General features: G+C 61.2%; 46 protein-coding genes and 1 tRNA gene (1 of these 47 running past the window's edge). 28 read left to right on the forward strand and 19 right to left on the reverse strand.

Features of this window, described 5'->3' with window-relative positions:
- Positions 1 to 417: 417 nt before the first annotated feature.
- The 4 genes from SOP85_RS21840 (at position 418) to SOP85_RS21855 (ending at position 3,952) form a co-directional block, all read left to right on the forward strand.
- The gene (locus SOP85_RS21840; protein WP_323628195.1) at positions 418 to 855 is read left to right on the forward strand and encodes a potassium channel family protein; all 438 of its coding nucleotides are present in this window, start codon (positions 418 to 420) and stop codon (positions 853 to 855) included.
- A 218-nt stretch (positions 856 to 1,073) separates the two neighbouring features.
- Complete coding sequence (locus SOP85_RS21845; RefSeq protein WP_323628196.1) at positions 1,074 to 2,654, forward strand: sensor domain-containing diguanylate cyclase; 1,581 nt, start codon at positions 1,074 to 1,076, stop codon at positions 2,652 to 2,654.
- 140 nt (positions 2,655 to 2,794) lie between these two features.
- A complete protein-coding gene (locus SOP85_RS21850) occupies positions 2,795 to 3,238 on the forward strand; it encodes a hypothetical protein (RefSeq protein WP_274075340.1) in 444 nt (147 codons plus the stop codon).
- Between the two features lie 132 nt (positions 3,239 to 3,370).
- The gene (locus SOP85_RS21855) at positions 3,371 to 3,952 is read left to right on the forward strand and encodes a hypothetical protein (RefSeq protein ID WP_323608194.1); all 582 of its coding nucleotides are present in this window, start codon (positions 3,371 to 3,373) and stop codon (positions 3,950 to 3,952) included.
- 40 nt (positions 3,953 to 3,992) lie between these two features.
- On the opposite strand, the gene SOP85_RS21860 is transcribed toward SOP85_RS21855, so the two are convergent.
- From SOP85_RS21860 to SOP85_RS21870, 3 genes are all read right to left on the reverse strand, one after another.
- The gene (locus tag SOP85_RS21860) at positions 3,993 to 5,087 is read right to left on the reverse strand and encodes an AI-2E family transporter (protein ID WP_274075342.1); all 1,095 of its coding nucleotides are present in this window, start codon (positions 5,085 to 5,087) and stop codon (positions 3,993 to 3,995) included.
- A 75-nt stretch (positions 5,088 to 5,162) separates the two neighbouring features.
- Positions 5,163 to 5,798, reverse strand: coding sequence for a response regulator transcription factor (locus tag SOP85_RS21865; protein ID WP_323628198.1), 636 nt, complete (start codon positions 5,796 to 5,798; stop codon positions 5,163 to 5,165).
- 4 nt (positions 5,799 to 5,802) lie between these two features.
- Positions 5,803 to 8,079, reverse strand: coding sequence for a PAS domain-containing sensor histidine kinase (locus tag SOP85_RS21870; RefSeq protein WP_323628200.1), 2,277 nt, complete (start codon positions 8,077 to 8,079; stop codon positions 5,803 to 5,805).
- Between the two features lie 233 nt (positions 8,080 to 8,312).
- Between SOP85_RS21870 and SOP85_RS21875 the strand changes: the two genes are divergently transcribed.
- The 6 genes from SOP85_RS21875 (at position 8,313) to phaR (ending at position 16,343) form a co-directional block, all read left to right on the forward strand.
- On the forward strand, positions 8,313 to 9,935 hold the full coding sequence (locus SOP85_RS21875) for an acyl-CoA synthetase (RefSeq protein ID WP_274075345.1): 1,623 nt from the start codon (positions 8,313 to 8,315) through the stop codon (positions 9,933 to 9,935).
- 120 nt (positions 9,936 to 10,055) lie between these two features.
- On the forward strand, positions 10,056 to 10,382 hold the full coding sequence (locus SOP85_RS21880) for a DUF485 domain-containing protein (RefSeq protein WP_274075346.1): 327 nt from the start codon (positions 10,056 to 10,058) through the stop codon (positions 10,380 to 10,382).
- Complete coding sequence (locus SOP85_RS21885; protein WP_323628201.1) at positions 10,382 to 12,052, forward strand: cation acetate symporter; 1,671 nt, start codon at positions 10,382 to 10,384, stop codon at positions 12,050 to 12,052. Before SOP85_RS21880 ends, SOP85_RS21885 begins: the two co-directional genes overlap by 1 nt.
- 62 nt (positions 12,053 to 12,114) lie before the next feature.
- On the forward strand, positions 12,115 to 13,887 hold the full coding sequence (locus tag SOP85_RS21890) for an acyl-CoA dehydrogenase C-terminal domain-containing protein (RefSeq protein ID WP_323628202.1): 1,773 nt from the start codon (positions 12,115 to 12,117) through the stop codon (positions 13,885 to 13,887).
- Positions 13,888 to 14,013: 126 nt separating this feature from the next.
- Positions 14,014 to 15,282 (forward strand): OprD family porin, encoded by a 1,269-nt coding sequence (locus SOP85_RS21895; protein WP_323628203.1) that lies wholly within the window; start codon positions 14,014 to 14,016, stop codon positions 15,280 to 15,282.
- Between the two features lie 512 nt (positions 15,283 to 15,794).
- The gene (phaR, locus tag SOP85_RS21905; RefSeq protein WP_323628204.1) at positions 15,795 to 16,343 is read left to right on the forward strand and encodes a polyhydroxyalkanoate synthesis repressor PhaR; all 549 of its coding nucleotides are present in this window, start codon (positions 15,795 to 15,797) and stop codon (positions 16,341 to 16,343) included.
- Positions 16,344 to 16,378: 35 nt separating this feature from the next.
- On the opposite strand, the gene phaP is transcribed toward phaR, so the two are convergent.
- Positions 16,379 to 16,960, reverse strand: a complete 582-nt coding sequence (phaP, locus tag SOP85_RS21910) for a TIGR01841 family phasin (protein WP_323628205.1) — start codon at positions 16,958 to 16,960, stop codon at positions 16,379 to 16,381.
- A gap of 255 nt (positions 16,961 to 17,215) precedes the next feature.
- Between phaP and SOP85_RS21915 the strand changes: the two genes are divergently transcribed.
- The gene (locus tag SOP85_RS21915; RefSeq protein ID WP_323628207.1) at positions 17,216 to 19,039 is read left to right on the forward strand and encodes a DUF3141 domain-containing protein; all 1,824 of its coding nucleotides are present in this window, start codon (positions 17,216 to 17,218) and stop codon (positions 19,037 to 19,039) included.
- Here the strand turns inward: SOP85_RS21915 and SOP85_RS21920 are convergent.
- Positions 19,029 to 20,087 carry an AraC family transcriptional regulator gene (locus SOP85_RS21920; protein WP_323628208.1) on the reverse strand — a complete coding sequence of 353 codons (1,059 nt, stop codon included), beginning with the start codon at positions 20,085 to 20,087 and terminating at the stop codon, positions 19,029 to 19,031. The two genes, SOP85_RS21915 and SOP85_RS21920, sit on opposite strands and share 11 nt — an antisense overlap.
- A 273-nt stretch (positions 20,088 to 20,360) precedes the next feature.
- Here SOP85_RS21920 and phaC point away from each other — a divergent pair, with 273 nt between their 5' ends.
- Positions 20,361 to 22,064, forward strand: coding sequence for a class I poly(R)-hydroxyalkanoic acid synthase (gene phaC, locus SOP85_RS21925; RefSeq protein ID WP_323628209.1), 1,704 nt, complete (start codon positions 20,361 to 20,363; stop codon positions 22,062 to 22,064).
- A 21-nt stretch (positions 22,065 to 22,085) separates the two neighbouring features.
- Here phaC and SOP85_RS21930 read toward each other — a convergent pair whose 3' ends face one another.
- Genes SOP85_RS21930 through SOP85_RS21940 form a run of 3 tightly spaced genes read right to left on the reverse strand, consistent with a single transcriptional unit; the run spans position 22,086 to position 24,785 of the window.
- Positions 22,086 to 23,474, reverse strand: coding sequence for an ArnT family glycosyltransferase (locus SOP85_RS21930; RefSeq protein WP_323628210.1), 1,389 nt, complete (start codon positions 23,472 to 23,474; stop codon positions 22,086 to 22,088).
- Positions 23,471 to 24,433, reverse strand: a complete 963-nt coding sequence (locus SOP85_RS21935) for a glycosyltransferase family 2 protein (protein ID WP_323628211.1) — start codon at positions 24,431 to 24,433, stop codon at positions 23,471 to 23,473. The genes SOP85_RS21930 and SOP85_RS21935 overlap by 4 nt, the downstream gene beginning before the upstream one ends.
- Positions 24,411 to 24,785, reverse strand: a complete 375-nt coding sequence (locus SOP85_RS21940) for a GtrA family protein (RefSeq protein WP_323628212.1) — start codon at positions 24,783 to 24,785, stop codon at positions 24,411 to 24,413. Before SOP85_RS21940 ends, SOP85_RS21935 begins: the two co-directional genes overlap by 23 nt.
- Before the next feature lie 104 nt (positions 24,786 to 24,889).
- On the opposite strand from SOP85_RS21940, the gene SOP85_RS21945 reads away from it, so the two are divergent.
- Positions 24,890 to 25,570: a response regulator transcription factor gene (locus SOP85_RS21945; protein ID WP_323628213.1), complete on the forward strand. Its 681-nt coding sequence runs from the start codon at positions 24,890 to 24,892 to the stop codon at positions 25,568 to 25,570.
- The gene (locus SOP85_RS21950) at positions 25,554 to 26,750 is read left to right on the forward strand and encodes a sensor histidine kinase (RefSeq protein ID WP_323628214.1); all 1,197 of its coding nucleotides are present in this window, start codon (positions 25,554 to 25,556) and stop codon (positions 26,748 to 26,750) included. The genes SOP85_RS21945 and SOP85_RS21950 overlap by 17 nt, the downstream gene beginning before the upstream one ends.
- 43 nt (positions 26,751 to 26,793) lie before the next feature.
- Here SOP85_RS21950 and SOP85_RS21955 read toward each other — a convergent pair.
- The 7 genes from SOP85_RS21955 to fdnG form a co-directional block, all read right to left on the reverse strand.
- A tRNA-Sec gene (locus tag SOP85_RS21955) sits at positions 26,794 to 26,888 on the reverse strand.
- A gap of 6 nt (positions 26,889 to 26,894) precedes the next feature.
- Positions 26,895 to 28,802, reverse strand: a complete 1,908-nt coding sequence (selB, locus tag SOP85_RS21960) for a selenocysteine-specific translation elongation factor (RefSeq protein WP_323628215.1) — start codon at positions 28,800 to 28,802, stop codon at positions 26,895 to 26,897.
- 1 nt (position 28,803) lies between these two features.
- Positions 28,804 to 30,222 (reverse strand): L-seryl-tRNA(Sec) selenium transferase, encoded by a 1,419-nt coding sequence (selA, locus tag SOP85_RS21965; RefSeq protein ID WP_323628216.1) that lies wholly within the window; start codon positions 30,220 to 30,222, stop codon positions 28,804 to 28,806.
- Positions 30,223 to 30,267: 45 nt separating this feature from the next.
- On the reverse strand, positions 30,268 to 31,200 hold the full coding sequence (gene fdhE / locus SOP85_RS21970) for a formate dehydrogenase accessory protein FdhE (RefSeq protein ID WP_323628217.1): 933 nt from the start codon (positions 31,198 to 31,200) through the stop codon (positions 30,268 to 30,270).
- 4 nt (positions 31,201 to 31,204) lie between these two features.
- Positions 31,205 to 31,867: a formate dehydrogenase subunit gamma gene (locus SOP85_RS21975; protein ID WP_274077294.1), complete on the reverse strand. Its 663-nt coding sequence runs from the start codon at positions 31,865 to 31,867 to the stop codon at positions 31,205 to 31,207.
- Positions 31,864 to 32,799, reverse strand: a complete 936-nt coding sequence (gene fdxH, locus SOP85_RS21980) for a formate dehydrogenase subunit beta (protein ID WP_274077295.1) — start codon at positions 32,797 to 32,799, stop codon at positions 31,864 to 31,866. The genes SOP85_RS21975 and fdxH overlap by 4 nt, the downstream gene beginning before the upstream one ends.
- Positions 32,800 to 35,865, reverse strand: coding sequence for a formate dehydrogenase-N subunit alpha (gene fdnG, locus SOP85_RS21985; RefSeq protein WP_323628218.1), 3,066 nt, complete (start codon positions 35,863 to 35,865; stop codon positions 32,800 to 32,802).
- Between the two features lie 308 nt (positions 35,866 to 36,173).
- Between fdnG and SOP85_RS21990 the strand changes: the two genes are divergently transcribed.
- Positions 36,174 to 37,328 (forward strand): MalY/PatB family protein, encoded by a 1,155-nt coding sequence (locus SOP85_RS21990; RefSeq protein ID WP_323628219.1) that lies wholly within the window; start codon positions 36,174 to 36,176, stop codon positions 37,326 to 37,328.
- A 33-nt stretch (positions 37,329 to 37,361) separates the two neighbouring features.
- Here SOP85_RS21990 and SOP85_RS21995 read toward each other — a convergent pair whose 3' ends face one another.
- A complete protein-coding gene (locus SOP85_RS21995) occupies positions 37,362 to 38,594 on the reverse strand; it encodes an MFS transporter (RefSeq protein ID WP_323607159.1) in 1,233 nt (410 codons plus the stop codon).
- A 232-nt stretch (positions 38,595 to 38,826) separates the two neighbouring features.
- Between SOP85_RS21995 and efeU the strand changes: the two genes are divergently transcribed.
- The 4 genes from efeU to efeO (SOP85_RS22015) all read left to right on the forward strand — a co-directional run bounded on the left by efeU (position 38,827) and on the right by efeO (SOP85_RS22015) (position 43,149).
- Entirely contained in the window at positions 38,827 to 39,672 is an 846-nt protein-coding gene (efeU, locus tag SOP85_RS22000) for an iron uptake transporter permease EfeU (RefSeq protein WP_323628220.1), read from the forward strand.
- 102 nt (positions 39,673 to 39,774) lie between these two features.
- The gene (efeO, locus tag SOP85_RS22005) at positions 39,775 to 40,980 is read left to right on the forward strand and encodes an iron uptake system protein EfeO (protein ID WP_323628222.1); all 1,206 of its coding nucleotides are present in this window, start codon (positions 39,775 to 39,777) and stop codon (positions 40,978 to 40,980) included.
- 18 nt (positions 40,981 to 40,998) lie between these two features.
- Positions 40,999 to 42,297: an iron uptake transporter deferrochelatase/peroxidase subunit gene (gene efeB / locus SOP85_RS22010; protein WP_323628224.1), complete on the forward strand. Its 1,299-nt coding sequence runs from the start codon at positions 40,999 to 41,001 to the stop codon at positions 42,295 to 42,297.
- 27 nt (positions 42,298 to 42,324) lie between these two features.
- On the forward strand, positions 42,325 to 43,149 hold the full coding sequence (gene efeO, locus SOP85_RS22015) for an iron uptake system protein EfeO (RefSeq protein ID WP_323628225.1): 825 nt from the start codon (positions 42,325 to 42,327) through the stop codon (positions 43,147 to 43,149).
- Between the two features lie 129 nt (positions 43,150 to 43,278).
- Here the strand turns inward: efeO (SOP85_RS22015) and pssA are convergent, their stop codons facing one another.
- Positions 43,279 to 44,622, reverse strand: coding sequence for a CDP-diacylglycerol--serine O-phosphatidyltransferase (gene pssA / locus SOP85_RS22020; protein ID WP_274077303.1), 1,344 nt, complete (start codon positions 44,620 to 44,622; stop codon positions 43,279 to 43,281).
- Positions 44,623 to 44,838: 216 nt separating this feature from the next.
- On the opposite strand from pssA, the gene SOP85_RS22025 reads away from it, so the two are divergent.
- The 4 genes from SOP85_RS22025 (at position 44,839) to SOP85_RS22040 (ending at position 46,989) form a co-directional block, all read left to right on the forward strand.
- Positions 44,839 to 45,402 (forward strand): TetR/AcrR family transcriptional regulator, encoded by a 564-nt coding sequence (locus tag SOP85_RS22025; RefSeq protein WP_323628227.1) that lies wholly within the window; start codon positions 44,839 to 44,841, stop codon positions 45,400 to 45,402.
- A 57-nt stretch (positions 45,403 to 45,459) separates the two neighbouring features.
- Positions 45,460 to 45,936, forward strand: a complete 477-nt coding sequence (locus SOP85_RS22030) for a nuclear transport factor 2 family protein (protein ID WP_274077305.1) — start codon at positions 45,460 to 45,462, stop codon at positions 45,934 to 45,936.
- Positions 45,937 to 45,961: 25 nt separating this feature from the next.
- Positions 45,962 to 46,147, forward strand: a complete 186-nt coding sequence (locus SOP85_RS22035) for a hypothetical protein (RefSeq protein WP_323628230.1) — start codon at positions 45,962 to 45,964, stop codon at positions 46,145 to 46,147.
- Positions 46,148 to 46,209: 62 nt separating this feature from the next.
- The gene (locus SOP85_RS22040) at positions 46,210 to 46,989 is read left to right on the forward strand and encodes a TSUP family transporter (protein ID WP_274077307.1); all 780 of its coding nucleotides are present in this window, start codon (positions 46,210 to 46,212) and stop codon (positions 46,987 to 46,989) included.
- Here SOP85_RS22040 and nudC read toward each other — a convergent pair.
- Together nudC and SOP85_RS22050 are read right to left on the reverse strand one after the other, a co-directional pair.
- On the reverse strand, positions 46,957 to 47,787 hold the full coding sequence (gene nudC / locus SOP85_RS22045) for an NAD(+) diphosphatase (RefSeq protein WP_323628231.1): 831 nt from the start codon (positions 47,785 to 47,787) through the stop codon (positions 46,957 to 46,959). The two genes, SOP85_RS22040 and nudC, sit on opposite strands and share 33 nt — an antisense overlap.
- A gap of 7 nt (positions 47,788 to 47,794) precedes the next feature.
- Entirely contained in the window at positions 47,795 to 48,607 is an 813-nt protein-coding gene (locus SOP85_RS22050) for a crotonase/enoyl-CoA hydratase family protein (protein WP_323628233.1), read from the reverse strand.
- A 559-nt stretch (positions 48,608 to 49,166) separates the two neighbouring features.
- On the opposite strand from SOP85_RS22050, the gene glgA reads away from it, so the two are divergent.
- The 5 genes in view from glgA to SOP85_RS22075 are tightly spaced (at most 21 nt apart) and all read left to right on the forward strand, a layout consistent with a single transcriptional unit that may run on beyond the window.
- On the forward strand, positions 49,167 to 50,753 hold the full coding sequence (gene glgA / locus SOP85_RS22055; RefSeq protein ID WP_274077310.1) for a glycogen synthase GlgA: 1,587 nt from the start codon (positions 49,167 to 49,169) through the stop codon (positions 50,751 to 50,753).
- A gap of 12 nt (positions 50,754 to 50,765) precedes the next feature.
- Positions 50,766 to 52,562, forward strand: coding sequence for a malto-oligosyltrehalose trehalohydrolase (treZ, locus tag SOP85_RS22060; protein WP_323628234.1), 1,797 nt, complete (start codon positions 50,766 to 50,768; stop codon positions 52,560 to 52,562).
- Positions 52,559 to 54,637 (forward strand): 4-alpha-glucanotransferase, encoded by a 2,079-nt coding sequence (malQ, locus tag SOP85_RS22065; RefSeq protein WP_323628235.1) that lies wholly within the window; start codon positions 52,559 to 52,561, stop codon positions 54,635 to 54,637. Before treZ ends, malQ begins: the two co-directional genes overlap by 4 nt.
- The gene (locus SOP85_RS22070; protein WP_323628236.1) at positions 54,634 to 57,408 is read left to right on the forward strand and encodes a malto-oligosyltrehalose synthase; all 2,775 of its coding nucleotides are present in this window, start codon (positions 54,634 to 54,636) and stop codon (positions 57,406 to 57,408) included. The genes malQ and SOP85_RS22070 overlap by 4 nt, the downstream gene beginning before the upstream one ends.
- A gap of 21 nt (positions 57,409 to 57,429) precedes the next feature.
- Positions 57,430 to 57,671, forward strand: the 5' portion of a protein-coding gene (locus SOP85_RS22075) for a DUF2934 domain-containing protein (RefSeq protein WP_323628237.1). Its footprint extends 82 nt past the window's final position; 242 of the gene's 324 nt are visible here — the first part of the coding sequence; it begins with the start codon at positions 57,430 to 57,432; its stop codon lies off the right edge, out of view.

Genomic DNA, 57,671 nt, shown 5'->3' on the forward strand with positions numbered 1-57,671 from the left:
CCACAAATCCAACACACACCGCAAATCCTGTAGGAGCTGGCTTGCCAGCGAAGGCGATCCCACCGACGCCATCGCCAGCAAGCCGGCTCCTACAGATCTGTGTCACGCCACAAATCCAACACACACCGCAAATCCTGTAGGAGCTGGCTTGCCAGCGAAGGCGATCCCAACGACGCCATCGCCAGCAAGCCGGCTCCTACAGATCGGTGTCAAACCACCAATCCAACACACACCGCAAATCCTGTAGGAGCTGGCTTGCCAGCGATAACGACCTCACGCTACTAGGAAGTGGTCCTTGACTTCTGGCCAACATTGGTTGAGCTCGCTGGTTGCCCAGCCGTCCATCGACTAGAGTCAAGCGGCACCCCATTGCTGCAACTCCCGGGTGCCTGGGTCGATGTCGACGGAGGAACACCCATGTCTTCAAACATCCTTTTCGCCTGGGGGCTGGCGGTCAGTACGGTGATTGTGCACGCCGTCGGCATCGCGCTGATGCTCAGGCTTCTGGATCGACGCAAGGCTGCGACGCAACTCTGGGCCATCAGCTGGAGGCTGGCCTGGGTGGCGGTCTACCTGGTGATTTTGCACCTGGCGGAAATTTCGATCTGGGCCGCCTTTTATCTGTGGCAGCAATGCCTGCCCGATCTCGAAACGGCACTCTACTTCTCGGCTGTCACCTACGCGACGATTGGCTACGGAGAGGTGGTGCTGGCAACGCCCTGGCGCTTGCTCGCGCCAATCGAAGGCTTGACCGGCATCCTCATGTGCGGGTTATCCACGGGCCTGTTCTTCGCGATGGTCAACCACATCTACCAACAGGCTCACACGAGAACCCGGGACGATCTCAAGGACTGATGGTGGCCGATTGCGGAACGCATGTACGACCGCAGGTGTCATTTGTACTAGACACCCCCGGTGTCGCCTTAACTTGAGAGACAGAGGTGGTCCCCATGAACAATATTATCTACATCGTTGGTGCCGTCGTAATCGTCCTGGTTATCCTGTCATTTGTCGGTCTTGTATAGCCCAGGTTGCGTTCGGCGAGCCCAGATCGCTCGCAAAAGGAGAGGTTGATGCCTGGACGCAAGCAGCCACCAACCCTGGTTGATGGCGGCGTTGAAACTGTCTCTGCGAGAACGTTGCGTGCTGGGGCGGTCTTCCGGCTCACGGTGAGCTTCATGCTGGTGGTGGTCCTGGTGTTTATCGCGGTCGAGGGTTGGCGGACGTGGCGTGACTACCGGTCAGCCTTCGCCTCGGCCCGTGACTCGGTGACGAACCTGGCGCGAGCCACGGCGCAGCACGCCGAAGATGCCATCCGGCAAGTGGATGTACTGACTGCCGCGCTCGGTGAGCGGGTGGAAGGCGACGGCTTGCAGAACATCGACGTCCCGCGTATCCACAAACTGTTGGTCCAGCAATCGAACATCATGCCGCAGCTGCATGGCCTGTTCATCTACGGCCCTGACGGGCAATGGATCGTGACAGACAAGGACGCAACGCCGGAGCTGGTGAACAACGCCGACCGCGATTACTTCCAGTATCACCGCACGCACACGGATAAAAACGTGCGCATCGGCGAGGTAGTCACCAGTAGATCAACCAACGACCTGATCATCCCCATCTCCCGGCGCCTGAACAATCCAGATGGCACCTTCGCTGGCGTTCTGCTGGGAACGATCAAGGTCAGCTACTTCGTCGACTACTACGGCGACTTCAAGATCGATGACAAGGGTGCCCTGGTGCTGGCCACCCGCAGCGGAACAATCCTGGTTCGCCGCCCCTTCATCGCCTCCGTGGTCGGCAAGAGCCTCGCGGGCAGCGAGATTTTCCAGCGTTACCTGCCCAATGCCAACCAGGGCATCGCCGAAGTCAAGGCCGTCGTGGACGACACCGAGCGTCTGTACGGTTACCGGGCCTTGACCACCTACCCGTTGGTGGTGGAAGCCGGACTGTCCCGGGATTCGATCATCGCCCCCTGGCGTCGCGATCTGCTGAAAACCGGCTGGGTGCTGGTGGTGCTGATCGGGGTACTCGCGGTGTTCGGGCTCATCGTCTTGAGTCAATTGCGCCAGCGAATGGTAACGGAAAGAAAGTTGCGTCACGCGCACCAGGCCATGCGCGACATGGCGCTGACAGACAGCCTGACCGGCCTGGGCAATCGTCGCCGCCTGGACACTGCGCTGCCGGAGGAGATCCGCCTGGCTGCACGCCAGGGCTCCTCGCTGTCACTGATCATGCTCGATGTCGATTACTTCAAGCGCTATAACGACAGCTACGGCCACGCCGCCGGCGATGATTGCCTGGGTGCGGTAGGCGCCGCGATCCAGCAGGCGGTCAAAAGACCCGGGGACCTGGCCGTCCGCTACGGTGGCGAGGAATTTACCGTGCTGCTTCCCAATACCGATGGCGCGGGCGCAGCCCAGGTCGCCGAAGAGATCCTGCAGGCCATTCGATCAATGGACATCGAGCACAACGCCCATCCCCTGGGCAGGGTCACGGCCAGTGCGGGTATCACCACCCATCGGCCGAACGTCGAGGACGTGACGCCGGCCACCCTGATCAAAGCCGCTGACGCCCTGCTTTACGCGGCGAAACGTCAGGGGCGAAATCGCTGGTGCGCCGCCAACCCGTCAAGTGAAAGTAACCCTGCATAAGCGCGAACTTTCTCCTGCAAAGCCTTTCTTGCGAACCAGATGGCACTTGAGTGCCACCCAGTCTGCTACGCTTTTCTTTCCCCCGAATGGATTCGGGAATCATTGCCAAAGGCTGTTTCGTGGCCACTTGAGGGGATGGAATGAAAGCCAAGTTACTGGGGGTCGCTGTTACCGTCGTCGTCATCGGTACCGCTGTCTATGGACTGAACACCTGGAAAACGCTGCAGAGCGAGCGTCAGGAAGCGGTCTGTACCTTAGCGCGCCAGCACCTCAAGGACCTGGAAGTACAGGCGCGGGCCCTGGCCGCCGGGTTGTCGGTGGAGGCCTATGCCGAAGCCGAAAAGGCCGAGGCCGGCAAACTGGTGTCGGCGCTGGATACGGCAAAGAACGAAGCCGAGGTCGATGCCGTGATCGACCAGCATTCTGCCGCCATCGAAAAACAGATCCATGCTGAAGACGCAGAGGTCAAGTCCCGGGGTGAGCAGAAGTTCCTCGTCCAGGAACGCAAGGAACAGCGCATCACCACCGACATCAAGCAGGAAATCCAGCGTGCCGAGAAGGCCGTTGCCGATGACTGCGATTAGTTCGACCCGTTCAATTTTTTAAATGCGCATGCTTATCAAAGTGACTAACGCGTTCTAGACTCCACTACTGGCAGGTTCATTAAAGCTCCGCGTCCCTGACAAAAAAGCCAATAAAAACCAGGAAGTCCAGCCTTGAAAACTTCAACTATCGGCGTTGTGGGGAGTCTGCTGGTCTCGGGCGCGGTTTGCGCCACGGGGATTGCGCCGGTGCTCGATCTGGACTTCTCCCGCACCGCCATGGAAACCCTCAAGAAGCGTGGGATCGACGACGCGTGCATCGTCGCCGCCTCAAGCCCCGGAAGGTTCACCTACTGCCGGGAAGGGTCAACGACGCTCTGGCAGTACCAGACTCTGGACCTGGTGCAACAGGCCGGGCTGCTCAATGAAGGCGTACGGCCTTCGACGGATCATGGGCAAATCAGTGTCGTGGCAGTCGACAGCGCGGCCTGCGAAAATGACCACGGGAAAGCGGCCGGACCTGCGACCTTTGCCACCCTGCTCCTCAGCCTGGCGAGCCTGTTCCTGTTGATCGGGTTGCGCTACACCTACCTGGCAATCATGCGCGGGCCCTATCAACCGGTGGCCTACTCCGATCCCCGCCTGCAGCGCGAGATCAACCCCGAGTCCACGCACCCCTTGACCATCAAGGCGCTGGGAGCCTTCGGTGTCGCCGCCGCATTGGCCCTTGTCTACTGCTGTTACCTCGGATTCTGAAGCAGGAACCGGCCGACGGCGCGTCGGCCCCTTTTCGTGTCTACAGTCGTTCTTCCACCACCGGCGGCGGCGGATCCTGCACCCACTGCCAGAACAACTGGTAACCCACCGCCAGCACCACCGGGCCGATGAACAAGCCCAGGATGCCGCCGGTGACCATCCCGCCCAGGGCTCCGATCAATATCACCGGCATCGGCACGTCGACCCCGCGCCCCAGCATCAATGGCTTGAGCACGTTGTCCACCAGGCCCGCGACGAAGACGTAGATAGAGAAGATGATGGTCACGGTATTGGCCCCTTCGGTCGCGATGACAAAGGCAATGACCGGCACTGTGATCAAGGTTGCCGGCAGCTGCATGATGCCCAGCAGCAGCACCGCCAATGCCAGCAACCCGGCGCCGGGAACCCCCTTGAACACGAACCCGAGCCCCACCAGCAGCATCTGGATGAACGCGATTCCGACCACCCCGAGCGCCACGGCGCGGATGGTTGCGGTGCACAAGGTGGCCACTTGGGGACCTTTTTCCGGTCCGCTGATCCGCGAGGCGATCTGCACGGAGGCGCGGCTACCCGCTTCGCCATAGGCCATGAAGATCCCGGCGAGGATGAGCGCGACGATGAACATCAGCAGGCCCATGCCGACGCCGGCCACCTTGCCCAGTACCGACAGGCTGACGTCCTTGATTTGCGGAATGTACTTCGACGTCAGCCCGGGAAGGTCGGTAGACGCCTGCAGCCACAGCGCCGACAGCGGTTTACCCACCAGTGGCCAGCTGGCCACGGAATCGGACGGAGGCGGAATGCGGATGCCTTCGTCCCGGACCACGGTCATGGCATTTTCGACCGAGTCGGCAATCGAGGTGCCTAACAGGTAGATCGGGACCATGAGGATGGCGATGGCCACCAGCACGATCAGCGTCGCAATACGTCCGTCCTTTTCTCCCATCGGTCCCCGCAGCCGTTGTTGCAAGGGGTAGAGGGTGATCGCCAGGATCACCGACCACAGCATCAAGTCGCGAAACGGGCGAAAAATCTCAAAGCAGAACAGCACCAGCACGACAATCAGTCCGGCGCGGATCAAAATATCGAGCAACCCGCGGGACAAGGCCTTCTCTGACAGCGGCATGGGTACCATGGACGTCTCCTGACAGTTCACTGGGAAGGAAAACCGGTTAGCCCAGCATAGACGCACAATTCACAACGTGAAGGATCAACGCAGTTTAAGTGGATCCACCAAGTCTGCCGCAATCGCCATGCCCACCAGGTCCGGCAGTGTGTTGGCCTGCATGCGTTTCATGACGCGAGAGCGATACAGATCGACGGTTTTGGCACTGACCCCCAGTTGCTCGGCGATTTCGCGGGTGGTGTAGCCCTGCACCAACGGCAACATGACGTCGCGCTCTCGCGGCGTCAGCGTGAGCAAGCGGGCCTGCAACGCCTCCTGGCCCTGATTGCCGCAGCGTTGCGCGGCGCAATTGCCCAGCGCCTGTTGCACGCTGTCCAGCAGCAACTGCTCGTTATAAGGCTTCTCGATGAAATCTTGGGCACCGGCCTTGAACGCACGGACCACGATGGGCACATCGGCGTGCCCGCTGACAAAGATGATCGGCAGATTCAGCTGGCGTACGCGCATTTCCTCCTGCACGTTCAACCCGCCCATGCCGGGCATGCGCACGTCGAGCAGCACGCAGGCATCCAGACTGGCATCGCAGGCCTGGAGAAACTCGATACCACTGGTAAACGGCAGGGCTGTCAGGCCGACCGACTCCAATAACCAGACCGTCGAATCGAGCATTCCCTGGTCATCGTCGACCACATACACCACGTGCTCCGCCACACCTGCCATTACGTCATTCCTGTTGTTGTTTTGTTGGGCCGGCCAGCGGCAATCGGCAACACATCAGCAGCCCGACAGGCTGGCGCCGGGCACTCAGTTCGCCGCCGAAACCTTCGATGATGCTGCGGCTCATGGACAACCCGAGCCCCAGGCCATCGGGCTTGCTGGTATAGAACGGGGTAAATATCTGCTCGAGCTCGGGCTCGCTGACGCCCGGGCCCTGGTCTTGCACACTGATTTCCACGGTGGCGCCACTGCCCTGCTCCACCGCCATCACGATCAGCGAAGGCTCGTGCGGATGCTGGTCACGGTTGGCGTCGATGGCATTGCGCAACAGATTGAGCAGCACCTGTTCCAGCAACACGCGGTCGGCATACACCGGCGGCAGATTATCCGGCAGTCGATCCTCGATTGTCACTTCGCAATGACTGGCCTCCCACGCGCATAAACGCACGGCTTCGCGGGCAATGTCGGTCAGGTTCAGCGCCTGCATGCGCCGCTGGCCCTTGCGCAAAAACGAGCGTAACCGGCGGATCACTTCGGAGGCGTGGGTGGCGTGATGGGTGATGCGTTCCAGGCCTTGCGCCACCCGGACGGCGGCCTGCGGATTGGAACCCAGTGTTTGTAGATAGCGTTGGCTGGCGTTGGCGTAATTCACCACGGCAGCCAGCGGCTGGTTGATTTCGTGGGCGATGCCCGAGGCCAGTTCACCGAGTGTGACCAGGCGCGCGGTGTGGGCCAGTTCGTCTTGATGGCGGCGCTGTTGCGCTTCGCGCAGTTCCCGTTCGGTCATGTCCCGCGCCACCAGCGAGTAATAACGCTCGCCGCCGGCGGAACGGTGGGCCAGTAACACCAGCGATACCGGCACGGACGTTCCGCCGCCTGGTGGTTGCAGACGCGCATCGGTGCTCCAGACGCCATCGCGCTCGGCGCTGCTCCAGCCATCCCGTTGCAGGCGCGCAAGGTCACCGCTGGCGAACAGATCGGCCAGGGCCGGCATGGATTGCTGCTCATCAATCCCGAGGATGCGGCGCGCGGCGGGATTGAGGTAAGTGACCAGGCCCTCGGGAGCGATGAACAACACCGGATCGATGTTGGCCTCGACCACTTCGGCCAGGCGTCGTTTGTTCTCCTCGGCGAGCACCCGGGCCGTGATGTCCCGGGAGACGCTCACCACTTCGACCACCGCCCCGGTATAGGTTTCGCGGATCGCCCGGCTGGCGGATTCGAACCACAGGTAATGGCCGTCGCGATGGCGGATGCGATAGGTCATGGTGTGATAGCCATCCTGTTCCAGCGCATCCCGTGCACGCTGCATCAGGCCGGCCAGATCCTGGCCATGGAACAGGCCCTGGGCCATTTGCCCGCGCAATTCTTCCGGCCAGTAGCCGAGCAGGGTCCAGGACGCGGGCGATGCATCGAGGAAACGCCCGTCCGGGGTGTGGCGGGAAATCAGGTCGGTGGTGTTTTCGATGATCAGCCGGTAAAGCCGGCGTGCGGTGGTCGCTTCTCGCTCTGCCAGGACCTGGGTCGTGGCGTCGCGGCATCGGGCGAGCACGCGGTTGTCCTGCGGGTCGGGAATGAATGTCCAGATCAGGATCTGCGTTTCGAACTGAGCTTCGACACCTTCGATGGCCCGTTGCTGATCCAGACAGGCGCGCACCAGCACCCGATGATTGACCGGCAAAAAACCCAATACATCAGGCAATGGCTTCTCGGCCAGCAGGGCCAACAGCGCCGCATTGAACTCCAGCGGTCGGCCCTGTGCATCGAGCAACAGGCTCGGTTGTGGATCGTGGCCCAGTAGCGGCGAGCCGCGGAGCATGCCGTTGACGCTGCTCAACAGCGTCGTCAGCAAATCCCGCACCCAGCCCAGCCAGTCAAGACTCACCCCCTCGCACACTTCCACCAGCAGCAATCCCGCCTGCCCCGGCTGCAAGGCCAGGTCGAATACCTGGCCATGGCTGATGGCGGCTCGGCGCAGGCGGCCGGCCAGCCAGCAGTCCAATTGCCTGACTTGCGCCAGGTCCAGGCGCCCGGCCTCGATCAGTTGCTCGAACAATAACTGATCGCTGGCCAGCGCCGGGTCGCCCAGGCCCGGCGGGAAATGCTGTGCCGCCCCCTCATGGCTGTAGATCCGCGCATTGGGCTGCCAACTCAAGTAAACCGCCCGCTGCACTTCCGGGCAATCCTGCAGCGCATGACACAGCGCGTCGGCCCGGGCAGCCAGGGACACGCCTTCACGTTGCAGGCGCAACCAGCTGTGCAGTCGAACGGGAGTCAGGGTCATTGCCGGTCCACTTCTTCAATAAATCCAAGCATATACCGGCTACGGAAGTCCGGGGGCAAGTGATTTGGTACCGGACTAATTGAATATAGTACATTTACTATATTACTTAGGTTGTACTTCCATATCAATGGATGAATGTTATATAAAGTAAACCGGACATAAAAAAGGCGACCCCGGCGCGTACACCGCAGGGGCTCCCATAGAGCTAACAATCAGCCACCGAGTACCCGTACATGTCGATCTATGAACAAGGGCTAGGCCCTTCGGCTGTCAACCATATTGCCCTGTCTCCGCTCAGCTTCATCGAGCGCACCGCCAACGTCTACCCGGACTACCCCGCCGTCATCCACGGCTCGATCCGCCGCACCTGGGCGCAGACCTATACCCGTTGTCGGCGCCTGGCCTCGGCTTTGGCCGGGCGCGGTATCGGCAAGGACGACACCGTGGCAGTGATGTTGCCCAATATTCCGGAAATGCTTGAAGTGCACTTCGGCGTGCCGATGATCGGCGCCGTGCTCAACCCGCTCAACGTGCGCCTGGATGCAGAAGCCATCGCCTTCATGCTGCAGCACGGCGAGGCCAAGGTGCTGATTACCGACCGCGAGTTCCACAGCGTGATTCACGCAGCCATCGGCATGCTGGATCACCCGCCCCTGGTGATCGACGTCAATGACCCGGAATACGGCGAAGGCCAGGCCGTCAGCGACCTGGACTACGAAGCGTTGCTGGCCGAAGGTGACCCTGCGTTCGACTGGAAGTGGCCAGTCAATGAATGGCAAGCCATCTCGCTGAACTACACATCCGGCACCACCGGCAACCCCAAGGGCGTGGTTTACCACCACCGCGGCGCGTACCTGAACGCCTTGGGCAACCAGATGACCTGGGCCATGGGCAACCATCCGGTGTACCTCTGGACCCTGCCAATGTTCCATTGCAACGGCTGGTGCTACCCCTGGACCATTACCGCCATGGCCGGTGTGCACGTGTTCCTGCGCCGGGTCGATCCACAGAAAATCCTCACGCTGATCCGCGAGCATCAGGTCACTCACCTGTGCGGCGCGCCCATAGTGCTCAATGCCCTGGTGAACATGCCGGAGTCGGCGAAAGCGGCCATCGATCACCCGGTCAACGCCATGGTCGCCGGTGCCGCACCGCCGGCCAAAGTGATCGGCGCCGTGGAAGAGATGGGCATCCAGGTCACTCACGTCTATGGCCTGACCGAAACCTATGGCCCGGTGACGCTGTGCGCCTGGCACGCGGAATGGGATGAGCTGCCCCTGGATGAGCGGGCGCAGATCAAGTCCCGACAGGGCGTGCGCTACACCACGCTCGAAGGCGTGATGGTCGGCGACTCGACGACGCTGGAACCCACCCCGCGTGACGGCCAGACCATCGGTGAGATCTTCATGCGCGGCAATACCGTGATGAAGGGCTACCTGAAGAACCCGACCGCCACCGCCGAAGCGTTCGAAGGCGGCTGGTTCCACACCGGCGACCTGGCGGTCTGTCATCCCGATGGTTACGTCGAGATCAAGGACCGGCTCAAGGACATCATCATCTCCGGCGGCGAGAACATCTCCACCATCGAGCTCGAAGGCGTGCTCTACCGGCACCCGGGCGTGATGGAAGCGGCCGTGGTCGCCCGCCCCGATGAGAAATGGGGCGAAACGCCCTGCGCCTTCGTCACCTTGAAGGCCGATCACCAGGACGTTCGCGAAGCCGACATCATCAGTTTCTGTCGCGAACACCTGGCCGGATTCAAGGTACCGCGCACCGTGATCTTCACCCTGTTGCCTAAGACGTCCACCGGCAAGGTGCAGAAGTACGTGCTGCGCGACCGGGCCAAGGCGCTCTAACCGAAAACCACGTTGTACCCCACGGTGGCAGGTGATTGACCTGCCGCCTCGGGCTCGTGCACGCCGAATACGGCTGCCCGGCCCCCACAGACCGATAACAAGAACAAAGTGGAGCTAGCGATGACCGACATCCATTCAACCGATACGCAACGCTGCGAACGCATTCGCGGCAATCCGAAATTCCTCCAACTGGTGAGCAGCCGGTCCCGCCTGGCCTGGTCGTTGAGCGCCGCCGTGCTGGGCATTTATTACCTGTTCATGCTGATTGTGGCCTTTGCCCCGCAGTGGCTGCATGCGCCGCTTGGGGAACATCGGATGTTGACGCTGGGGATGCCGGTAGGCGCGGCGATCATCGTGTTTTCCTGGTTGTTGACCGGCTGGTACGTGTACAGCGCCAACACCCGCTTCGACGCACTGGGCGCCGCCATTCTCGAGGAGAGCAAGTGATGAACCTGTTCCGTACGCTTGCCCTCGCCGCTGCCGGCCTGTTGCCTGTTTCCGTCGCCATTGCCGCGCCCGCGCTGGGCGCGGTGGAAAAACAACCGCTGAACCTGAATGCCATCGGCATGTTCTTCGTCTTCGTGCTGGGCACGCTGGCCATCACCTGGTGGGCTGCGCGCCAGACCAAGTCCACCTCCGACTTCTATACGGCGGGCGGTGGTATCACCGGGTTCCAGAACGGCCTGGCGATTGCCGGTGACTACATGTCCGCGGCCACCCTGCTGGGGCTTTCCAGCCTGGTGTTTGCCAAGGGCTACGACGGCTTCATCTATACCATCGGTTTCTTCGTCGGCTGGCCGATCATCACCTTCCTGATGGCCGAGCGTCTGCGCAACCTGGGGCGCTATACCTTCGCCGACATCGTTTCCTATCGACTGGACCAGAACAAGGTGCGGATCTTCGCGGCCTTCGGCTCGTTGACCGTGGTGTGCTGCTACCTGATCGTACAGATGGTCGGCGCGGGTCAGTTGATCAAGCTGCTGTTCGGCCTCGACTACCCGGTAGCCGTGGTGATCGTCGGTGCGTTGATGCTGGTCTACGTGATCTTCGGTGGCATGATCGCGACCACCTGGGTACAGATCATCAAGGCCGTGCTGTTGCTGGCCGGCGGCACCACGCTTGCGGTCATGGCGATGTCGCAGTTCGGTTTCAGCTACGAGACCCTGGCCGACAAGGCCGTCCAGGCCCATGCCAGTGGCTGGAACATCATGGGCCCGGGCTCGATGCTCGCCGACCCGATCAACACCGCGTCGATGTCCCTGGGCCTGGTGTTCGGCATCGCCGGCCTGCCGCACATCCTGATGCGTTTTTTCACCGTGCCCAATGCCAAGGAAGCCCGCAAGTCGGTGTTCTATGCCACCGGCTTCATCGGCTTCTTCTTCCTCGTGGTCTGCACCCTCGGTTTTGCCGCGATGGTGATCATCGGTACCGATCCGCAGTACTACGTCAACGGTGAAGTTGGTGGCGCCCTGATCGGCGGCGGCAACATGGTTGCCATGCACCTGGCCAAGGCGGTCGGCGGCAACCTGTTCTTCGGTTTCCTCGCGGCTGTGGCGTTCGCCACCATCCTCGCGGTGGTCTCCGGGCTGGCGCTGGCCGGTGCTTCGGCGATTTCCCACGACCTCTACGCCACCGTGTTCAAGAAAGGCAAGGCCAGCGAGAAACAGGAAATGCGCGTCACGCGCATGGCGACCGTGGGCTTGGGCATCATCGCGATCCTGCTGGGCATCCTGTTCGAGAAGATGAACGTCGCGTTCCTCGTGGGCCTGACCTTCGGCATTGCCGCCTCGACCAACTTCCCGGTGCTGATCATGGCCATGTACTGGAAAGGGCTTACAACCAAAGGCGCGATCATCGGCGGCTTCGCCGGCCTGATTTGCGCACTGGTGCTGGTGATCCTGTCGCCTGCGGTCTGGGTCACGGTGCTTGGCAATACCCACGCCATTTTCCCATACGACCACCCTGCCCTGTTCTCCATGCCGCTGGCGTTCCTGGTGATTGTCGTGGTGTCCCGGCTCGACCGCAGCGTGCGCGCCGAGAAGGAACGTGACGCCTACGCCGACCAGTTCGTGCGCGCGCAGACCGGCCTGGGTGCCACCAGCGCTTCCAGTCATTGATTGCAAGGGCACGGCATTCGCTGCCGTGCCCATCGCACAACCGTCCTTTTGAGGTTCACGTTATGCCCGATTTCAAAGCCCCGCTGCGCGACCTGCGCTTTGTCCTGCATGAAGTCTTTGACGCCCCGGCCCTGTGGGCGCGCCTGCCGGCCCTGGCCGACAGTGTCGACGCCGATACCGCGGACGCCATTCTCGAGGAGGCGGCGAAAGTCACCTCGCAGCTGATTGCGCCCTTGAATCGCAGCGGCGACGAAGAAGGCGCGCAGTGGCATGCAGGTCGTGTCACCACGCCTGCTGGTTTCAAACAGGCCTACGCCACCTACATCGAAGGCGGCTGGGTCGGGCTGTCCGGCAATGCCGGGTTCGGCGGCATGGGCATGCCGAAGATGCTGGCGGTGCAGTTCGAAGAGATGCTCTACGGCGCCAACTCGAGTTTTGCGCTGTATTCGGCATTGAGTTCCGGCGCCTGCCTGGCGCTGGATGCCCATGCCAGCGAGACCCTGAAAAACCTCTACCTGCCGCCGATGTATGAAGGCCGCTGGGCCGGTTCCATGTGCCTGACCGAAGCCCATGCCGGCACCGACCTGGGACTGATCCGCACCCGTGCCGAGCCTCAGGCTGACGGCAGCTACCAGATCACCGGCAGCAAGATGTTCATCACCGGCGGCGATCAGGACCTGACCGAGAACATCGTGCACCTGGTGCTGGCCAAACTGCCGGATGCGCCTGCGGGCCCGAAAGGTATTTCGCTGTTTGTCGTGCCCAAAGTGCTGGTCAATCCCGACGGTTCCCTCGGCGCTGCCAACGCCGTAGGTTGCGGCTCGATCGAACACAAGATGGGGATCAAGGCCTCGGCGACCTGCGTGATGAACTTCGACGGCGCCAGCGGCTGGCTGGTCGGCGAGGAGAACAAGGGCCTGGCGGCGATGTTCACCATGATGAATTACGAACGCCTGTCCATCGGCATCCAGGGTATCGGCTGTGCCGAAGCGTCCTATCAGAGCGCCGTGGCGTACGCCCGCGAACGCCTTCAGAGCCGCTCGCCGACAGGCGCCATGGCGCCGGGCAAAGTGGCCGACCCGATCATCGTTCACCCCGACGTGCGACGCATGCTGCTGACCATGAAGGCCATGACCGAAGGGGGTCGCGCGTTCGCCAGTTATGTCGGGCAACAACTTGACCTGTCGAAGTTTTCCGACGATATCGGGGAACGGGAAAGCGCACAGGACCTGGTCGCGCTGCTGACACCGGTGGCCAAGGCATTTTTCACCGATACCGGCCTGGAAAGCTGCATCAACGGTCAGCAGGTGTTCGGCGGCCATGGCTACATTCGTGAGTGGGGCCAGGAACAATTGGTTCGCGATGTGCGCATCGCGCAGATCTACGAAGGCACCAACGGCATCCAGGCGCTGGACCTGCTCGGGCGCAAAGTGCTCGCCGACAAAGGTCTCGCGCTGCGCCAGTTCACCGGCGAGATTCGCCGCTTCGCCGCCCGGCCCGATGCCCCCTATGCCACACAACTGCTCGATGCCGTGCAACGGCTGGAAGACATCAGCGACTGGCTGCAGGATCGCGCCGCCACCAACCGTAACGAAGTCGGCGCCGCCTCGGTGGAGTATCTGCACCTGTTCGGTTACGTCGCCTACGCCTGGCTGTGGGCGCGCATGGCCCAGGTTGCCGGGCAGAAACGCAGCGCGGACGACAGTTTCTACGGCGCGAAAATCGCCACCGCCGACTTCTACATCCACCGCCTGTTGCCACGCATTCTGAGCCTGGAGCAATCCATTCGTGCTGGCAGCGCCTCGCTGTATGGCCTGTCGGCCGAACAGTTCTGACGATTGAACCGCCGCGGCGTCGGCTCCTCTCTTTTGGCATCGCGGTTTTTACTTCCCGAGCCCTTGCCATTGCGGCAGGGGCTGCTGTGCCCGTCATTTCAAAAATAAAAACCAAGGGGCTTCACCATGGACCGCAGCACTCGTATTCTCGCTACCCGTCTCCTGTTGGCCGGCGGCGTCATCAGCCTCACGGCGCCTGCTTCTGCTGACTTCATCAAGGACAGCAAGGCCAGCCTGGAACTGCGCAACTTTTACTTCAACCGGGATTATCGCCAGACCAACGCCGCCCAATCCAAACAGGAGGAATGGGCCCAGGGGTTTCTGCTGCGCTATGAATCGGGATTCACTGACGGTTTGATCGGCGTGGGGTTCGATGCGATTGGCCTGCTCGGCGTCAAACTCGATTCGAGCCCCGATCGCGCCGGTTCCGGCCTGCTCAAACGCCACAGCGACACCAGTAAAGGTGCCCAGGACGAATACGGCGAACTGGGTCTGACCGCCAAACTGCGCGCCTCGAAAAGCACGCTGAAACTCGGCACGCTACTGCCGAAACTGCCGACGGTACTGGCCAACGATTCACGGCTGTTGCCACAAACCTTCAAGGGCGGTCAGTTGACGTCGCTCGAACTCGAAGGCCTGACCGTGGATGCCGGTCGGCTGACGCAGGTCAATCAGCGCGACTCCTCGGACTACGAGGACATGGGCATCACCCGCACCGGCGCCAAGGGCATCACGTCCCGCCATGTCAGCAGCGACAGCTTCGATTTCGCCAGCCTGAACTACAAGTGGACCGGCAACCTCGCCACCGGCTACGCCTACGGCCATCTCGACAATTTCTACGACCAGCACATGGTCAACCTGACCTACGTGTTGCCGGTGACCACCGGCCAGTCATTGAAGACCGACCTGCGTTACGCCCGTTCTACCGACGATGGCGGCAGCAATGTCGACAACAACGCGATCGGCGCCATGTTCACCTACAGCCTCGGCGGGCATGCCTTCGGCCTGGGCTATCAAGGCATGAGCGGCGACACCGGTTTCGCCTACATCAACGGTGCCGACGCGTTCCTGGTGAACTTCGTGCAGATCGGCGACTTCGCCAGCAAGGACGAACAGTCCTGGCAGGCGCGCTACGACTACAACTTTGCGGCCATGGGCGTGCCCGGCCTGACCTTCATGACCCGCTACCTCACCGGCGACAACATTGACCTGGGCAACAACCGTCCCGAGGGCAAGGAATGGGAGCGCGATACCGACATTGGTTATGTGGTGCAAAGCGGTGCGTTGAAAAACGTCGGCGTGAAATGGCGTAACGCGACGGTTCGCTCGACCCACTTTGGCAGCGACCTGGATGAAAACCGCCTGATCGTCAGCTATACGTTGCCGATCTGGTAAGCCGAAGCAAGATCAAAAGATCGCAGCCTGCGGCAGCTCCTACTGGATGATACGTAACTTCAAATGCACACATTACCCTGTAGGAGCCGGCTTGCCGGCGATGGCGACCTAACAATCTCCCCATCTCCCACGGCCGTACCCGATCCACTGTAGGAGCTGGCGTGCCAGCGAAGGCGACCTCACAACCGACCCATCTCCCACGGCCGTACCCGATCCACTGTAGGAGCTGGCTTGCCAGCGAAGGCGACCTCACAACCGACCCTTCACCCACGGCCGTACCCGATCCACTGTAGGAGCTGGCTTGCCAGCGAAAAAACTAAGGGCGCCGCGGGGTGTCAGGCTTCCCGCGTTATCGTTGACCTCCATCGCGAGCAAGCTTGCTCCTACGGTGGATCGGGCTAAGGGCGCCGCGGGGTGTCAGGCTTCCCGCGTCATCGTTGACCTCCATCGCTGGCAAGCCAGCTCCTACAGTGGATCGGGTACATCCGCGGCGTTGCCCATAGTAGGTTAAGATGCCTGCAAACCTGGCTCGCCACGAGACACCCCGCATGACCGACCCCACACCCCGCCTGATCAAGAAGTACCCCAATCGCCGCCTCTACGACACCCACACCAGCAGCCACCTGACCCTGGCGGACATACGCCAGCTGGTCGTCGATAAAGTCGCGTTCCAGGTGGTGGACGCCAAGAGTGGCGAAGACCTGACCCGCAGCATCCTGCTGCAAGTCATCCTGGAAGCCGAAAGCGGCGGTGAGCCGATCTTCACCAGCGACATGCTGATGGGGATCATCCAGTTCTACGGCCCTTACCAGGGCGTACTCGGCAGCTACCTCGACAAAAGCATCCAGACCGTGATCGACATCCAGTCGCAGACGGGCGCGCAGTCGTCCGAAGCCTGGAGTACCTTCATGCACCAGCAGGCGCCGGTGATGCAGGACTTGATGCGCCAGTACGTCGACCAGTCCAAGGCGCTTTACCTGAATACGCAGAACATGTTCGGCCTGTTTGGCGCCAAGCCGACTACCGATGGCAGCGACAAAAAAAATGGCGATGGGGAATAAACCCATCGCCATCGGTGCAGCCTTACTGATTTGACTTACTTGTTACCGTTGGTGGCCTTGTTACTTGCTTGCGGAGCAGCCTTCGCAACAGCGTCCGCAGCGGCGGCGGAGGCGCTGTCAAAATTACCCTGAGCGGCCTCTGTCGCCTGTTTTGCGGTTTTTTGCGCGTTTTCAAACACCGTACCGGCATTCGCCAGGCCCGATTTGAATGCCGCCACCACAGGCTCGGAACCGGCCGGTGCGTTCTTGCTGATCGCTTCTACAAATTCCTGAACCTGCGCAGTACCCGCCTCGACCTGATTCGACGTCAATTGGGCGATGTCCGAATGGGTGCCCACGATCAGAGCCTGCACCTGACGGTTGAACTCGGCCAGGCGTTCGGTCTGTGCGTTCGGCTGGCTGAAAGATGCCTGCAAATCGGCAAAACCCTGGGGATCGCGAACAGCCAGCAGTTTGCGCACACCTTCGAATTGCTCTTCGGTGGATTCACGCAGCGCCTTGAACTGCAACTGGCTCAGCTGCTCAACGCTGGCGAAGACTTTGCCGCTGATCTGCTGCAAAAGATCGAGGTTGGCTTTCTGAACGGTTTGCAGTTTTTCCGGGTTGAAAAAAGACATGCTTGAACTCCTGGTACTGAAAGGCCCGAAGGGACCTGAGGACGCGACAGCGATCCGGCAGTCATCGCGCTGGACTTCATATTGCAGCGCACAAAAAAGTTTGGCAATGCTTATTTTGTGCAGTGCAAAATAAACCTTGCCCACCCCACGCCTGTTAGCGCTAGACTCCTCAACTCAGACGGCCGAGTACCAAAGCCCGCTTAATCGACGAGCCTGGCAACGACCGTTCCCCGTGTAAGGCATCAGGAGATCATGATGGGTCAGGAAGAAATTACCGCGCCGCACAATAAACCGTTTTGCACCGTTGCGGGTCCGTTCGACCACCTCAATCATCTGCAGCGCCTCAATGCCCGCAACATCCGCGACGCCATGCACAAACGCCATGCAACGACCTATGCAGCCTCGAGCCTTGGGCAACTCAGGCAACCCAGTGCCGCTGACTGGCAGGAGTACCTCACGGATCTCGGCCAGCGCAGCGTATTGTTCTGGGATACCTTGCGGCAGCGCGGCGACAACTCGCTGGCCCACGAACGTGCCGGGTATCCGTTGCTGTTGAAGTTCGATCATCAGACCCTGGTCGACGGCATGGACCTGTCGCGACCGGTCAACTACTCGCTGCTGCAGATTGTCCCGCGCCCCGGGCAACCCGTCGACAGTAAGCAGCGGCCAGTCATCATCATCGACCCCCGTGGCGGCCACGGCGCCGGCATTGGTGGATTCAAACAGGATTCGGTCATCGGCGAGAGCCTGCGCGCCGGTCACCCCACCTACTTCATCGCCTTCAGCCATGCCCCTGCACCCGGGCAGACGCTGGCGGACATCGTCAGCGCCCAGGCGCGATTTATCGAAGTGGTCAGTGAGCGCCATCCACACAGCGCCAAACCCGTGGTAATCGGCAATTGCCAGGCAGGCTGGGCGCTGATGGGCCTGGCGGCGGACCGGCCGGAGTTGCCGGGCCTGATCATCGTCAACGGCGCGCCGTTGTCATACTGGGCTGGCGTCAACGGGCGCAATCCGCTGCGCTACACCGGCGGTCTGCTGGGCGGTGGCTGGATGGCGCGCCTGGGCAGCGACCTGGGCAATGATCGTTTCGATGGCACCTGGCTGGTGAGCAATTTCGAGAACCTCGACCCGGCCAATGCCTGGTGGGGCAAGTATTACCACCTGTTCAGTGAAGTCGACAGCGAAGCGCCCCGGTTTCTCGACTTCGAGCGTTGGTGGGGCAGCCCGACCCTGCTCAATGGCGAGGAGATCGAGATGATCGTCGACGACCTGTTCATCGGCAATCGCTTGTCCGGCGGCCCCGGACGCAAAAGCAACGGGCTCGATCTCAAGCGCATAGAAGTCCCGGTGGTGGTGTTTTGTTCCTATGGTGACAACATCACCTCACCGCAACAGGCCCTCGACTGGATCGCCGACGTCTACCCAACCGATCTGGCTCTGCACCGCGCCGGGCGCACTATCGTGTATCTGCGCCATGCCAGCATCGGTCACCTGGGTATCTTCGTTTCCGGCGAAGTGGCGCGGCGCGAGCACCGTCAGTTGCTGGGCGCGGTCGAGACCATCAATGCGCTGCCGGCCGGGCTGTATGAAATGCTGATCGATGACGTGCCGCAAGACATGCAACACCCCTACTCCGTGCGCTTCGAAAGCCGACGCATAGCCGACATCCATGGCGACGTTGCGCCGCAGCGCGATGACGATCGCGAATTCGCCCTGGTCGATCGCGCGTCCGCGATCAACAACAGCCTGTATGACGGCTTTGTCCGGCCATGGTTACGTCAGCTGATCAACGAGCCCACTGCCCAACTGTTGCGCAAGGCCCATCCCTTCCAGCAACAGCAGGTACTGTGGAGCAGCGCCAACCCGGCGCTGTGGTGGCTGGCCGCTAGCGCCGCGCAGGTGCGCCATGATCGTCAGCTCGCCAGCCCGGACAATCCGTTGCTGGCCTGGCAGGCGTTGTTTTCCAAGCAGGTCCACGATGCCATGGACGGCTACCGCGATGTGCGCGATGCGGCTCAGGAACTGTGTTTCTATGGTGTGTATGGCGTGCTCGGCAGCCTGCAGCTCAAGCATTGACGAGCACTACCTGAGGGTGAGAGGTGAGCGGCACAGCACATGACTCATCGGCGCGATACTGGCCGGGGGTCATTCCGAACCAGCGGCTGCACGCCTTGTTGAAACTGCTGTGGTCATGAAAACCAAGGAGATACGCGACATTCTTCATGTTGAAGTGAGAATGGCGCAGGTAGAAATCGGCCAACTCTCGTCGTACCAGGTTCTGCACGTCCTTAAATTGCGTGCCGTCCTTTTCCAGTGCGCGTTGCAGCGTTCGTTTGCTGATGTTCATGGCGCCGGCGATCGACTCCATGTCGCATTGTCCCTGGCCATGACTCAAGCGCTCGGTGATCAGTGCGCGAAGCCTGCCGACGATGGAAGAACCGGACAACAGGTCCAGCTGCGCCTCGGCAAAGCTGTCATGCAGCACCGCCAGCGCCTCGTTGGCCATGCTCAGTGGCCGCAGGATCTCCTGGCCGTCGAACAGGATGCTGTCGTAGGCCGAGCCGAATTGCAGGTCGCAACCGAACAGGCGTCGATGCTCCGAGGTGTCCGCAGGTTCCGGATAGCTGAATTCCACACTCAGGGGTTGCGGCAGCTTGCCATCTCCCAGCCAACGGCAAAAACCCAGCAGGGACGCCAACCCCGCATCCACATACTGGCGTGGCTTGATCGAGCCTGGTTGTTGGTGATCGAGCGAGGCCAGGCGGAAATGCTCCTGTTCCGGGACGAAAAAAAGGCTGAAGCCGGTGCCGATCAACGGACTGAAGCGCACCAGGCGTTCAAGTGCCAGTTTAAGGTTGAGGCTCGACATCATCGTGTAGCCGACGATCTGAAAGGTGCCGGGATGGAAATGCCCATAGGCCTTGAGGCCGATGTCCGGATCCCCTGCGGCTTGCGCGGCCAGTTGCCACAGGCGATAGAGCACCCTTCTCTCGCACCGCGCCCCGGGCGTGTGGGCGAGTTCCAGGTCCAACCCGGCTTCCCGGCACAGGCTGGCGACATTCAGCCCCTCGGCCGAGAGCGTAGTGACCAGTACGTTAGCGTAGCCTGAACTCATTCTGAACATGGCGTCCTCGATGACGACTGAAAGCGGACATCCTGCCCGGAGCACGACTAATTGCGGCTTGGTGAATACTGAGTGTCCGCTCATTTTGAAGTATTGATACAGGTTTGGTTTATCGGTGTTTTGCGCTGCATCCGACCGGTGACCGGGCGTGGCACCGTTGGACACCGAACAGTCACCCCGCAACACTTCCGCAACGCCCGCCAATGCCCAACACTCCGCTTCTTGCAGCGCAAAACAATACTGCCCGTTCTTCCTCTGCGGGCAAGGAGCTCCATGGACAACAACACGCAAAACTTCAACACTTTCTGGTCTGGCCAGGTCCCGTTCGTCGCCTCCTTTGCAGTGCAACAATTACGCCTCTGGGTCAGCAGCAATCCCTGGTTTACCGGGCAGCCGTACCACGCCTGGTTCGACTTGCCGCGCGAAACCCTGGACAGCCTTCAGTCCGACTATCAAGCGCAATGGGCCGGACTCGGCCAGCAGCTGCTGACCGGACAGCCGTTCACCTTCGATGATCGACGTTTCGCCAGCGGCAACTGGAGCACTCCACTGTTTGGCTCCCTCGCCGCGTTCTACCTGCTCAACGCCGGTTTTTTGCTCAAACTGCTCGACCAGTTGCCGATCAAGGACAAAAAACCGCGCCAGCGCCTGCTGTATCTGGTGGAGCAAGCCATTGCCGCCGGCGCGCCCAGCAACTTTCTGGCGAGCAATCCCGATGCCCTGCAGCGCGTCGTCGATACCCGCGGTGGCAGCCTGCTCACGGGCCTGTTGCACCTGGCGAGCGACCTGCAGGAAGGCAAGATGCGCCAGTGCGACAGCGGTGCCTTCAAGGTCGGTGAAGACCTGGCCAACACCCCTGGAGAAGTCGTATTCGAAAATGAACTGTTCCAGCTGATCCAGTACCACCCGCAAACCGATACCCAGTATCAACGCCCTGTTTTCATCGTGCCGCCGTCCATCAACAAGTACTACATCCTCGACCTTCGCCCGGACAACTCGATGGTTCGCCATCTGTTGCAGCAAGGTCATCCGGTGTTCCTGATGTCGTGGCGCAACTTCGACCAGGCCCACGCCGGCACCACCTGGGATGACCTGATCGAGAACGGCATCATCAAAGGCCTGCAGGTGACCCGCGAAATCAGCGGCCAGCAGCGCCTCAACTGCGTGGGGTTCTGCATCGGCGGCACCCTGCTCAGCTCGGCGCTGGCGGTCCTGGCGGCACGTGGCGACAAGGCCATCGCCAGCGTGAGCCTGTTGACCACCTTCCTCGATTACCTCGACACCGGTCCCATCGACATCTTCGTCGACGAACAACTGGTGGCCCACCGCGAACGCACCATCGGCGGAATCGACGGCCCCATCGGCCTGTTCAAGGGCGAGGACATGGGCAACACCTTCTCACTGCTGCGCCCCAACGATCTGTGGTGGAACTACAACGTCGACAAGTACCTCAAGGGCCAGAAACCAAACGCGCTGGACCTGCTGTTCTGGAACAACGACAGCACCAACCTGCCGGGGCCGATGTACTGCTGGTACCTGCGCCACACCTACTTGCAGAACGACCTGAAATCCGGCGAACTGGACTGCTGCGGGGTGAAGCTGGACCTGCGCGCGATCGATGCGCCGGCCTACATCCTCGCCACCCATGACGACCACATCGTGCCCTGGAAGAGCGCATACGCCAGCACCGACCTGCTTTCTGGAACCAAGCGTTTTGTCCTCGGTGCATCGGGGCATATCGCCGGGGTGATCAACCCACCCGCCAGGGAAAAACGCCACTACTGGACCAACGACCACCTGACGCAAGACCCGGACACCTGGTTCAACAATGCCGAGCAGCATTCCGGTAGCTGGTGGAATGACTGGTTCACCTGGCTGGCCGAGCATGCCGGAGAACGCGAAGCATCGGTACCGAGCGCCGGCAATGCGCAATACCCGGCGCTGGAGCCCGCACCGGGGCGGTATGTGATGCAATGAGCGTCGACCGACCGGCTGCTCCTACAGACGACCACACCTGAGCAGCAAGCTCTCATTCGCCTGCCCCAATTCCTCACAACCGAGCTCTTGCAACAATCCCTCGGACAGGTTGCGCAAGCGCAAGGAGAGGTAAAACCTGCCATCGCCAGGCAACGCATCGATACTTTCAACGCGCCTGGCAGCACCGGCACTGTAAAATTCTGCCGAGTAGGATCTTCTGTCCAGGTAGAACAACTCTCCGGGCGCATCCGCACTGTGCTCGTTCCACAGGCTGACGATCTCCCGCTGGTTCTGCGGCCTTTCACTCAGGGATCCTTGCAGCACCAGGGCGCCACCCGTTATTGGCAGGCAAGCTGACAACAGGTAGAGGATGGTCTGGCGTTTGTACATTGCAATGCTCTCGGCCAACAAGATGGCCCAGGCAGGTAATGCAGGCAACACATAGGTCCAGAGGATATTGCCCGCCAAGGTAAAAAACAGCGGGGTTGCCAGCGACCATCCCCAAAGGAAGGTGTAGAAATCAGGGTTCCAGCCATAGCGATTGCGCGCCTTGTGCAGCATCCACAGGCAGAGCGTCCATGGAAACAGACTACCGATCAGATATATCCAGATCGTCCCTAAAGTTTCTGCATGGGCACTGCCATAAAGGTCACCCTGCCATTTCGAAATGACGTATCGACTCCAGTGTTCCCCAACAAAGAAGTAATTCAAGAATCCCGGGGTCTTGTTTTCAGCCAGGTAATACCAAGGCACAGACACCGCGGCCAGCAGAATCAAGCCAGACAACCAGGGTAGATGAAGAAAACGTTTCCAGTTCCGCGTCGAGGCAGCCCACACCATTGCCAGCATACCCACCAGAACAATGGATAAGGGGCCTTTGGCCAACATGCCCAAACCCAGGCCTATAAACCCGATTCTGGCCCAGGTCAGGTCATGATAAGTAACCCCTCTCCACAAGCCATACGCAGAAATCACCATGGCGAAACTCAGCGCAGGGTCAGTCAGGACAACCCCACTCGCTATAAAGCCGAGCGCGCAGCTGGAGTAGATGATCGAAGCGATCAAACCTGTCCTCAGGTCGCGCTCTTCGCGACAGAACTTCAGGATCACCGCACAGGTTGCGACGTGAATGAGCCAGGCAGGAAAACGGCTGGCAAACTCACCCACGCCCAGAATTTTCATGCTCAGCGCCTGGGTCCAGAACGACAGGGGTGGCTTACCCCAGAACGGAACGCCATGATCAAACATCGGGGTGATCCAGTCATCGAGGGTCACCATCTTGCGAGCGACCTCCGCATAACGCGCCTCCGACGTATCCATCAACGGGTAAAACGCCAATCCCGCCAGCCTGGCCAGACAGATGGCAACCAGGATCAACCATAACAAGCGGTTCTGATCAACCTGAGTCATGCCGACCGCTCCCGCAGGGCACTATCCGCAATCCGGGAAGTCGACTTTCTCAGAAAATAATGCGGCCTGCCCTTTGCCTCCACTTTCAGAATCCCGACATACTCCCCGACCAAGGCGATACCGCAAGTCATCAATGCCATTACAACAAGGATGAAGTTCTCATAACCCACATTGCCCGTTATCAAGGCACCGACAAAAGCGATAACGGACATCGTCATGACCAGGGCGGCGCAATAGCTGAACCAGCGCAGCGGGCTGTGTGAAAATGAAAGTGAAGAGTCGATGGCCAGACCCAGGAGGTTTGGCATATTCCACTTGGTCTTTCCCGCCTCCCGACCCTCGCGATCATATTGCAAACAAATACTCTTGAAACCAATCCACCCGGCCAGCCCTTTCAGAACCCGAGACCTTTCCTTCAGTTCGATGAGCGCTGCCAGCGGCGCGCTGCCTAACAGCCGGAAATCGCTGACTTGCGAGGGGAAAGAGAAATCCTTCACCAATACACGCATGATCCGATAGTAGGCAGTAGCGGTTGTTCGTTTCAGCCAGGAATCACTGTCACGCTTTCTGCGCTGCATATTGACAACGTCGTAACCCGCCACCCAATGCACGATCATTGAAGGGATCAACTCTGGAGGGTCCTGGAGATCCGCATCGATGAAGATAATGGCACGAGCGTTTGCGTGTTCCATTCCCGCCCACATGGCGGCCTCCTTGCCAAAGTTTCGACTCAGGTGTAAACAACGCACATCCGGTTCGCGCGCAAACTCATCAAGCAGATCAGAGGTGTTATCCGCACTGCCATCATTTACATAAAGCAGTCCGATTCGCATGTTTAACTCACGCACTACATCAGTGATTCGCTGATGAAAAATCGGCAATACATCTTCCTCTTCAAAACAAGGAATAATTACCGTCAAGTCATAACAAGGCGGACTACTTGAGTCTGGTTGCTGCATATTTGAATATCCAATTGTTAGAAATTGTAAAATTTACGATCATTACCAGCAGAGAAGACAGTATCTGGGCGGGTAATGCACCTGCCCCCAGCCTCAAAATCACGGCCATGAACAGTGCATTGAAGGCAACACTCAATACACACAAAGCCGCGTAGTTGACGGGCCGGGCTGTTCTGTTGCGAAAGACCCAGGCCTTGAGGATCCAGTAGTTGACGACAGCGCCCGCTATCGCGCCGATGGTGCTACTGAGCAACACGCCGAAAACTGGCGCTAGAAGGAGCAAGAGCGCAAAATGCACTGTTGTCGCAGTCAAACCGGATATCAGGTAACGGGGAAACAGTAATGTATTCATGCAGCTAACATTACACGGCCCCGTGTGAACGGATTATCACATTCACAATCGGTTCACACTTTACTCAGTACAATGCCTGACAAGCATTAACGCGAGCATTGTCCATGCATGAAATATTATTGGTTGAAGACGACGTCGCGTTGGCCGGCACACTATGCGACTATCTTTCGGAGTTCGAAATCGATATAGATCATGCCTACGACGGGCGATCCTGCCTGGAATTGTTGAAGTCCAATAATTACGCCGCCATCATTCTGGATGTCACGATGCCGCGACTGAACGGGTTCGACACCTGCAGGCGGATCCGGGAACAAGGCAATACCGTGCCCATCATATTCCTGACGGCCCGCGACACCTTGGCTGACAAGCGGGACGGGTTCGAGGCGGGTGCTGACGACTATCTGGTGAAGCCATTTGAACCTGAAGAACTCAGGCTCAGGATCAACGCATTATTACGCCGGCAACGACCCGGGCCGCGTTCGACTCCGATAATGTGCGGGGATCTGGAGTTGACTGAAGCAACGTTCATGGTCACTCGTGGAGAGCTGCGGACCCAACTTCCCGATATACAGTTTCGAATATTGAAGATGCTTGTCGAGGCAGCCCCAAGCCCCCTCAGCAGAAGGCAGCTTGAACTCGCTATCTGGCCCGATTCTGACCCACCCGACAGCGATCCACTGCGCACCCACATCTACCGCCTCAGACGGCTACTCGCCAAGCTGAACCTGGATCACTCACTGGTCACCCTCCACGGAAAAGGATACCGGCTTGCGATCCCCCACTAATTCCTTTTTTGTCCGGATCCTCTCCATACTGATCCCCTTTTCTACCCTCGTTGCGATCATTTACAGCGTGTTGATCTGGGCCTCGATCTCGATGACAGAGGACTACATCGTCAAACATTACCTGAAGCGTGAATTTGAGGCGTTTGAGCGCGAGTACGTGCAAGACGCAAGCGCTACACCGTTACCCAATACAAGTTATCTGCAGACGTTCTGGGGTGATAGCCTCGAATTGCCAGACTTTGCCAAACCACTAAGTGAGGGACTGCACGAAATCGGCGATACGCACGTTCTCATCAAAAAAATGCCGGGCACAGCCAACAAGATCTACATGATACTTGACGAGTCCAAGATGAGTTCCCTGGACAGCTTTGCGCCAACAACAATCAGTCTGCTCTGGGCACTGGCCGGACTCATTATAATAGCGGGCGCAGTAGTTTCGATTGTCATGGCGCGAATCATATCCGCGCCGGTTGTGCAGTTAGCCAAGGATCTGTCCCGACACCCCCTCAAGACCAAACAGCTCGAAAGCAATCATCGCAAGGATGAAGTAGGTGTTCTAAGCCGAGTAATCAGTGGAGCACTTGAACGCCTGGAAAACACACTGGATAGAGAGCAAGCCTTCACCCGACATGTGAGCCATGAGTTAAGAACTCCGCTGAGCATTATCAGAAACTCCCTGGCTGTCATTAAATTGCCCGGCTGCGACGAGACGAAAAAGGCGCGCAATCTTCAACGCCTGCAGCAGGCATCAAGAGACATGGAAGATTTGATTGAACTGTTCCTTTGTCTAAGCCGCGAGAAGATCGGTCAAAAATGCGCCAACATTAATCTACAACAACTGCTGAATGACGCACTGCTGCGACACCAACCGAAAATTGACTCGATGAGTGTCCAGCTTCAGGTAAAACAGGACCTGATGATCAGCGCCGACCCAATACTGCTGAAAAGCTTGATTCACAACCTCATCAACAACGCCATCCAGCACGGCGGACAGCGCCTGCTGATTGCCGCCAACCAGAACAGCCTGGTTATTTCAAATACACTCACTGAAGTTGAATCAGTTGCAGGATATGGATTCGGCCTGGAAATCGTTTCGAGGATATGCCGATATGCCGGCTGGAGCTTGCACATACGCTCTACCTCGACAGTTTACTCCGCTAAAATAAGCCAACTTGGCTAGCGCAGGATGCTCACCCCCAAAGTTTTGCGCGAGCCAGGGAAACTGGCGGAAGGTAGCCGGAGTCGAACCTGCCCGGGAACGGATGCCGTCCCAACCGGGTTTGAAGCCCGGCCGCGCCACCGGGCGCGATTACCTTCCAAAAAATCAATGATCCGTGGACCGGGCCAGGGCATTGTCCAGGCGGATATGGCGTTTGTCGCCAAACCGCCGGGTCAGCCCGAGCCGATCGAAATATTCGAGAATCTGGATGCTGCGCTTGCGCCCCAGTCCCACCGCATCGCGAAACGCCGACACCTGGATCACCGGGTCAGCCTCGGCCAGTTGCATCAGCATAGCCGCCAATCGCCGGATCACCGCATCGGTGTAAAACAGGTCGCGGACCACTTGATGCAGCAGCCCCAGCCGGGCCATCTTGCGCAACAGCAAGCGCACGGTGGCCTCATCATGACCCAGTTCGCGCACCCACGGCGAATTGAACCCGGCGGCGTCGAACCGCGGCTGCAACTGTTGCCAAAGGGCTTCGTCCTCTTCACTCAAACGCACTTGATGACTGGGCAGATGCAGCCATGGCCCGCTGGTGGTGATGACCCCATCGGCCAGCAATTCGTCGAGCAAACTGATGAAGGACGGGCGATCGAGTGCCGTGCCGCTGAATCGACGCAGGCGATCGCGGTCCGGCCCCATCTGGTCCGGCTCCAATTGGTGAAAGCGCGCCAGATGCTCCAACACATCCGCTTTCAAGGCCTGCCAGCGGCCGGCGCTGAACAACAGCGGACCCTGGCGGGTGTCGATCAGGCGCACGTCATCCGGCAACACCCAGTTTGCCCGCGGATGGTTGAACTGGCGTTCCAGGCGTTGCAGGTCAAGCCCGCTGTCACTGTTGGCCAGCAGTGTCGGCATGACGGCTTCCAGGCCAGTGCTCGCCCGCAACGCCTGTAGCTGCGCCAGTCGCTCGGGACTGCGCCGGTGTCGGCTCGGTGCGAACGGATCGAGCACGCGACCGCCGCCCAGGGTCCGTTGCGCGCTCTGGTCACGCAGGATCAGCGGATCGCCCTTCACGGCCTGCACCGGCGCATTGAGCAGGATCTGCGCGAACATCCGCTCACCCGGCGCCAGGCTGGAGCCCTCCAGCAGGGCCACGCGCCCGGTCACGTCTTGAGTGCCGATATGCACATGCACCGGTTGAAAATGCTCGAAGGCGCGAGGCTCCCCGGGCAATAACTGCAGGTCGATATCCAGGCGCTGCGTCGGTGCGTGCAGCCACTGCGTCGACAGCCACTGGCCGCGATGAATCTGCTCCAGCGCCAGGCGATCCGCGCTCAGGTTCAAGGCAACGCGCTGTCCTGCGGACGCACGTTCGGCGGCTTGATTCTGCGCATGCAGGCCACGCACCCGCACGGGTTTGCCGAGGGGACCGAGCAACAGCGTATCGCCCACCGCCACCTCGCCGGACAGCGCCGTGCCGGTGACCACGATCCCGGCGCCTGCGACGCTGAAGGCCCGATCGATTGCCAGGCGAAAGCCACCAGCCAGGCTGCGTTGCCGCACTTCACGCTGGGCATCGAGCAACGCCTGGCGCAGGGTGTCGATGCCCTGCCCGGTCACGCTCGACAGCGTGATCAACGGGGCAATGGCATAGGGCCCGGGCGCCAACAAGGATTGGATTTGCTCGCGCACCTCTTGCACCCGGGAGGATTCGACCCGGTCGCATTTGCTGATCGCCACGAGTGCGCGGGGAATGCCCAACAGTTCGACGATGGCCAGGTGTTCCCGGGTCTGCGGCATCACGCCGTCGTCGGCGGCTACCACCAGCAACACCAGGTCGATGCCCTGTGCGCCGGCGAGCATGTTGTGGGTGAAGCGTTCATGCCCGGGTACGTCGATAAAACCGGTGAGGGCCGCGCCCGGCTCGAGGGCGGCGTAAAGGTAGCCGAGGTCGATGGTCATGCCGCGTTCGCGCTCTTCGCGGCGTCGATCACCGGCCTGCCCGGTCAGTGCCTCGAGCAATGCGGTCTTGCCATGGTCGATGTGCCCGGCAGTGCCGACGATCATCTCAGGTCACCTGCAATTGATCGAGTTGCGCCAGCCAGGCCGGTTCGTCGTCCAGTTGCCGCAGGTCCAGCCACAAGGCGTCGTCGTCGATGCGCCCGAGCACCGGGATCGGCAAGGCGCGCAGCGCTTCTTCGAGCCCAAGCAGGCTTCGCCCGCGCAGACGTTTGGAGGTAAGCGGTCGCAGGCACAGCGCGGCACTGGGCAAGCGCGCCACCGGTTGGCTGCCGCTGCCGATCATGCCCAGCGCCGGCATTGCGCTGACACTCCAATGAGCGCCCATCACCCGTGCCAATGACGGTTGCAGACGTTCAGCCTGAGCGAGGATGTCGGCCTGCGTACGCGTCAGCAGGCGCAAGCTCGGCAGGCGCTCAGCCAGTCGATCCGGGTTGCGGTACAGCCCCAGTACCGCTTCGAGCGCTGCCAGAGTCAGCTTGTCGACCCGCAACGCACGTTTGAGCGGGTTTTTCTTGATCCGCGTGATCAACGCCTTGCGCCCGACAATCAACCCGGCTTGCGGGCCACCGAGCAACTTGTCGCCGCTGAAGGTGACGATGTCCGCGCCATCGAGCAGGGCCTGGCGCACCGTCGGTTCGGCCGGCAAGCCCCAACGGGTCAGGTCCAGCAGACTGCCGCTGCCGAGGTCTTCGAGCAGCGGCAAGCCATGTTGGTGCGCCAGTTGCGCCAGCTCGGCGGTCGGCACCCGGGTGGTGAAACCCTCGATGCTGTAGTTGCTCGCATGCACCCGCATGATCAAGCCGCTGCGCGGGCCGATGGCGGCTTCGTAGTCACGGGCGTGGGTGCGGTTGGTGGTGCCGACCTCGACCAGTTTCACTCCGGCCCGCGCCATGATGTCAGGGATGCGAAAGGCGCCGCCGATTTCGATCAGCTCGCCCCGGGAGATGATGCCTTCCTTGCGCGCGCCCAGGCTGTTGAGGGTCAGCAATACCGCAGCGGCATTGTTGTTGACCACGGTCACCGCCTCGGCGCCGGTCAGCTCGCGGATCAGGCCCTCGATCAGGTCGTCGCGGTCGCCGCGCTTGCCGCTGTGCAGGTCGAATTCCAGGTTCAACGGATAGCGCGCGGCCATTTGCACGGCGTCGATGGCTTCCTCCGGCAACAAGGCGCGGCCCAGGTTGGTGTGCAGGACCGTGCCGGTGAGGTTGAACACCCGGCGCACGTGGCTGCGGTGCTGGCTGGCCAGACGCTCGCCCGCCCTGCCCGCCAGCACGTTCGGGGTAAGTTCGACCTCGTTGAGAAGTCCTGCCAGGACCGGTTCGCGCAAGTCATCGAGCAACTGGCGCAGGCTGGCGAGCAAGGCGTCGCGCCCATAACGTTCGGCCAGCGGCTGGCAGGCCGGATGGCGTAGCAGGCTGTCGATCGAAGGCAGTCGCAAGGCTTGGCTGGCAGATCGGGCGGACATCAGGCGCTCCGGCAAAGGTTGACCGCCTGAGTGTAGACGCTCGCTTCAGTCGCCCCCGGGGGCCAGCAACAGATTGGGCGCAGGACGCACAAAGCCCTCCTGCTCCAGGCGCATGTCGAGGATCAGGCTGCTCAGGTCGGCGGACAAGGCTTCGGCTTCGGCGTCGCATTCGAGATAAAGCTGCTTGAGATAACTGTGGCAACCAGGGCAGGTTTCCGCGCGCAGCGGTGCCTTGTCCGCGGCGTGGCGGTCGCTGTCGCTGTCGAGGCTCACGTATTGCAAGCCTTTGCTCTGCTCGCAATACACGCACTTGACCCGCACCACATGCCATTCGCAGGCACACAGTGAGCACACCAGGTAGCGCAAGCCGTTGTATTTGCCGCGATGGCGGATCACCCCGGCCATGGCCGGTGAACCGCAAGCCGGGCATTGGTTGAGGCTGTTGCCGGGTTTCAACGTGAGGTCCTTTGTGCTCAGCAACCAATGGCTCCAGGCAACTTGCAAGGCCGCCCCCAGGAATGGCACCAGCGCCGCCGGCAACAAGGCGAACTGCCCGCTGACCAGGGCAATGGCCCAGGCCTTGAGTTGCCCGACGCTGGCCTCACGCAAGGTCGCCACGGCGTTTTCCACCGCCGGCTGTGGCGGTGGCTGATAGTGCTGCAACAGCCCCTGCAGATACGCCAGCCACGCGTCCTCGCGCACCAGGCTGTCGGCGGCAAACGGCGGCAGGCCATGCTCCAGGCACAGGCGGATGCGTTGCGGGTCCGGCACTGCCGCCGCGGGTGGATCGTCCATCAGCTGCTGCTGTACGTTGCACAACCCCGCAACCAGGCGCAGGTAATCGGCCAGCGGATGCCCTTCGGCAAGGCGCTCCAGGCGCAGCGCGCGCAAGGCGAACAGGTTTTGCGGTGGAAGGTGCAGAAACGGCGGCGATGTCGCCGCCGCTTCGATCTGTCCCGGCTCCAGGATGGTGGCCAAATCGTTATCCTTTTTTGCCCAGCGGTGGGTCGGGACGCGGACGCTCGTCGTCACGGGTCACTTCGCGGTACCAGAGTTCGTGATGTTTCCTGGCCCAGGCGCGGCTGACCCAACCATGCAGCATGGCGTTGACCGAGCCCTTGATCCAGATGCCGGCGTAGATGTGCACGATGATGCAGAGGATCAGCACGAAACCGGCCAGCGCGTGCAGCAGCATCGCCCAGCGAATCGTGGTGATGCCGAAGTACTCGCTGAAATACGCGCGCCAGATCACCAGCCCCGTGAACAGCAGTCCCAACATGCACAGCAGTAAAGTCCAGAACAGCAGCTTCTGCCCGGGGTTGTACTTGCCGATGGGAGGCACGCCCTCCTCTTCGTTTTTCATCACCCGGTCGATGCGCCGCAGCCACAGGCGATCGTTGTCGATGAAGTAGTTGGCGCGCCAGAACTGCACCACCAACCCGAGGAACAACACGAACATCACCACGCCCATGAACGGGTGCAGGATGCGCGTCCAAGGCCCGCCACCGAACAGGTGGCTCAGCCAGAACAGCGCCGGATGAAACAGCGCCAGCCCGGACAGCCCCGCCATGAAAAACAGGATCGCCACCAGCCAGTGGTTGGTGCGCTGGTTGGCGGTATAGCGCAGGATCTGTTTGCGGATCATGGCCTGTCCTCCCGCTTCGGATCATAGGTGTGCACCGTCGGATCGACTTCATGTACGGCAGGATCGATGGGCGGCGGCAGCTCATCCTCCTCGACCACCTGCGGGCCGACGCGCACGTAGTGGAAAAATCCGGCCAGTACCGCCAGTCCCATGGCCAACAGGCCCAGGGGTTTGCTCACACCTTTCCACAGATCGACCAACGGGCTGATCACCGGATCGCTCGGCAGGCCGGCGTACAGCTTCGGCGTGTCGGCGTGGTGCAACACATACATCACGTGAGTGCCGCCGACACCGGCAGGGTCGTACAGCCCGGCGTTGTCGAAGCCGCGGCTCTTGAGGTCGACGATGCGTTCGGCGGCGTGTTCCTTCATGTCCTGCTTGGAGCCGAACACGATGGCGCCGGTCGGACAGGTTTTCACGCAGGCCGGCTCCAGCCCCACCGCCACCCGATCCGAGCACAGGGTGCATTTGTAGGCCTTGTGGTCCTTTTGCGAGATGCGCGGAATGTTGAACGGGCAACCGGTGATGCAGTAGCCGCAGCCGATGCAGTGATCCTGGTTGAAATCGACGATGCCGTTGGCGTGCTTGATGATCGCCCCGGGACTGGGGCACGCGGCCAGGCAACCGGGTTCGGCGCAGTGCATGCAGCCGTCCTTGCGGATCAGCCATTCGAGGTTGCCGGCGTCGGTTTCGTGCTCGGTGAAACGCATCAGGGTCCAGGTTTCTGCAGTCAGGTCCTGGGGGTTGTCGTAGGTACCAAGGTTGTGGCCGACCTCGTCGCGCAGCTCGTTCCATTCCGAGCAGGCGACCTGGCAGGCCTTGCAGCCAATGCACTTGGTGGTGTCGATCAGCTTGGCGACTTCCTCCTGGTCGCGTACCGATGGGGGCACGGTGGTGGTGGCCGAGCGGGCAATGATGTCTTGGCTGGCCATTTAGACTTTCTCCACGTTGACCAGGAATGACTTGGATTCCGGGGTCTGGGTGTTGCCATCGCCGAGGAACGGCACCAGGGTGTTGGTCAGGTAGCCGTGGCGCGTGAGCCCGGTGAAGCCCCAGTGCAACGGGATACCGATCTGGTGCACCACCTGGTTGTTGACCTGCAGCGGACGAATCCGCTTGGTCACCACCGCCACCGCTTCGATGAAGCCACGCTTGCTGCTGACCCGCACCCGGTCGCCGGCGACGATGCCTTTTTCCCTGGCCAGCACTTCGCCGATCTCGACGAACTGCTCGGGCTGGGTGATCGCGTTGAGCTTGCAGTGCTTGCTCCAGAAGTGGAAATGCTCGGTCAGCCGGTAGCTGGTGGCGGCGTACGGGTAGTCCTTGGCCACGCCCAGGGAATCCCAGACCGAATCGAAGATCCGCGCCGCCGGGTTGCTGGTGGCTTTCTTGTTCTGCGGGTGCAGCGGGTTGATGCCGATCGGCGTCTCGAACGGCTCGTAGTGCTCGGGGAATGGGCCTTCGTTCATCTTGTCGACGGCGAAAAACCGCGCCACGCCTTCGGGGTTCATGATGAATGGATTCATCCCCGCTTCCGGCGCCACGTCAGCCTTGAAGTCCGGCACATCGGTACCGGCCCAGGCCTTGCCGTTCCACCACACCAGGCGCTTTTTCTCGTCCCAGGGCTTGCCTTGCGGGTCGGCCGAAGCGCGGTTGTAGAGAATCCGCCGGTTCGCCGGCCAGGCCCAGGCCCAACCCTGGTGCTGGTGCATGCCATAGGGGTCGTTGTTGTCACGCCGGGCCATCTGATTGCCGGTTTCGGTCCAGCTGCCACAGAAAATCCAGCAACCGGACGCCGTGCCGCCGTCGTCCTTGAGCTGGCCGAACCCGGCCAGTTGCGTATTGCCCTTGATCAGCGCCCCCGTGGCGTCGGTAAAGTCGGTGACGGCGTAGCCGTTGACCTCCTTGGCCAGTTCTTCCGGTGACGGTTCGTCGGGCACCTTGTACGGCCACGACAGTTTCAGCAGCGGGTCGGGATAGGCCCCGCCATCGGCCTGATAGCGCTGGCGCAGGCGCAGGAACAGCTCGCTCATGATACGGATGTCGGTGTACGCCTCCCCAGGGCCGTCGGCGCCCTTCCAGTGCCATTGCAGCCAGCGACTGCTGTTGACCAGCGAACCGTCTTCCTCGGCAAAGCAGGTGGTGGGCAGGCGAATCACTTCGGTCTGGATGTCGGCGCTGTTGACGTCGTTGTATGGCCCGACCTTTTGCCAGAACTCCGAGGTTTCGGTGGCCAGCGGGTCCATCACCACCAGCCACTTGAGCTTGGCCAGCGCGGCCATCACGCGGTTTTTGTCCGGAAGCGCCGCAATCGGGTTGAAGCCCTGGCACATGTAGCCGTTGACCTTGCCCTGGCCCATCAGGTCGAACACCTTGAGGATGTCGTAGTTGGGAATATCCAGTTTCGGCAGATAGTCGTACGCCCAGTTGTTTTCCAGTGTGGCATTGGCGCCGTACCAGGCTTTCATCAGACTCACGTGGAATTTGCTGTAGTTCTGCCAGTAGGACAGTTGCCCGGGCCGCAGCGGTTTCTGCGTGCGCTTGAGGATGTAGGCGTTGTAGTCCTGCTCGGCATCGCCGGCCAGCGTGAGATAACCCGGCAGCGCGTTGGACAGCAGGCCCAGGTCGGTCAGGCCCTGGATATTGGAATGCCCGCGCAAGGCATTCACGCCCCCGCCCGGCATGCCGACGTTGCCCAGCAACAGTTGCACCATCGCCGCGCTGCGGATGATCTGCGCGCCAATCGAGTGCTGGGTCCAACCCAGGGCATAGAGGATGGTCATGGTCTTGCCCGGCGTCGAGCAAGTGGCGATCTCCTCCCAGATTTTCTGCATGGCGTCGACCGGCATGCCGCAAATCTGGCTCGCCAGTTCGATGTTGTAACGGCTGTAATGCTGCTTCATCAGTTGATAGACGCAGCGCGGGTCCTGCAAGGTCGGGTCGACTTTGGCAAAACCGTCTTCACCGAGTTCATAGCCCCAGCCGGACTTGTCCGTGTACGTACGCTTGGCCGCGTCATAGCCACTGAAAATCCCGTCCTCGAAGCCATAGCCGGCCTTGACGATGAACGATACGTCGGTGTAGTTGCGCACGTATTCGTGCTGGATCTTGTCCTCGGTCAACAGGTAATTGATCAACCCGCCCATGAAGGCGATGTCGGTTCCGGTGCGGATCGGCGCGTAATAATCGGCCACCGAGGCGGTCCGGGTAAAACGCGGATCGACCACGATCAGCCGCGCCTTGTTGTGCGCCTTGGCTTCGGTCACCCATTTGAAGCCACATGGGTGCGCTTCTGCTGCGTTGCCGCCCATCACCAGGACCAGGTTCGCGTTGGCGATATCGGTCCAGTGGTTGGTCATGGCTCCACGGCCGTACGTCGGGGCAAGACTTGCCACCGTCGGGCCGTGTCAGACACGCGCCTGGTTATCGAACCCCAGCATGCCGAGGCTGCGCACCACCTTGTGGGTGATGTAGCCCGCTTCGTTGGACGCCGCCGATGCCGCGAGAAAACCGGTGGTGAGCCAGCGGTTGACCGTCTGGCCCTGGTCGTTCTTCTCGATGAAGTTGGCGTCGCGGTCGGCCTTCATCAGGTCGGCGACGCGATCGAGCGCTTCATCCCAGGAAATGCGCGTCCACTCACTGCTGCCGGGCTTGCGCACCTGCGGGTATTGCAGGCGGCCGGGGCTGTGAATGAAGTCGAGCAAACCTGCGCCTTTGGGGCACAGGGTGCCGCGGTTGACCGGGTGGTCGGCGTCGCCTTCGATATGGATGATGTTTTGCGCGACGTTCTTGGCAGTATCGCCCTGGCTGTACATGATCAACCCGCAACCGACCGAGCAATACGGGCAGGTGTTACGGGTTTCATGGGTGTGGGCGAGCTTGAAGTGGCGCACCTGCTCGGCGAAGGCGGCAGTCGGGGCCATGCCCAACGCGCCCAGGCTCGAGCCTGCAAGGCCGATACCGGCGACCTTGAAGAACTGACGACGGCTGAGGTCCATCGTGCACTCCTGATCAGGTGGAAATCCGCTGCTTTGGCGGGTTTTTCTGGACAATCACGGTGGCGGCAGTCTGGCTACCGCCTCTTGAATTTTAGACAAGGCTGTCGAATTCACCATGACAACCGACCGTCGGGCGACGCGCCCCCTGTAGGAGCTGCCGAGTGCAACGAGGCTGCGATCTTTTGATTTTTTTAAAGCAAGATCAAAAGATCGCAGCCTGCGGCAGCTCCTACAGGTCCCGCTCGCTCCCACAGGGATTGGCGCTTATCATGGCCACCATGATTACCCGGCCTTTATGAGATTTGCGCATGACTTTCGATTTTGATCAGGTGTTCGATCGCCACGACACTGGCAGCACCAAATGGAGCCGCTACCCGGCCGACGTGCTGCCGATGTGGGTCGCCGACATGGATTTCGCCGCGCCGCCGGTGATCGTCCAGGCCCTGCAAAAGCGCCTGGAACACCCGCTGCTCGGCTACAGCATGGCCAAGGACGATTTGCGCGAAGCCATCGTGGCCGATTTGTGGAACAAGTACGCCTGGCGTGTCGAGCCGCAGGAGCTGATCTTCCTGCCGGGCGTCGAGTCGGGCTTCAACATGGCCCTCAAGGCGCTGGTACAGCCGGCACAGAACGTGGTCGTGCAAGTGCCGAACTACCCGCCCCTGCGTCACGCGCCAGGCCATTGGGGCCTGAACAAGGTCGAACTGACCTTCGACCCGCAGCCGGACGGCACCTACGCCACGCCACTGTCGACCTTGAACGAGTCCCTGCAAGGCGGCGGCGCGCTGCTGCTGAGCAACCCGCACAACCCGTTGGGCAAAACGTTCGGCCGCGAAGAACTGCTGGCCATTGCCGACATCTGCCTGGCCAACGAGGCCTGGATCATTTCCGACGAGATCCACGCCGAACTGTGCTTCGACGGTCGCCAGCACTTGCCGATGGCGTCCCTGAGCCCGCAAATCGCCCAGCGCACCATCACGTTGATGTCGGCCAGCAAGGCCTACAACATCGCCGGCATGAAGACCTCGTTCATGATCATCCAGGACCGCCACCTGCGCGAGAAGGTCAATCATGCCCGTTGCGGCATGGTCGACAGCGTCAACCCGCTGGGCATGGAAGCCACCCGCGTCGCCTACAGCGAAGCCGCGCCGTGGCTCGCCGCATTGAAAGACTACCTGCAGGCCAACCGCGATTACCTGGTCGACGCCGTGCGCAGCCGTTTGCCGGGCATCACCCTGAACGTGCCGCAAAGCACTTACCTGGCCTGGCTCGATTGCTCAGCGCTGGAGCTGGATAACCCGCAACAGTTCTTCCTCGAACAGGCCAAGGTCGGTCTGAGCCCTGGCCTGGATTTCGGCGATGACTGCAAACAGTTCGTGCGCCTGAACTTCGGCTGCCCGCGGTCATTGCTGGAAGAAGGGATTGCGCGGATGGAGCGTAGTTTGCGGCATCGTAACGCTTGATCCTGTCATGTCCGGTAGGAGCCAGACTGGCTCCTACAGTTTTTGAGCTCGCCTTGGCATGACCGTAAAAGCCGCCAGCACAATCAACAGTGTTCCTACGGCACTGACGATTGCCGTGAGGGAAAGGGTCTGGGAGTAACCCACCAGCCCGCCGACGACTCCGCTTCCTAGATAAATGAAGGGGTGCAGGCCACTGGTAAAGAACGTATCGACCGCCACCACTTTGCCGAGGTCCTTCTCGGGAGACAGTGTCTGCATCGCGGTGGCCCATCCCGTCAACCAGGCCGCTTCGACGATGCCCACGAAGGTCGCCCCCAGTATCGCCATCCAGAACGAGCTTCCCATGCCGAGAAGCGCCATCGCGCCAGCCAGCAGCAAGCCGCAGGCCACGGCAAGACTGATCAGTCGCTCATGGCCGCAAGCGAGAACCGTGATGACAGATCCAATGCACGCACCGAATCCCGACGCGGCCAGACACAGTCCCCACATTTCCTGACTGAAGCGATCGCTGATGGCATAGGGTGCGACGACCAGAAAAATCGGAAAGCACAATACGTTCACCACCAGCGTGGCTGCAAAACCCAGCGAGAGCATGGAATTGCCGGTAATAACGCTAATGCCGCTGACCGCTTCTCGGATCGAGATCCCCTCCTCGCACTCACGTCGCTCTATATCGGGCAACTTCGCCGTATAAACGGCAGCGCAAAAGAACGTCAGACCATCGATCAAGATGCCCCAGACCGGGTCCCAGAAAATGATGAACACGCCCAGCGTCGCGGGAAACAGCACAGCAACCAGGTTATCGACAAAGTTCATCGCACCATTGCCGGCAACCAGTGCTTGCTTGGGCAGCAAATTGACGAGCAGTACCTGGGCACACGGACGGGATACCCCGATGCCGATGCCAAAGATCAGATAGGCAAAGATCAGGCACCACCAAGGCGCACCGCAGAAGATCAGCGCCACGGCGGTGAGCTGCGCAATACCCCGAGCCGTATCGGTGTAAATCAGCACCTGTTTCGCCGACTGTCGATCCGCCAGCAAACCTCCGGCCAAGGCCCCCATCACGGTACCTACCCCGACTGCCGCCATGACAAAACCGAACACGTCCGCTGCGAATCCACTTCGAATAAGGGCTATCGGCAACGCGGCCAGGCAAATAGCGTCACCGGCCATCGAGAGGCTTTGACCGATGAGCAAATTGCGAAAAGATGAGACGTTCAGCGCTTCGGTATACGGTGAAAAGCGATCGACAATAGAGATCATGAGTAATCGTCCATGAGGCCCATGCTTGCGTCCTGATTTAAGTGCGTAGCGAGTTTGCCAGCGAAGGCGTCCTGAAGCCGGATGCAATATCCAGCGGTCCCATCGCCAGCAAGACGGCTAACATCTTAACGATTGTTCAGCTTAGGTTCAGGTAACTGTCAATCACTCCCATATGGGAATGAGTGTCATTATGTTACAACTTAGCACCCTATCTAATTCCCCACGGTGCTGAATGCTCGTTCCTTTCCTGATCATGCTGCGCGAAGGCATTGAAGCCGCTTTGATCGTTGGCATTATCGCCAGTTATCTCAAGCAGACCGGCCGCGGCCAATGGATGCCCGCGGTGTGGATCGGGGTGTTCCTCGCCGCCGCCCTCGCGCTGTTGGTGGGCGGTGGCCTGGAGTTGGTCAGCGCCGAGTTTCCGCAGAAGCAGCAGGAGCTGTTTGAGGGTCTGGTCGGCCTGGTAGCGGTCGGCATTCTCAGTTCCATGGTGTTCTGGATGCGCAAGGTGGCGCGTTCGATCAAGCACTCGCTGCACGTTTCCCTCGATCACGCGTTGGCCGGCACCCGGAACCAGGTGTTCGCGCTGATCGCCATGGTGTTTTTCGCCGTGGCCCGCGAAGGCCTGGAGACGGTGTTTTTCCTGCTCGCGGTATTCCAGCAAAGCGAAGGCCCGGCGGCCCCCTTGGGCGCCCTGCTCGGCCTGGTGCTGGCCATCGTCGTCGGTTTCCTGATCTACAGCGGCAGCATGCGCCTCAATCTCGGTGCGTTTTTCCGCTGGACCGGGCTGTTCATCCTCGTGGTGGCGGCGGGAATCCTGGCCAACTCGGTGCAGGCGCTGCATGAGGCCGGGATCTGGAATCACTGGCAGACCGTGCTCTTCGATTTCAGCACCTCGCTGCCGATGGACGGCCCACTGGGCTCGGTGCTGGCCGGGATGTTCGGTTACCAGGACGCCCCGACCGTCAGCACCCTCGGGGCCTATCTGATTTATCTGCTGGTGGCGGCGGTCATGTTCTTCATCCCTGCACCGCGCCCCTGTAGGAGCGAGCTTGCTCGCGATGGTCGTGAACGATAACGCGCCAAACCAGATTTCCAGCGGCGCCCAATGGTTTTTCGCGAGCAAGCTCGCTCCTACAGGGTTAGTCCATTCCCCCGCTTCCAGTCAGTAAGGGCAACCATGCCAGATCAAACTCCACCCCAGGTCTCCCCACCCCGAGCCTTGCGCTGGGCGGTGGCCGGTTCGGTGATCGTGATGATCGCCGCCGGCGGCCTGTTCTACTATGCCGCGCAATTGGCCGCGGCCAAGCGCGAACGCCAGGCCAACCATGACCAGGTGCTGGTGACCATTGCCGGCCACAGCTGCGAGCCGAACGCCCTGACGGTGCCGGCCGGGCGTTCCAGCTTTCGCATCGTCAACCGTTCCGATCGCGCCGTCGAATGGGAAATCCTCGACGGTGTGCTGGTGATCGAGGAACGGGAAAACATCGCGCCCGGACTGAGCCAGGTGATCAACGCCAACCTGCTGCCCGGCGATTACACCATCACTTGCGGCCTGCTGAGCAACCCGCGCGGCACGCTGCACGTTACCCCGACGGCGGCGTCGGAAGCCGCCGCCAAGGCCGGGCCTGCCTTACTGGCGTTTGTCGGGCCGCTGTCGGAGTACCGCGTGTACCTGAGCACCCAGGGTTCGATGCTGACCAAGGCGGTCACGGCCCTGGAGCAAGCCATTGGGGCCGGCGACCTCGAACAGGCGCAGGCGCTGTACCTGCCGGCGCGCGCTGCATATCAGAGACTGGCGCCCGCCGCTCAACGCCTGGGGCAATTGAACAACGCGATCAACGCCCGTGCGGACTACTTCGAACAGCGCGAACAGGATCCGGGTTTCGTGGGCTTCCATCGCCTCGAATATGCGTTGTTCGAGCAACGCAACCTCGACCGCCTGGCACCGCTTGCCCAGCGCCTGCTGACGGACGTCACGGCGCTCAAGCAACAGTTACTGGCCCAGTCCCTGGCGCCGGAGCAACTGGTGAGCATCGTGGTACGCAATCTCGACAACATCGCCCAGGTGCGAGCCAACACGGGCGAAGAGGAGCGCTACAGCCACAGCGATCTCAACGGCTTCGCCGGCAACCTTGATGCCAGCCGCAAAGTGGTCGTGCTGCTGCGCCCATTGCTGGGCAAATCCGCCGCGCCACTGCTGGCAAACATCGACACGGCCCTGGCCGACTTCGATGGCGAACTCAACGGCTTCAAGGTCGGCGACGGTTATGCCAGCTACGACAGCGTGAGCGCCGAACAACGCCAACAGATCGCCGACAAGGCCAAGGCACTGGCCGCCGCACTCGATGCCATAGACCCCGCCCTTGGCCTTTCCGGCCTGTAAGCAGAAGACGACTTTCAGATGAACGATTCAGAGCAATTCAACCTTCAGCGCCGCCGGGTCCTGATGGGCATGGGCGCCGCCGGTGTCGCACTGGCAGGTGGAGCCTTGAGCTGCCCGGCCATGGCCGCCAGCCTCGCGCAAGTGACCGAGGCGCCCAGCAGCGAGCGCACCCATGACCGCCATGATTTCCATGGCAAACACCAGAGCGGCATCATCACCCCACGCCCGGCGTCCGGCATGCTGGTGGCCTTTGATGTGCTGGCCAGCGATCGCGATGACCTGGAGCGGCTGTTTCGCACCCTGAATCAACGCATTGCGTTTTTGATGAAGGGCGGCGCGGTGGCTCAGGTCGATCCGAAACTGCCCCCGGTGGATTCGGGGATTCTCGGGCCGGTGGTCACGCCGGATAACCTGACCATCACCGTGTCTGTGGGCGCATCGCTGTTCGACGAGCGTTTCGGCCTGAGCGACGTCAAGCCCAAGCGTTTGATCCGGATGGTCGGCTTCCCCAACGATGCGCTGGAAGCCGATTGCTGCCACGGCGACCTGAGCATCCAGTTCTGCGCCAACACCGCCGATACCAACATCCACGCCCTGCGCGACATCGTGAAGAATCTGCCGGACTTGCTCCTGGTGCGCTGGAAGCAGGAAGGCAGCGTGCCGCCCCAAGCCCCGGCCAAACCGGGTATGCCGGCACAGAGCGCGCGCAACTTCCTGGGTTTTCGCGACGGCTCGGCCAACCCCGATTCCAACAATGCCCAAGCCATGGACCGCATCGTCTGGGTTCAGCCCGGCAGCGACGAGCCGGCCTGGGCGGCCAATGGCAGCTATCAGGCGGTGCGGATTATCCGCAACTTCGTCGAGCGCTGGGACCGTACGCCGCTGCAGGAACAGGAAAGCATTCTGGGCCGGGTCAAGGCCAGCGGTGCGCCCATGGGCGGCCAGCATGAATCGCAAGTCCCCGACTACGGCAAGGACCCCCAAGGCAAGCTGACCCGGCTCGACGCGCATATCCGCCTGGCCAACCCGCGCACCGCCGCGACCCAGGCCAACCTGATCCTGCGCCGGCCCTTCAACTATTCCAACGGTGTAAACAAGAACGGCCAACTCGACATGGGTCTGCTCTTCATCTGTTACCAGGCCGATCTGGAGAAAGGCTTCATTGCCGTGCAAACCCGACTCAACGGCGAACCGCTGGAGGAATACCTCAAGCCAGTCGGCGGCGGGTACTTCTTCACACTGCCGGGTGTCACCGGTGACCAGGATTTCCTGGGCCGCTCGCTGCTTGAAGCCACACAAGCCAAAACAACAATCTGACCACCACAACCCCGACGGAACCGCCCCATGAAAAAGTCGCCACTCGCGTTATTGCTGACCCTAGGCTTGCTCAACTCCCCGCTTTCGGCATTCGCGGCAACGGCGCCGCTGGAGTTGGTGCAGCCGATTTCGGACTACAAGATCTACGTCATCGAGCAACTGGATGAACTGGCCAGCCACACCCGGCAGTTCACCGACGCGGTGAAAAAAGGCGACCTGGCGACCGCGAAAAAACTCTATGCGCCGACGCGCGTCTACTACGAGTCGATCGAGCCGATCGCCGAGCTGTTCAGTGACCTCGATGCCTCGATCGACTCCCGCGTCGACGACCATGAAAAAGGCGTGACAGCCGAAGACTTCACCGGCTTCCACCGCATCGAGTACTCGCTGTTCTCGCAAAACAGCACCCAGGGCCTGGGGGAACTCGCCGATGGCTTGAACAAGGACGTCGAAGACCTGCAAACCCGCGTCGCCGGCCTGACCTTCCCGCCGGAAAAAGTCGTCGGCGGCGCCGCGGCGCTGCTGGAAGAAGTCGCCGCGACCAAGATCTCCGGTGAGGAAGATCGCTACAGCCACACCGACCTTTATGACTTCCAGGGCAATATCGACGGGGCGAAGAAGATCGTCGACCTGTTCCGGGCGCAGATCGAGCAGCAGGACGCGGCGTTTGTCGCCAAGGTAGATAAGAACTTTGCCACGGTGGACAAGATCCTGGCGAAGTACAAAACCCAGGATGGCGGTTTCAAGACTTACGACAAGGTGAAGGAAAATGATCGCAAGGCGTTGGTTGGGCCGGTGAATACGCTGGCTGAGGATTTGTCGACGTTGCGGGGAAAGTTGGGGTTGAACTGAGATTTGTAGCGTCTGGGCGGACGCTTTCGCTGGCAAGCCAGCTCCTACAGGGTTTTAGGTCGATCACGTAATTATGTGATCGACGTTGAACCTGTAGGAGCTGGCTTGCCAGCGAAGCTTTTTTCGGCCTTAAAGAATGCGGTAGAGCAGCCGCTCAACCCTCACCCTGCTCACCCGTTTGAGAAACTTCGCCACCCCCGCCGGGTAATCCGGCAGGGTTTGCAGGTCCTGGTAGCGCTCGATGCGTCGGGTGTGCTGGAAAATCTGCGCAAGCTCAGTGCGGCGCGGTTCCAGCAGTTCGTTGTGCGGATCGTCGATCAGCAAGGCGTTTTCCAGGTCGAGACGAAACGCCCGCGGGTTGAGGTTATTGCCGGTCAGCAAGGTGTAGCGCTGATCGACCCACATGCCCTTGAGGTGATAAGTGTTGTCGCCGTCCTTCCACAGGTGCAGGTTCAACTGGCCGCTGTCGATGTTGCGCTGATGCCGCTTGGCAAAACGGCGCAGGCTGATCTCGTACAGATACGGCAGCGCCGAAATCACCTTGAACGGTTCGCTCGGCGGGATGTAGAAATCGTTGGCGGTCTTGTCACCGACCACGATGTCGATCTTCACCCCCCTGGCCAGCGCCCGATTGATCTCCCGGGTCACCGCCAATGGCAGGTTGAAGTAAGGCGTGCAGATGGTCAGCTGATGCCGGGCGCTGGCGATCAGCTCGATGATCACCCGACTCAACGGGTTGTTCTTGCCGACGCCCAGTAACGGGCTGACCGACAATCCACTTTTATCCGTAGAGCCCTGGGTGGTGTCGTAGGCCGCGTGCTTGAGGCGGCTACGCAGGTCGCCGATGTCGTTGCGCAGGCTGCGGGTGGTCGGCAGGTTTGGCAGGTCCAGGCGATGCACCGCCTTGGAGGCCACCAGGCCGTGTTGCACCAGGTGATGCATCGAGTCGGCCAAGGCGCGGTTGTGCAGCAGGTGGTAACGGTCGTAACGGTACTTGTCGAACTGGTGCAGGTAGACGTTATTCAGGCTCGCACCGCTGTAGAGCACGCAGTCATCGATGACAAAACCCTTCAGGTGCAGCACGCCGAACAGCTCGCGGGTCTGCACGGGTACGCCATACACCGGCACGACGCTTTCACGGGTGCGGGTCATTTCCTGATACCAGGCCGAGTTGCCCGGCTGCTTGCCGGCACCGATCAGCCCGCGCTGGGCGCGCAGCCAGTCAACCACCACCACCACGTCCAGGTGCGGACGCGCCAGTTTGGCCGCGTGCAAGGCATCGAGAATTTCCTGGCCGGCCTCGTCCTGTTGCAGGTACAGCGCGACGATATAGATGCGCTGGGTGGCGCTGGCGATTTTTTCCAGCAGGCAACGACGGAACTCGGCGGCGCCAGAGAGGATGGTGACGGCATCGGCGGTCAGCGGAAAACTGCGTAGTTTAGGCAGCAGGGAGCGTTTGAAAAGCGACGGCATAGGGCTCGCAATGGGTCGAATCCGAAGAGCTTGAGAGCTTACACCATCGTTCGGTTTGGGTCTTGTTGGTGTCTGATCGGACGCCTTCGCTGGCAAGCCAGCTCCTACAGTTTGATCGCACTCCCCGTGGGAGCTGGCTTGCCAGCGAAGGCTTTTTAATGAACGCCGCAAAAATAACATTTGACCAAGGAGAACGGTCGTTCTACTGTTGGCCACATGAACGAAATCAATAGCAATGACACCCGCGACATCATCCTGGATGTCACCGAAAAGTTGATCTACAAAAGTGGCATTTCCGCCACTGGCATGGATCTCCTGGTGAAAACCGCCGGCGTCTCCAGAAAGAGTATCTACCGCTACTTCGCCAACAAGGAGGAGCTGGTCGTCGCCGCCCTGCAACGCCGGGACCAACGCTGGATGCACTGGTACAGAAGCGAAGTCGACCAGGCACCCACCCCGGCCGAGCGCTTGCTCAACCTGTTTACCGTGCTCAAGGCCTGGTTCGCCTGCGAAGGCTTCCGCGGCTGTGCATTCATCAACACCAGCGGCGAAACCGGCGACCCGCAAGACCCGGTTCGCCTGGTCGCCAAAGACCACAAACAGAAGCTGCTCGACTACGTGTGCGAGCTGTGTACCGAGCATGGCGCCGAGGACCCGCAGATGCTGGCCAAGCATCTGCTGATCCTGATCGACGGAGCCATCACCGTCGCGCTTGTCATGGGTGACTACAGTGCCGCCGATAATGCGCAATGCATGGCGCGAAAGTTATTGGACCTGTAAGTACAACATCAAGTACCGACAACTTGTTTGAACTTTAACTTACCAGGGAGACATGAAATGTCTAACGCCGAAGTCCGTCCGCCATTGCCGCCATTTACCCGTGAATCGGCCATCGAAAAAGTGCGCCTGGCCGAAGATGGCTGGAACTCCCGCGATCCGGAACGTGTATCGCTGGCCTACACCCTGGACACGAAATGGCGCAACCGCGCCGAGTTCGCCAACAACCGAGAAGAAGCCAAGGGCTTCCTGACGCGCAAATGGGCCAAGGAACTGGACTATCGGCTGATCAAGGAGCTCTGGGCCTTCACCGACAACCGCATCGCCGTGCGATATGCCTATGAATGGCACGACGATTCGGGCAACTGGTTCCGCTCCTACGGCAATGAAAACTGGGAGTTCAACGAGGACGGTCTGATGGCCCGGCGCTTCGCCTGCATCAACGACATGCCGATCAAGGAAAGCGAGCGCAAGTTCCACTGGCCGCTGGGACGTCGGCCTGACGATCACCCGAGCCTGTCGGACCTCGGCCTGTAACACCGCCCCCCTTGTAGGAGCGAGCTTGCTCGCGATGAACGTCAACGATAACGCGCGCTTTCTGGCTAAACGCGGCGTTTTCCAGTCCATCGCGAGCAAGCTCGCTCCTACAACGATTTGGGTGTTTCAGGCGCAATTTGCTGCTGCGCTGTTGGCACAGCAACAGTTCAAGCTAAAAGGGGCCAGCCAGGTCGCAGCCAGAGTTGGATAAAGGTAAGATACCGGCCCTTCCCCGCGGCCCTTTGCTGCCCCCCCGCCGATTAAGCCGATTCCATGCCTTTCGAACTCAGCGTTGACCTTACCACCCTGGCCATCCTGGCCTTTGTCGCTTTCATTGCCGGTTTCATCGACGCCATCGCCGGCGGTGGCGGGCTGTTGACCACCCCGGCCTTGCTGACCGCCGGCCTGCCGCCGCACCTGGTGCTGGGCACCAACAAACTCAGCTCGACCTTCGGCTCGGCCACGGCCAGCTTCACCTTCTACCGCCGCAAGCTGTTCCACCCCCGGCAGTGGATGCACGCCATCGTCGGCACCCTGGTCGGCGCGCTGACCGGCGCCGTGGTCGCGCATTACCTGCCGGCGGAATGGCTGAACAAGATGCTGCCGGTGATCGTGTTTGCCTGCGGGCTTTACCTGTTGTTTGGCGGCACGCCGAAAGCGCCGCTGGACAGCGACGCGCCGATCAGGAAAAAGTGGCAATCGACCCAAGGCTTCACCCTGGGTTTCTACGATGGCGTGGCCGGCCCCGGCACCGGTGCGTTCTGGACTGTCAGCAGCCTGCTGATGTACCCGATCGATCTGGTCAAGGCCAGCGGCGTAGCGCGCAGCATGAACTTCGTCAGCAACATTGCGGCGCTGTCGGTGTTCGTGTTTTCCGGGCAAGTGGACTGGATCATTGGCCTCTGCATGGGCCTGTCAGTGATGGTCGGGGCTTTCTTCGGCGCTCGCACCGCCATCAGCGGCGGCGCGAAGTTCATTCGTCCGGTATTCATCACCGTGGTGCTGGGCCTGACCGTACGGCTAGCCTGGCAACACTGGTTCAGCGTGGCCTAAGCGCCGCGCCACATAGACGTCGATCAGGTAACGGGCAATCGAGCGTGACGCCGGCAACGGCGGCAGCTCATGTACGTTGAACCACTGGGCGTCTTCGATCTCGTCCTCCTGGCAGACGATCTCGCCACCGGCGTATTCCGCATGGAAGCCGAGCATCATCGAGTGCGGGAACGGCCAGCACTGGCTGCCCAGGTACTGGATGTTCTTCACCTCGATCTGCACTTCTTCACGCACCTCGCGAATCAGGCAATCCTCCGCCGATTCGCCAGGCTCGGCGAACCCCGCCAACGTGCTGTAGACCCCGGCGACAAAACGTGGCGAGCGTGCCAGTAGCACTTCATCGCCACGGGTCACCAGCACGATCATGCTTGGGGAAATCCGCGGGTAGCTGCGCAAGTCACACGGCTGGCAATACATCGCCCGCTCGCGCGGCACCTGGGTCATGGCCTGGCCGCAGTTGCCGCAAAAACGGTGCTCGCGGGCCCAGGTGCCGATCTGCGCGGCGTAGCCCAGTACCTTGAACAGCGTGTGATCGCCCTCGAGCATGAACGCCCGCAAGCCTTTCCAGCCGCAGCCCGGCACATCGCCGGGGGCACGCAACTCCAGCAAGTAGACCGGCTCGCCATCCAGATGGCCGATGCCGTGCTCGGCGAGTATCGGCAGGTCCAGGCGCTTGAGCCATTCGCGCGGGAACAGTGCGCCGTTGTCATCGAACAAAAAGCCTTCGGGGCTGCGCGCGACCGCCCAGCCGCCGGGTTGGTCGGTGTCCAGTACTGCCGTGGTCCAGCGTGGAGTCATTTTTCACTCAATCCAGAAATTCGGGTTTCTGTTTGCTCATATGGGCGGCCATGGCCACGCGCAGATCGGTGGATTGCAGCATGGCGGCGTTCCAGGTGGCGACGTATTCCAGGCCGTCGTCGATGCGATGATCGCGCATGTAGCTGATCATCTCCTTGGTGCCAGTAATGGCAATCGGCGACTTGCTCGCAATCTCCCGGGCAATGCCCATGACGCCGTCGAGCAGGCTGGCGGTATCGCTGTAGACGCGATTGACCAGGCCCATGCCCCGTGCTTCTTCGGCGCCGAAGGTGCGACCAGTGTAAGCCAGTTCACGCAGCATGCCGTCCCCGGTGATCCGCGGCAAGCGTTGCAGCGTGCCGACGTCGGCGGCCATGCCGATGTCGATTTCCTTGATCGAGAATTGTGCGTCTTCGGCGGCGTAGCGCATGTCGCAAGCGGCGATCAGGTCGATGGCGCCGCCCAGGCAATAACCCTGGATGGCCGCAAGCACCGGTTTGCGGCAATGGTCGACCGCATTGAAGGAAGCCTGCAGGTTGAGGATCTTGCGCCGCAGCAAGCGCGCATTGCGCCCCACGTCCTTGCCCAACTCATTGGCTACGCCGGCCAGCATCATCAGGTCGATGCCGGAGGAGAAATGCTTGCCGGCGCCACTGATCACCACCACCCGAACTTCGTCGGTGTCGTCGATCCACTGGAAGATCTCGATGATCTCGGTCCAGAAGGCAGCGTTCATCGAGTTGATCTTTTCCGGGCGGTTGATCTGCACATGGGCAACTTTATCCACCAGTTCGACGTTGAACGCTGTGTACTGAGACATGCTAGTGATCCTTTACCGGGCAAAAAAAGAGCCCGAACTATAACAAGGCACCATGGCTGGCGGTAAGGCAGTGGTTCGGCCAAAAGCGGGACGCGGGCGAGCGCACCATAACAGTGCTTACGCACCGCGACGCTACGCACATCCATATGACTGCCACGTGACTTTTTGAGGCCAAAACGCATAAAAACCTGCACTTCGTCGGTGCGTTCGCACCGGTATCCGGCACGTTCGTACCTAAATCAACCGATTGTCGAACAATTTTGCCATCAGCGCTTTACCGCTCTAAGTTCTGGCCTAGACTGATTTTCGCGGGGGAGACCGGTCGGTCACAAAGTGAAAAAAAAGTGGAAACTTTTGCCCCACGTGTCCGGTCGAGTGAAAGGTAGGTGCGTTGCGACTGGTGCAATCCTTGCAATGGTTCATTCACCCATACTGCCTCAACGCATTTGGGGAGCGCTTGCTCGCCGACGCGTAGCGCTTTTGCGCATGGCCACACCCATTGGCCACGAAACACCGTTTGCCAGACCTGAGAATTAGATCAACAACACGGGAGATTCATATGATTAGTGCGGCTTTGGATGTTCAGGGAGAGCTGGCTCATCAGCAGGTCGGCGAATCGAGCGCCGTGAGTGCTCCCAGCGCGCAACCGATCAGCGTTACCGGGACCCGGACGCTGACACCGGTGGCCAGCCAGAATCCCAACAAGAAGAAAGTGTTGTTCGTCACCTCCGAGATTGCTGACCTGGTGAAGACCGGTGGCCTGGGCGACGTTTCCGCCGCACTGCCGCGGGCCATGGCGCATCTGCACGATGTGCGGGTACTGATCCCTGGCTATCCGCAGGTGATGCACAGTGAAAACCCGATTCACATCATCGGTGAACTCGGCGGTCACGCGGCGCTCCCGCCGTGCAAGATCGGGCGCATGGACATGCCTGACGGCCTGGTCATTTATGTGTTGATCTGCCCTGAGCTCTACGAGCGCGAAGGTTCGCCCTATGGCGCCAACAACGGCCGCGACTGGCCGGACAACCATATCCGTTTCGCCCGCCTGGGCCTGGCCGCCGCCGATATCGCCGCCAACCTCGCACAAATCCACTGGTGCCCGGACCTGGTGCACGCCCATGACTGGCCGGCCGGCCTGGCCCCTGCCTATATGCACTGGCGCGGCCAGCGCACGCCCACCCTGTTCACCATTCATAACCTGGCGTACCAGGGCGTGACGAGCCTGGGGTCCTGCCCCGAGCTGGGCATTCCGCAGCACGCCCTGCAACAGGAAGGCATGGAGTTCTACGGCAAGATGTCGTTCCTCAAGGCCGGCATGGCCTATTCGAGCCACATCACCACGGTCAGCGCCACCTACGCCCAGGAAATCACCACCCCGGACTTCGGCTGCGGTCTGGACGGCTTTCTCGCCGCCAAGACCCAGCAAGGCCTGCTCAGCGGCATTCCCAACGGCATCGATGAAAGCTGGGATGCGGCCACCGACCCGCACTTGTTCTGCCCCTTCAAAATCGGCGATTGGGACGGCAAGGCGGTCAACGCCGCCCATGTCCGCCAGTTGTTCGGCCTGCAGGACAGCGAAGGCCCGCTGTTCGCCGTGGTCTCGCGCCTGGTTTACCAGAAAGGCCTCGACCTGACCGAAGCGGTCTCCGAATACATCGTCAAATCCGGTGGCCAGATCGCAATCATTGGCCGTGGCGAGCCGGAAGAAGAGCAGGCCATGCGCGAACTGGCCCTGCGTTTCCCCGGGCAGATCGGCGTGCGCATCGGCTTCAATGAAACCGATGCCCGGCGGATGTTTGCCGGCAGCGATTTCCTGTTGATGCCGTCGCGCTATGAACCGTGCGGCCTGAGCCAGATGTACGCCCAGCGCTTCGGCTCGTTGCCGGTGGCGCGCAATACCGGCGGCCTGGCGGACACCATTGAAGACGGCGTGACCGGCTTCCTGTTCGATGAATCGACGGTGGAGAGCTATCAGGAAGCCCTGAGCCGCGCGTTCAAGGTCTTCGAATTCCCCGGCCTGCTGAACGCCATGCGCTGCCGCGCCATGGCCGCACCGTTCAACTGGTGCAAGGCGGTCGAACCTTACGCTGAACTCTACGAACAGCTTGTAGCCAAAGCTTTGGGGAAATCGCACAAACAGTAAGAGGCTTTAGAGATGCCGTTACGGACCCTTGAGACCTGGCCCCACGGCGCAATCAAACTGGACCCGCAAAACACGCGATTCGCGTTGTGGGCTCCCGATGCGTTCTACGTCAGTGTCGAGCTGGAAAATGGACAGTCCTTGCCGTTGTTGCCCCAGGCCGACGGCTGGTTCGTGATCAACACCCGTTGCCCGGCGGGTACGCGCTACCGCTACAACATCGATGGCGAGCTGGAGGTGCCAGACCCGGCCTCCCGCGCCCAGGCCGGGGACATTGACCAGTACAGCGTGGTGGTCGACCCGCTCGCCTACCAATGGCGGCACACCACCTGGCTGGGACGCCCCTGGAACGAAGCGGTGATCTACGAGCTGCACGTCGGTGCGCTCGGCGGCTTCGCGGGTGTCGAGCAACAGCTGGCGCACCTGGTCAAGCTTGGGATCACCGCGATCGAGTTGATGCCGATCGCGCAGTTTCCCGGTGAGCGCAATTGGGGCTACGACGGGGTGCTGCTGTATGCGCCCCAGGCCTCCTATGGTTCTCCCGAGCAGCTCAAGCACCTGATCGACACCGCCCATGGCCTCGGTCTGGCGGTGATTCTCGACGTGGTCTACAACCACTTCGGGCCGGATGGCAATTACCTGCATCGCTACGCCAAGGGCTTCTTCCGTGAAGACCGGCACACGCCTTGGGGAGCAGCCATCGATTTCCGTCGGCGCGAGGTGCGCGACTTCTTCATCGACAACGCCTTGATGTGGCTGCTGGAGTACCGTTTCGACGGCTTGCGCCTGGACGCGGTCCACGCCATCGAAGACCCGGATTTCCTCCAGGAATTGGCCCAGCGGGTGCGCGAGCAGAGCGATCCGTCGCGCCATGTGTGGCTGATGGTGGAAAACGAACATAACCAGGCCAGCCTGCTCGAGCAGGGCTTTGATGCGCAGTGGAACGATGACGGGCACAACGCCCTGCACGTGCTGCTGACCGGCGAAACCGATGCCTATTACGCCGACTATGCCGAAAACCCCACCGAACAACTGGCCCGCTGCCTGAGCCAGGGCTTTGTGTTCCAGGGCCACGTCAACCGCCACGGCGAGTCACGCGGCGAGCCCAGCGGGCATTTGCCACCCACTGCGTTCGTGCTGTTTTTGCAGAACCACGACCAGATCGGCAACCGCGCCTTTGGCGAGCGCCTGCATCAACTGGCCCACCCCGAAGCGTTGAAAGCGGCGACGGTGCTGTTGCTGCTGTCGCCGATGATCCCGCTGATGTTCATGGGCGATGAGTTTGCCGCCGAACAACCCTTCCTGTTTTTCACCAGCCACCATGGCGAACTGGCACGGCTGGTGCGCGAAGGACGGCGCAATGAGTTTGCCGCGTTCAGCGCCTTTGCCGACCCGCATAAACGCGAACAGATTCCCGATCCCAACGAACCACAGACTTTCGAAGCATCGCGCCCTGCCCTTGCCTCCACCACGCCATCGGCGGTCCATGACTTCTATCGGCAACTGTTGCAGATCCGGCATCGGCATATCATTGCGTTTTTGCCCGGTACCCACGCGCTGGATGCCGAGGTGCTCGGCACCGCAGCGGTGAGCGCGTCCTGGCGCCTGGGCGATGGCAGCCACTTGCGCATCGACCTCAACCTCAGCGCCAAGCCAATTCGCCACACGCCATCGGTCAATGCTTCTTTACTGTTCGAACAGCCGCCTGGGTCCGGTCAACAGCTGGATCAAGGCACCTTGCCCCCGTATTGCGCGCTTGTCAGCCTCACGGCCGCGGCCCCTTTGCTACCCCTTGATGGAGAGCGCCAATGAGTGATGCGCAACTGGAAATCCTGGCCACCCGGGCCGGCCTGGCGGTCGACTGGATCGACGCCAATGGCCGCCCGCAAAAAGTCGCCCCCGCGGTGCTGCGCAACGTCCTCACCGGTCTCGGCCACCCGGCCGGCAGCGCCCAGGAAATCGACGCCAGCCTGGTCGAATTGCAACAGGTCCAGGAAACCCGGCACCTGCCGCCGCTGATCACCGCCGATGTCGGGGTTGGACTCAACCTGGCGCACTTTTTCGAGCCGCTGACACCCTGCGAGGTCCATCTCGAAGATGGCTCGCACCTGAGTCTGAAACTGGATGCCGAGGCCGTCCTGCCCGGGCTGATTCCGGTCGGTTACCAGCACGTCGACATCGATGGTCAGAGCTTCACCCTGGCCGTGGCCCCCGCCCGCTGCTACAGCGTGGGCGATGCCGTGGACAGCCCGATCCCGCGTACCTGGGGCCTGAGCGTGCAACTGTACGCCTTGCGCCGTGCCGGCGATGGCGGTTTTGGCGACACCCAGGCGCTGGAAGACCTGGCCCGAGTGGCCGGTGAACGCGGCGCCGAAGCCCTTGCGATCAGTCCACTGCATGCCATGTTCGCCAACGACACCCACCGCTATAGCCCCTATTCGCCTTCCAGCCGTCTGTTTCTCAACAGCCTGTATTGCGCGCCGGGAGCGATTCTTGGTGAGCGCGCGATGCGCACCGCAATCGATGCCACGGGCCTGGCCGCCGAACTCAAGCACCTGGAAGAGCTACCATTGATCGACTGGCCGACCGCCGCCGAAGCCAAGCATCGGCTGTTACAGGCGCTGTACGAAGGCTTCGTGCAGGGCGAACATCCGCTGCACGCCGACTTCAGCAGCTTTCGTCATGCCGGGGGTGAAGCGCTGGAAAATCATTGCCGCTTCGAAGCCATTCAAGAGGCACGCCTGGCCCAAGGGCAAAGCCTCGATTGGCGTGAATGGCCGGAGCAGTGGCGCAACCCGCGCAGCGCTGCCCTGGCCGACTTCGCCGAAGAGAATGCCGGACGCATCGGCTTCTTCGCCTTCTGCCAGTGGCTGATCACCCGGTGCCTGGAGCGCGCGCAAGCCGCCGCCCGCAGCAGCGGCATGGGCATTGGCCTGATTGCCGACCTGGCCGTGGGTGCCGATGGCGGTGGCAGCCAGGCCTGGAGTCGCCAGGACGAACTGCTCGCCTCCCTCACCGTTGGCGCGCCACCGGACATTCTCAACCGCACGGGCCAGGGTTGGGGCATTTCCGCCTTCTCCCCCGAAGGCCTGGTGCGCAATGGCTTTCGCGCTTTCATCGAAATGCTGCGGGCCAACTTCGCCCACGCCGGGGGCCTGCGAATCGACCATGTCATGGGCCTGCAACGCTTGTGGGTGATCCCCAATGGTGCGTCGCCAGCCGATGGCGCCTACCTGTATTACCCGCTGGACGACTTACTACGGCTGTTGACCCTCGAGTCCCATCGCCACCAGGCCATTGTGCTCGGTGAAGACCTGGGCACGGTGCCCGATGGCCTGCGGGAAAAACTCAGCGCCCGCGCCATGCTCGGGATGCGCGTGTTGCTGTTCGAACAGGACAACACCCACTTCAAACCGATCCTCGACTGGCCGGACAACGCCCTGGCCACCACCAGCACCCACGACCTGCCCACGCTCAATGGCTGGTGGCATGGCCGCGATATCGACTGGAACGCCCGCCTCGGCCTGGTCGATGCCAGCGCTGAAATCGAGTGGCGCCAGCACCGCGAGCGCGAGCGCGAAGGCCTGCGCCGGACCTTGAGCCAGGACCCGCAGAACTTTCGCGAAGAGTCCCATGAAACCGATCAGGTGCTCGACGCCAGTGTGCGTTTCCTCGGCCACACCCGCGCGCCGCTGGTGCTGCTGCCGCTGGAGGATGCGCTGGGCATCGAACAGCAGGCCAACCTGCCCGGCACCATCGATACGCACCCCAACTGGTCGCGACGGCTGCCCGGGTACAGCGAAGCGCTGCTCGACGACCCGGACGCCGCCCGGCGCCTGGAACTGCTCGCCTGCGCGCGACTTCAGGCGGCCGAGCGTGACCAATGAATCAAATCAACATCGAACCACTACGGGCCACCCTGCGACTGCAATTTCATAAAGGCTTCACCCTCGACGACGCCGTGCCGCTGGTGCCCTACTTTGCCCGCCTGGGCATCAGCCATGTCTACGCCTCGCCGCTGCTGAGCGCCCGCGCCGGTTCGATGCACGGTTATGACGTGGTGGACCCGACCAGCGTCAACCCGGAGCTCGGCGGTGAACCGGCATTGCGTCGCCTGGTCAGTGCCCTGCGCGCGCAGAACATGGGGTTGATCCTCGATATCGTCTCCAACCACATGGCGGTCGGCGGTAATGACAATCCCTGGTGGCTGGACTTGCTCGAGTGGGGACGCCTGAGCCCGTACGGCGAGTTCTTCGATATCCAGTGGCACTCGCCCGACCCCTTGATGGAAGGCCAGTTGCTGTTGCCGTTCCTCGGCAGCGACTACGGCATCGCCTTGCAGGACGGTACCCTCGCGCTGCGTTTCGATGCGAAGCGCGGCACGTTTTACGTCGAGCATTACGATCATCACTTTCCGATCTGCCCCAGCCAATACGGCGAACTGCTCAAGGCCGATGCCGAGCCGCTGAAATTACTGGCGGACCGCTTCAGCACCTTGAGTTACCAGACCGACGCCTACAGGCTGGCGATTCCGTTAAAAGAGGAGCTACGGGAACTGGCCTGCGATCCGGCGATGCTGCAAACCATTGAACACAATCTGCAAGCCTACGACTCAAAGACCAGCGAGGGCTTCCAGCGCTTGCACGACTTGCTGGAACGCCAGAGCTACCGCCTCGCCAGTTGGCGCACCGCCGCGGACGACATCAACTGGCGGCGTTTTTTCGATATCAACGAGCTGGGTGGCTTGCGCGTAGAGCGTCCGGCGGTGTTCGAGGCGACCCACGCGAAGATTTTCCAGTTGGTAGAGCAAGGCCTGGTCGACGGGTTGCGCATCGACCACATCGACGGCCTCGCCGACCCGCGGGGCTACTGCCGCAAACTGCGGCGCCGGGTCGACAGCCTGGCACCGGGCCGGCACCTGCCGATCTATGTGGAAAAAATCCTTGGCGAGGGCGAAAGCCTGCACCGCGACTGGTCGGTGGATGGCACCACCGGCTACGAATTCATGAACCAGTTGTCGCTGTTGCAACACGACCCCGAGGGTGAAAAAAACCTCGGCGAACTCTGGCAGCGCTACAGCGAACGCCCGGCTGACTTCCGCCAGGAAGCACAACTGGCGCGCCAGCAGATTCTCAATGGCTCGCTCGCCGGGGATTTCGAAAGTGTCGCCCAGGCCCTGTTGCAAGTGGCCCGGGATGACCTGATGACCCGCGACTTGACCCTGGGCGCGATCCGTCGGGCGTTGCAGGAACTGATCGTGCATTTCTCGGTGTATCGCACCTACATCGGTGCCCTGGGGCGTTCGACCCAGGACGAGGTGTTTTTCCAGCAGGCCATGGAAGGCGCCCGCCAGACCCTGAGCGAATCCGACTGGCCAGTGCTTGAGTGCCTGGCAGGTTGGCTGGGCGGCGAGGCCTGGCGTAGACGCCCGGCCGGTCGCCTGCGTAAACGACTCAAGCATGCTTGCGTGCGATTCCAACAGTTGACGTCACCTGCCGCGGCGAAGGCCGTGGAAGATACCGCGTTCTATCGCTCGGCGGTGCTGCTGTCGCGCAATGACGTTGGCTTCAGCACCGAGCAGTTCAGCGCCCCGGTGGCCGATTTTCATGGGGCATGCGCCCAACGCCTGGCCAATTTTCCGGACAACCTGCTCGCCACCGCGACCCACGATCACAAGCGTGGCGAGGATACCCGGGCGCGCCTGGCAATCTTGAGTGAACGCAGTAAATGGTACGTCGAACAGGTCGGCCTGTGGCGCGCCCTCGCCCGCCCGTTGCGCGACGATGACCAGATGCCGTCTGCGGGGGATGAGCTGATTCTCTATCAGGCACTGCTCGGCAGTTGGCCGCTGGAGTTGCACCTCGACGACCAACCGGCCTTGGAGGACTACGCCAAACGCATCAGCCAATGGCAACGCAAGGCCCTGCGTGAAGCCAAGCTGCAGAGCAGCTGGAGCGCTCCGAACGAGGTTTACGAACAGGCCACCGAGAGCTTCACCCAGCGCCTGCTGTTGAGTCCGGAAGGTGATCTGCTGCGCAGCGCCCTCGGCAAGGCCGCCCGCACCATCGCCTTGCCCGGCGCCCTCAACGGATTGGCGCAAACCTTGCTGCGCATGACCGTGCCGGGCGTGCCGGACCTCTATCAGGGCGCTGACTTCTGGGACTTCACCCTGGTCGATCCGGACAACCGCCGGCCGGTGGATTACGCCAGCCGCCAACAGGCCTTACAGCAATCGCTGGATCTGCCTGATCTGTTGACGCATTGGCGCGACGGGCGCATCAAGCAAGCGTTGATTGCGCAGACTTTGAACCTGCGGGCCGAGTACGCCGACCTGTTTCGACGCGGGACCTACCAACCCCTCGAAGTCATCGGCAGTCAGGCCAATCGGGTGCTGGGATTTGTACGTGAATGGGAGGGCAAGCGCGCCATCGTCATCGTGCCGATCCGTTGCTCGGCTCTGCTGGAAAACAGTGCCGAGCCTCAGGTGGACGCGCAGCAGTGGGGCAACACCCGGGTCAGTTTGCCCTTCACAACCGCCGAGGAAAATCTGAAGGGACTTTTTACAAGCGTCGCAGTCACAAAAAACAGGGAGCTGATGATCAGCGCCGCGCTGGGGGATTTCCCGGTCAATCTCTTTATCCAAACTACCCACACTTGAGTTCAGTTCAGGAGCAATGCGATGAGTACCGACGATAAGCGTATCCGCGAGTTTGCCTATCAGATCTGGGAGTCTGAAGGCAAACCCGAGGGCCAGGAAGCACGGCACTGGGAGATGGCGCGCAAACTCGCCGAAGCCGAAAAACTGGCGCCGAAAAAGCCGGCAAAAACCCCGGCAAGCAAGCCCGCCGTGAGCAAAGAAGGCGATGCCAAGCTCAATGGCAAGGCTGCAGCACCAAAACCCAAGGCCAAGGCCAAGCCGGC

Origin of the sequence: Pseudomonas sp. YuFO20, from assembly GCF_035064975.1 — a bacterium.
GTDB classification, from domain to species: Bacteria; Pseudomonadota; Gammaproteobacteria; order Pseudomonadales; family Pseudomonadaceae; genus Aquipseudomonas; species Aquipseudomonas putida_AE.

Excerpts from the sequence above, each read along its gene's own strand:
- treZ (WP_323628234.1), top strand. The coding sequence starts at position 50,766 with ATGCCGTTACGGACCCTTGAGACCTGGCCCCACGGCGCAATCAAACTG.
- fdxH (WP_274077295.1), bottom strand. The coding sequence starts at position 32,799 with ATGGCCAGCCAAGACATCATTGCCCGCTCGGCCACCACCACCGTGCCC.
- phaP (WP_323628205.1), bottom strand. The coding sequence starts at position 16,960 with ATGTCTTTTTTCAACCCGGAAAAACTGCAAACCGTTCAGAAAGCCAAC.
- selB (WP_323628215.1), bottom strand. The coding sequence starts at position 28,802 with ATGATCGTCGGCACTGCCGGGCACATCGACCATGGCAAGACCGCATTG.
- efeO (WP_323628222.1), top strand. The coding sequence starts at position 39,775 with ATGCCAGATCAAACTCCACCCCAGGTCTCCCCACCCCGAGCCTTGCGC.
- SOP85_RS21885 (WP_323628201.1), top strand. The coding sequence starts at position 10,382 with ATGAACCTGTTCCGTACGCTTGCCCTCGCCGCTGCCGGCCTGTTGCCT.
- selA (WP_323628216.1), bottom strand. The coding sequence starts at position 30,222 with ATGTCCGCCCGATCTGCCAGCCAAGCCTTGCGACTGCCTTCGATCGAC.
- SOP85_RS21975 (WP_274077294.1), bottom strand. The coding sequence starts at position 31,867 with ATGATCCGCAAACAGATCCTGCGCTATACCGCCAACCAGCGCACCAAC.
- phaR (WP_323628204.1), top strand. The coding sequence starts at position 15,795 with ATGCCTGCAAACCTGGCTCGCCACGAGACACCCCGCATGACCGACCCC.
- SOP85_RS21865 (WP_323628198.1), bottom strand. The coding sequence starts at position 5,798 with ATGGCAGGTGTGGCGGAGCACGTGGTGTATGTGGTCGACGATGACCAG.
- efeU (WP_323628220.1), top strand. The coding sequence starts at position 38,827 with ATGCTCGTTCCTTTCCTGATCATGCTGCGCGAAGGCATTGAAGCCGCT.
- SOP85_RS21890 (WP_323628202.1), top strand. The coding sequence starts at position 12,115 with ATGCCCGATTTCAAAGCCCCGCTGCGCGACCTGCGCTTTGTCCTGCAT.
- SOP85_RS21940 (WP_323628212.1), bottom strand. The coding sequence starts at position 24,785 with ATGAATACATTACTGTTTCCCCGTTACCTGATATCCGGTTTGACTGCG.
- SOP85_RS21930 (WP_323628210.1), bottom strand. The coding sequence starts at position 23,474 with ATGACTCAGGTTGATCAGAACCGCTTGTTATGGTTGATCCTGGTTGCC.
- SOP85_RS21915 (WP_323628207.1), top strand. The coding sequence starts at position 17,216 with ATGGGTCAGGAAGAAATTACCGCGCCGCACAATAAACCGTTTTGCACC.
- SOP85_RS21880 (WP_274075346.1), top strand. The coding sequence starts at position 10,056 with ATGACCGACATCCATTCAACCGATACGCAACGCTGCGAACGCATTCGC.
- SOP85_RS21840 (WP_323628195.1), top strand. The coding sequence starts at position 418 with ATGTCTTCAAACATCCTTTTCGCCTGGGGGCTGGCGGTCAGTACGGTG.
- SOP85_RS22030 (WP_274077305.1), top strand. The coding sequence starts at position 45,460 with ATGTCTAACGCCGAAGTCCGTCCGCCATTGCCGCCATTTACCCGTGAA.
- SOP85_RS22040 (WP_274077307.1), top strand. The coding sequence starts at position 46,210 with ATGCCTTTCGAACTCAGCGTTGACCTTACCACCCTGGCCATCCTGGCC.
- SOP85_RS21935 (WP_323628211.1), bottom strand. The coding sequence starts at position 24,433 with ATGCAGCAACCAGACTCAAGTAGTCCGCCTTGTTATGACTTGACGGTA.
- malQ (WP_323628235.1), top strand. The coding sequence starts at position 52,559 with ATGAGTGATGCGCAACTGGAAATCCTGGCCACCCGGGCCGGCCTGGCG.
- phaC (WP_323628209.1), top strand. The coding sequence starts at position 20,361 with ATGGACAACAACACGCAAAACTTCAACACTTTCTGGTCTGGCCAGGTC.
- SOP85_RS22050 (WP_323628233.1), bottom strand. The coding sequence starts at position 48,607 with ATGTCTCAGTACACAGCGTTCAACGTCGAACTGGTGGATAAAGTTGCC.
- SOP85_RS22070 (WP_323628236.1), top strand. The coding sequence starts at position 54,634 with ATGAATCAAATCAACATCGAACCACTACGGGCCACCCTGCGACTGCAA.
- SOP85_RS21845 (WP_323628196.1), top strand. The coding sequence starts at position 1,074 with ATGCCTGGACGCAAGCAGCCACCAACCCTGGTTGATGGCGGCGTTGAA.
- pssA (WP_274077303.1), bottom strand. The coding sequence starts at position 44,622 with ATGCCGTCGCTTTTCAAACGCTCCCTGCTGCCTAAACTACGCAGTTTT.
- nudC (WP_323628231.1), bottom strand. The coding sequence starts at position 47,787 with ATGACTCCACGCTGGACCACGGCAGTACTGGACACCGACCAACCCGGC.
- SOP85_RS22025 (WP_323628227.1), top strand. The coding sequence starts at position 44,839 with ATGAACGAAATCAATAGCAATGACACCCGCGACATCATCCTGGATGTC.
- SOP85_RS21875 (WP_274075345.1), top strand. The coding sequence starts at position 8,313 with ATGTCGATCTATGAACAAGGGCTAGGCCCTTCGGCTGTCAACCATATT.
- efeB (WP_323628224.1), top strand. The coding sequence starts at position 40,999 with ATGAACGATTCAGAGCAATTCAACCTTCAGCGCCGCCGGGTCCTGATG.
- SOP85_RS21860 (WP_274075342.1), bottom strand. The coding sequence starts at position 5,087 with ATGGTACCCATGCCGCTGTCAGAGAAGGCCTTGTCCCGCGGGTTGCTC.
- SOP85_RS21990 (WP_323628219.1), top strand. The coding sequence starts at position 36,174 with ATGACTTTCGATTTTGATCAGGTGTTCGATCGCCACGACACTGGCAGC.
- SOP85_RS21920 (WP_323628208.1), bottom strand. The coding sequence starts at position 20,087 with ATGTTCAGAATGAGTTCAGGCTACGCTAACGTACTGGTCACTACGCTC.
- efeO (WP_323628225.1), top strand. The coding sequence starts at position 42,325 with ATGAAAAAGTCGCCACTCGCGTTATTGCTGACCCTAGGCTTGCTCAAC.
- SOP85_RS21995 (WP_323607159.1), bottom strand. The coding sequence starts at position 38,594 with ATGATCTCTATTGTCGATCGCTTTTCACCGTATACCGAAGCGCTGAAC.
- SOP85_RS21945 (WP_323628213.1), top strand. The coding sequence starts at position 24,890 with ATGCATGAAATATTATTGGTTGAAGACGACGTCGCGTTGGCCGGCACA.
- glgA (WP_274077310.1), top strand. The coding sequence starts at position 49,167 with ATGATTAGTGCGGCTTTGGATGTTCAGGGAGAGCTGGCTCATCAGCAG.
- SOP85_RS21850 (WP_274075340.1), top strand. The coding sequence starts at position 2,795 with ATGAAAGCCAAGTTACTGGGGGTCGCTGTTACCGTCGTCGTCATCGGT.
- SOP85_RS21870 (WP_323628200.1), bottom strand. The coding sequence starts at position 8,079 with ATGACCCTGACTCCCGTTCGACTGCACAGCTGGTTGCGCCTGCAACGT.
- SOP85_RS21895 (WP_323628203.1), top strand. The coding sequence starts at position 14,014 with ATGGACCGCAGCACTCGTATTCTCGCTACCCGTCTCCTGTTGGCCGGC.